The following is a 57,440-nucleotide window of genomic DNA, read 5'->3' as shown; positions in this document are numbered from 1 at the left end:
CCGTTGCGGGAATCAACGGCGTCCAAATAGGTCCCGGGGCCACGGCATTTACCCTGATGCCTTTGGGTCCCAATTCCTGCGCGAGGGCCTTGGTGAAAGCCACTTGCGCCGCTTTCGTCATCGCGTAGTCGATGAGTTGCGGTGACGGGTTGAATGCCTGGATAGATGCAGTGACGATAATCGATGCTCCGGCCTTCAGATGCGGGAGCGCCGCGCGGGCCGTCCACATCAGGGAATAAAGGTTGGTTTTGAAAACCCTGTCCATTTCCTCGGTGGGCAAGGTGTCAAGACCTTCCCGGTTCTTTTGGTATCCGGCATTCAGAACGAGGATGTCCAGCCGGCCGAATTCAGTCAATGCGCGCTCCACCGTGGACTGGCAGAATTCTTCGGACCGGGCGTCACCCGGCAGGGGCAGCGCCCTGCTTCCCGCTTTCCGGATCCAGTCCGTGGTGTGTCGTGCGTCCTCGGCTTCTTCCGGTAGGTGGGAAAATGCGACATCCGCGCCTTCCCTGGCGAAGGCGATGCCAACGGCTGCTCCGATTCCGGAGTCGCCTCCCGTGATCAGGGCTGCCTTTCCCAGTAACCGGCCATAGCCCGTGTAGGAAGCCTCGCCGTGGTCCGGAACGGGCTCCATCTGCCCGGTCACTCCTGGCTGCTTCTGTTCCTGCTGTGGAAATGATCCCGTGTGGTAGGCCGAACGTGGGTCCTTCGGCGGGGAAAGCCAGGTGCTGCCTGCTTGTTCCATTGGGGCTTGATGCGATTCTGGCTGGTTCATGATCACCTTCTTCGTCGGCATTTCGACGCTCGCGTGAGCTGCTACCACATCGAAACTAGTAGGCCGGACGGCCCCTGTCCATGGATTCGGCCAAATTGCTCAGTAAACTTACTATATGAATCCAGGAGGCCCGCACCAGGCGATTCCCGCTTCGGAAATCAGGGCCGGCCACTGGCCGGTTTCCGATCCCGTTCCCATTCCGGACGGCTGTACCTTGGAGACCAGGCCAAAAGCGGGTACAGCAGAACGAGTGCAGCGAGCGCCACCAAAATGCCCAATCCGGCCAGCGCGCCGACCTCCTGCCCCCGCACAACGCTGAAGATCAATCCTGCACATCCCGCGATCAGCAGGGCAACGCATGCAAGTACGGCCTTGACGATTTTGTCGCCCGCCGACACCAGGCGGGACTTGACGTGGTGCTGGAAGAGTCGCCGGTGCAGGCTGACCGGAACGAGCATCAGGCCGGTGGTCATGGTCGCGAGGATCACCAAGCCGAGGTATAACCAGTTCTCCAGCTCGGTCAACGTGCCAAATCGTTGCTGGAACGGAAGCGTCAGCAGGAAGCCTCCGATGAGCTGCACTCCGGTCTGCAGGACGCGCAACTCCTGGAGCAGCTCATTCCAGTTGCGGTCCATCCGCTGGTCCCTGGATTCGTGTCGGGTGTCGGCCTCCGGCCCGGCGGCCAACGGATCCTCCTGCTGGCTCATGACGGCCGCGGCAGCTCGCAACCTGCCACCGGGTTCAGCCCCATGTAATTCAGCGGACCGGCGACGATATTCAAAGTGATCGTCGCGAACTGGGAACACTGAGCAGGAACCGCATTGAAATAGCCACGCTGGCCGGCGGCCACCGCTCCTATGACGAGCCAAATCACGACGATCAGCCCAAGAATAGACCCCGATCGCATCTGTCCTTCGCCCACCCTTCATCACTCCGGATATCATCAGCATACTTATATAGTGACGTGGACCATAGGCTCAATCCCGGTGGATGGAGGCAGCGTGGGAACTCGGGTTGGGACGTCGGGATGGAGTTACGAGCACTGGGAGCACGTGCTTTATCCTGTGGGAACCGCCTCGCGCAACAGGCTCGACTATTACGTCAAGGAGTTCGACACGGTCGAACTCAACGCGAGCTTCTATCGTTGGCCGCGTGATGCGTCCTTTGCCAGCTGGCGGCACCGGCTGCCTGAAGGATTCGTCCTTTCAGTCAAAGCTCCCCGTGGTTTGACGCATGGGAAGCGTCTCTACGCCCCCGAGGCCTGGGTGGGGCGAATTACCTCGGCTTGGCACGAACTCGGGGCGCGGCGCGGAGTACTGCTGGTCCAGCTTCCTCCCGGTATGGAGCGCGACGACGGGCGTCTGGCCTATTTCCTCGACATGCTCCCGGAGTGGATAAGTGTCGCCGTCGAATTCCGCCATGACAGTTGGAATGACGACGCGATCTACGCCAGGCTCGAGCGCTACCGAACGGCTTACTGCATCATGAGCGGAGCGCAGCTCCCTTGCATACTTCGGGCCACCGCGCCGTTCGTCTACGTCCGGATGCACGGTCCTGACCACCACAACCTTTATGGCGGCTCCTATTCCGAACAGGACCTCCGCTGGTGGGCGGACCGGATCACGGAATGGGAGGCCATGGGCAAGGATGTCTTCGTGTATTTCAATAACGACGGAGGAGGGAATGCCGTCCGCAATGCCCGGACCCTCCGAACCTTGCTCGCCCGCGGTTAGGTCCCGGCGCCGCCAGGGACGGGGCGCTGTGGAACAGATCCCGGCTGTATTGGGTACGGTAAGTTCCATGGGCCACAAAAAGAAGGTCAAGATGCCGTCTTCATCGCTCATGACCGTGATCTTGGCATTTGTGGCAAATCTTCTTGTTGCCACGGCAAAGACAGTTGCGGCCATCCTGACGGGATCCGCCTCCATGGTCGCGGAGTCTGCACATTCCTGGGCAGATACGGGAAACCAGGTTTTCCTTCTCGTTGCCGAGAGACGATCGTCGAAGCGGCGGGACGCAGCCCATCCGATGGGATATGGCAGGGAAGCGTACGTGTGGTCCATGTTCGCTGCCTTTGGCTTGTTCACCGCGGGCGCAGTGGTGTCGGTGATGCACGGCGTCCAGCAGCTCTTCGCGCCGGAACCGGCCGGCGATTTCGTGGTCGCCTACGTCGTTCTTGCCATCGCTCTCGCTCTGGAAGGCGCCTCGTTCGTTCAAGCGTTCCGGCAGGCCCACGAGTCTGCACAGCGGCTAAAACGCCGCACCTTGGAACAGGTTCTGAAGAGTTCTGATCCAACAATGCGTGCTGTCTTCGCGGAAGACAGCGCTGCGTTGATAGGACTGATCATCGCGTTCACGGGTGTGTCCCTGCACCAACTTACGGGATCGCCGTTGCCGGACGCGCTCGGGTCGATTCTCGTCGGCATCCTTCTCGGGGTCATCGCCGTGGTCCTGATAGACCGTAATCGGCGTTTCCTCGTGGGCCAGGGCGTTACTCCGGAACTAGAGAAATCCATGGCAATCCGGGTCTTGGAACACGAGGAGATCGAACGCTTGACGTACCTGCACCTGGAGTTTGTGGGACCGCGAAAGCTGTACTTGGTGGCAGCCGTGGACATCAAGGGTGATCTTCGGGAGCATGATGTCGCGGTGGCCCTGCGCCGTGTCGAGCGGGAACTCGAGGACCACGAGACGGTTGAGGAAGCTGTACTGACCCTCGCCACGCCGGACGAGCCAGCTTTGACGTTCGAGGCCGGCACGCGTCCCCAAGGTGCCGAATAGCGGCGCTTCCCATGGTGAAAAACAAGTACACGCCACTCGTGCGATGCCGTACCCGAGGATGTTGACTCAAGAAACCAACATCCGCGGCCCGTCCGAGGAAGGATCCTTGGCGGCCAACCGCACGGTGCGCGTCGGCGCATCGGGACGGCGCGGTATCGCGGAGAACACAGTCAACGTTGAGGAAGGCTGGACATGGACGGGCAACAATGGATCTGGATCATAGTGGCAATCCTGGTGATCGCCATCGTGGTCGCCGTCGTGCTGTTTGGACGCCGGGCAAAGGCGGCGGCTGACCGCAAACGCGCAGCGCAACTCCGCGAACAAGCCCGGACTGACGCCCTCGGGGCACACGAGCGCAGGGCGGAAGCGGCTCGTGCCGAGGCAGACGCGCACCGCGCGGAGAGCGAGGCGGAGCGGCTGCACAACGAAGCCATGAAGAAGCAAAAGGATTCCGAGCGGGCCAACCAGATCTCGCAGGACCGGCTCCGGCGTGCGGAAGCCCTGGACCCCGACGGCGGCGATTCCGGCAGGCGCGACGAGGCGTCGGGCAGGGGCGACGGTTCTCCGGAACGGCGCGATGACGAAGGAGATGGGGAAGCGCGGCGGGATCCGCGTCCGTGAGCTAGGGAAGCCTGCCGGCTTCGGGCGTTGACACGCCGGACCGGGGTTGTTCTGCCAGTTCCTGCGTGGCTGCCCAACTCGCGAGGAGGCGTAGGGCATCGGCGGAAGGCGAGCCGGGTTCTGCCGGGTAGATGAACAAGGAGAGACCGGTGTCGGCCGAGAGCTCCATCGCCTCGAACAGCAGGCGGAGCTCGCCCACCACCGGGTGGTGGAACTGCTTGAACCCTGTGTAATGGCGGCGGACGTTGTGCGCGGCCCAACGGCTGCGGAATTCATTGCTGCGGGTGGAGAGCTCGCCCACCAAGTCGCTCAATCCGCGGTCGAAGGGGTCCCGGCCAGCCTCGGTACGAAGGATGGCCACCATGTTGTTTGCCGCGAGTTCCCAGTCCGGGAAGAACCGCCGCGCCCGTTCTTCATCCAGGAAAATGAAGCGCGCGTAGTTGGCTGGCCGGACAGGACTGACATACATCTCGGAGTGCAGTGCCAGGCCGAGCTTGTTGGCGGCGAGGATATCCATGCGGCCGTTGCGAACAAACGCTGGCGCGTCAGTGATTGCGTCAAGGGCGAACTGGACACTTGGCCGGACGTGCTGTGGCGCGGTCCGGCGCTGCCGCTTGCTTGTTCCCGCGGTGCGCGCCAGATCGAACAGGTGTGCGCTCTCGGCGTCGTCTAGATTCAGGGCCCGGGCCAATGCTTCCAACACGCTCTCGGACACGCCTGCAAGGTTTCCGCGTTCGAGCCGGGTGTAATACTCCACGCTGACTCCGGCCAAGGCTGCTACTTCGCCGCGGCGAAGTCCCGGCACCCGCCGGTTGCCGGTGGACGTGGGCAGACCCGCCTGATCGGGCGTGATCTTTGCACGCCGGGAGGCGAGGAAATCGCGAACGTCGTTCCGGTTGTCCATGGCTCAACGATAGTGAGCTTGGGGTGACGTGAGGGAGTCCCTGCCAGTACCTCCATGAGCGGTTGGCCTCGAAACGGCGGGATGGACCTCAGCCGAGGCCTAGAAAATGTGGAAATCGCCGGCGTCGGCGTTCGCGGACGGGTACACCACGGGCTCCCGCCCCAACTCAAGCAAGACGTCATTGATGCTCATCTGTCCGTCCAGTTGCACGGCCGGGACGAAGACGGTTTCGGATTCGACTTCAGCGGTCATGAACCGATCATATGTGCGGCAGGGGCCATGGACGCGGTGAACACGCGGCCTTCGGGGTCAGAACGGAGGAACCGCTCTCAGCGCCTCGTCCCGTATCTGGCCAGGACCACCCCGCCGGGAAATGTCCGCGTCTCCACCAAGTTCAGGTTCACCCAGCTGTCCAGCGAGGTGAAGAACGGAGTTCCGCCGCCCACCAGGACCGGATGGGTGACCAGGACGTACTCGTCGACCAGTCCGGCCCGCATGGCAGCAGCGGCCAGCGTTGCTCCGCCGACGCTCATCGGGCCGCCGTCCCCGGCCTTGAGCCGGGTGATCTCGGCGATCGCGTCGCCCGTGACCAGGCGAGTGTTCCAGTCGACCTTGTCGATTGTCGAGGAGAACACCACCTTCGGCGTGTCCCGCCAGTTCCGCGCGAACTCGATCTCCGCCGGGGTGGCGTTGGGCTGCTGGTCGCCGGTCGGCCAGTAGGAACTCATCGTCTCCCAGAGCTTCCGGCCGTACAGCGACAGGCTGCTGGCCAGCTCCTGGTCGAGCCACCATTGGAACAGTTCCTCGCTCGGCCCGCTCCACCCGATGTCGTCGCCGGCCGCAGCGATGTAGCCGTCCAAGGTCAGATTCATGCCGTAGATCAGTTTCCGCACGGCGCCAGCCTTCCGTCTCGAAGTTTCTACAGAGTTGCCCGGTGAAGGAAACCCTGGAGGCCGCCTCGGATAGCATCGGGTTCGAGCCAGCAGCCGAGCTCGCAATTGCCCCGGACGGGATCAACCATGACACACATCGTGCTCCAGAGGGTCCGCCCGGGGCTGGGTGGCATCGGGGGCGGGTGGGAGAGGAGGACTTGGCATTCGGTGCTCAGGGTTTTTGGGATGCGGCCGCGGAGGGGGAGAGCTCGGACAGTTCCAGCCGATGGGCCGGTTCCGCAGGGAAGGGATAACTTGTTGTCACCACCAAATCGGGACTCACGTGGACCAGCGAGCCACCCCCCAGTGCACGCCACTCGGGGTTGTCATCCATCGGTTCTGTGGCGATGATGACGTGACGCGAGCGGCCGAGATCCTTGCTGAGCGCCCGGATGCGGGAGCTTCGCGCATCGAGCGGAGCAGCTTCGCCGGAGCTTGCAGGCAAGCGTTCCAGAATATGCAGCTCATGCGTGTCCGGGTACCTGACTGCCCACAGCTCTGTTGCTGTCGTCAGGATGAGGTTCAAGCTGAACACGGGAAGCTCCCTGGCGATCCAGTTGATTGCCCGGGTGATTCCTTTCCCGACGTCCCCTTCGGCACGCCGGCTCTCCGCGGTGATCAGCGCGAAGAGCCGCTCACTGTCCGTCTGGCCCTTGACCAGATTCGAAACACCCAACTCGGCCAGCCGCCCATCCAGCCGTTCGAGATCGGCGAAGGTGCCGTTATGGGCGAATAGCCGCCCGTCCTGTTCGAACGGATGCGTGTTGACCATGGTGTGAGCGCCGGTGCTGGCATACCGCACATGGGCCAGGAACGTGGTGCTTTTCAGGACGCGTGCCTCGCGTGCAAAGGCGTGGTCCTCCCAAGCGGCGAGCGGCTGTTTGGCTACGTGGGCATCACCGTCAGCGTCAAAGGTACCTATGCCGGCGCCGTCGGGCTCGCGTCGGCTCTGGTCAGCCAGGCTGTCCGGTGCGTCCAGAAGCCAGAAAGTGGCCCGGACTGGCTCCGAACCGGCATGCAAACCGAACAAGCGGCACATGAGCGCTCCTTGAAACTAATTAGTGGTGGAACGCCTGGGTTTGTCCGCCGGCAGGCATGGGTGCGGTGAGGCCATCCAAGTAGGCAACCTCTTTTTTCAGATCTCTGAGGAAACTGGACGCGAGATCGCGCGTGAAACCGTTGCGGACAACGATCCTTTGGACGGTAATCTCGCTCAACCCTTCTGGCAACGGGTAGGCGGGGACGAGCCATCCATTCATCCGCAAGCGTTCGGAGAGGTGGTGCAGATTCCACTTGTCCGTGTAACCGTCGGTGAGTTGCCAGGCAAAGACCGGGATGTCCGATCCGTTGCTCCACAAAGTGAACGACTCCATCGTGCCAATTTCGCTGGAGAGGTAGAGCGCAACATCCTGGGAGGTTGCCTGAACGGCTTTGTATCCTTCGTAACCCAAGCGGAGAAACAAGTAGTACTGAAGAAGCACTTGCGCACCGGGGCGTGAGAAATTCAGGGCGAAGGTCGGCATGTTCCCGCCGAGGTAGCTGACGTGGAAGACCAAATCCTCCGGGAGGGCCTCCTCATCCCGCCAAATGACCCAGCCAAGGCCCGGGTACACCAAACCGTACTTGTGGCCCGAGGTATTGATCGAGGCCACCCGTGCCAAACGGAAGTCCCAGACCGTCTCCGGCTGCAGGAAGGGGGCAATCATGGCACCGGATGCGCCGTCCACGTGGATGGCGATATCCAAGCCGCGCTGTGCCTGGATCTCGTCCAGGGCCTCGGAGATCTTTTCGATCGGTTCATAGGCGCCCGTGTAGGTCACTCCCATGATGGCCACAACGCCGATCGTGTTCTCGTCCACGTACTTGTCCAGCTCATAGCCGTCGAGCACCGGGTGTTCTTTTGACACTGGAACGTACCGGGCTTCCACGTCCCAGTAGTTGCAGAACTTCTCCCAGCACACCTGCACGGCCGAGCTGAGGACCAGATTGGGTTTGTCGGTCGATTGACCGGCCGCCCGCCGCGCGTGCTGCCAGCGGCGCTTGAACGCCAGGCCGCCCAACATGCACGCTTCCGAGGAACCGATGGTCGAGGTTCCAATGGCTTTGGCGGGATCGGGCGCGTTCCACAAATCTGCGAGCATCCGCCAGCAACGGGTCTCGATCAAGGCCGTCTGCGGGTATTCGTCCTTGTCGATCATGTTCTTGTCGAACGTCTCGGCATAGAGTTTCGACGCTTCCGATTCCATCCACGTCCCAACGAACGTCGCGAGATTCAAGCGCGAGTTCCCGTCCAGCATGGCTTCGTCGTGGACAACCTGGTAGGCCGTCGAAGGCAGGGACTCGCCGTCCGGGAGGGTGAATCGCGGGAAGATGCTGGACTCTCCGGGCCGGCTGAAGATGGGGTTCAGCTCCACTGTGGTGTCCGGTTCATGAGCTGATGTGCGGTGTGACCTATTGATGGTTCGCTCCTTTGACTCGCCATGACGCCGGTCAATGCGGTGGCAGCGACCGGCCCACGCCCACGCTACCGCGCGTGGCGGCCACGCCCAAGCGCTGTCCTGCATGGTGCCAAGGAGGTTCCGGGGGCATAATCGCAGGGAACGGAGCTCTGTCACGCGAGCGTAGGAGGCAGTAATGTCCACGGAGACCCCCGAAGAGCAGCGGCCGGAGGAAACGCAAAGTGTCCCGCTGGCAGGATCGGAAAGGGCGCCCGCTCCGGGTGTTCGCGACATTCACGGTCCCGTTGATCCTTCCCGCCGGATTGAGGTCACGGTCATCCTTCGGCGCCAGGAAGAATTGACGGAACTTCCAACGACTCCGATTTCGCGGGACGAACTGGCCTCGCGGTATGGTGCATCTGCAGCGGACCTAAGTCTTGCCGTGCGCACTTTCTCCGGCTTGGGACTCGAGGTCATCGATTCGGATGCAGCCAGCCGCCGGATTCGGCTTGCCGGCACCGTGGGCCTGCTAAGCAGCGTTTTCGGAACGTCACTGGATGAGCTGACGAGTCGCGCTCCGGATGGCACCGCAGTCACGCACCGGCACCGCACGGGAGGCCTCCAGGTGCCCGCAGCGCTCGACGGCGTCGTTGTTGCCGTCCTTGGCCTTGACGACCGGCCCCAGGCCAGGGCCCAGTTTCGCGTGGTTCCCTTGGCTTCGACCGGCACCAGCTACACTCCACCCCAATTGGGAAAGATCTACAACTTCCCCGACGGTACCGACGGCTCCGGGCAAACCGTGGCGATCCTCGAACTCGGCGGCGGGTTCGGGCAACAGGACCTCGACACTTACTTCCAAAGCCTCGGCATTTCGACGCCGACTGTCACCGCAGTGGGAGTCGACGGCGGGTCCAACCAACCCGGGCAGGACCCTACCGGGGCCGACGGGGAAGTCCTGCTCGACATCGAAGTGGTCGGCGCCCTGGCTCCCAAGGCCAACATCGTGGTCTACTTCGCCCCTAATACCGACGCCGGGTTCCTCGACGCGATCGTCGCTGCCTCCCACGCGAGCCCGGCACCGACGTCGATCAGTATCAGTTGGGGCCAAAGCGAGGACGCGTGGACGGCCCAAGCCCGGACAAGCTTCGACCAGGCCATGGCCGACGCCGCGGCCCTCGGAGTCACGGTAACAGCGGCAGCCGGAGACAACGGCAGTTCCGACGGCGCAACAGACAGCAAGGACCACGCGGATTTCCCGGCGTCGAGCCCTCACGTCCTGGCTTGCGGCGGAACCCGACTTCAAGCGGATCCCGCCACGGGAACGATCAGCGCCGAGACCGTCTGGAATGATGGCCCGAACTCGGCAACCGGCGGAGGATACAGCGATGTCTTCCCTGTCCCCTCCTGGCAGTCCGGGATCGTGGGACACGCCAAGCACAAACCCGCTCCGAAGCAAGCGGGACGGGGCGTGCCCGATGTCAGCGGCGTCGCCGACCCGCAGACCGGCTACCAGGTTCGCGTCGACGGGAAGGACATGGTGATCGGCGGAACGAGTGCGGTCGCGCCCCTCTGGGCGGCGCTGCTCGCCCGGCTGGCTCAAGCCACGAATCGGCGCTTTGGGCTGATCCAGCCTCTGCTTTACCAAAACGGCATCCCCCCGGCGTCAGGATTCCACGACATCACCAGCGGTTCCAATGGAAGCTACCACGCCGGGACCGGCTGGGATCCCTGCACCGGTCTGGGCAGCCCGGATGGCCAAGCTCTCCTTGCGTTGCTGGAGGCCCGCTCCTGAAACGGACGCCGGTGCCGGTTGAGTCAAGAAGGCTGGGCCGCGGCGTGCTTTGGCGGCCCCAGCCGGAGCGGATACGATGGACGGTGGCTGGCTGTGGTCCCCGTACGCCACAAGCTATGAAGCCTTATCAATGAATAGGAGACACCCGTGTCAGATGCCCAGCAGATCACCCTCATCGTCGATGGCGAAGAGACCAAGGTGACGGAAGGGACCACCGGCGCGGAACTCTTCTTTGAGCGCCGCGACGTCGTAGTAGCCCGAGTCGACGGCGAACTCAAGGACCTTGACCAGGTGCTGCCCGAAGGCGCGCAGGTTGAAGGCGTCACCATCGAATCGCCGGACGGCCTGAACGTCCTGCGCCACTCGACCGCACACGTTATGGCCCAGGCCGTGCAGCAGTTGCGTCCTGACGCCAAACTCGGGATCGGCCCGTACATTACCGATGGCTTCTACTTCGACTTCGATGTTGCCGAGCCCTTCACCCCGGAAGATCTTCGCCAGCTCGAAAAGATGATGCAGAAGATCATCAACCAGAACCAGAAGTTCGTCCGCCGCGTCGTCACTGAAGACGAAGCCCGCGAAGCCATGAAGGGCGAGCCCTACAAGCTTGAACTGCTGGGCAAGAAGAACGAGGCGGCCGACGCCGGCGAGGGCGTCAATGTCGAGGTGGGCGCTGGAGACATCACTATCTACGACAACGTGGACCGCAAGAGCGGCGACAGCGTCTGGTGCGATCTGTGCCGCGGCCCGCACCTTCCCAATACCAAGCTGATCTCCAATGCCTTTGCGCTGACCCGCTCGTCGGCGGCTTACTGGCTGGGCAACCAGAACAACCAGCAATTGCAACGTATCTACGGCACCGCGTGGCCCACCAAGGACGCCCTGAAGGCCTACCAGGAGCGGATCGCAGAGGCGGAGCGTCGAGACCACCGCAAACTCGGCGCCGAGCTGGACCTGTTCTCCTTCCCGGACGAGCTGGGCTCGGGCCTGCCGGTGTTCCACCCGAAGGGTGGCATCATCCGCAAGGCCATGGAGGACTATTCCCGCCAGCGGCACGTGGACGCAGGCTACGATTTCGTGTACACGCCGCACATCACCAAGGGTCACCTCTACGAAGTTTCCGGGCACCTTGACTGGTACAAGGAAGGCATGTTCCCGCCGATGCACATCGATGCGGAACTGAACGAGGACGGCACTGTGCGCAAGCCCGGCCAGGACTACTACCTGAAGCCGATGAACTGCCCCATGCACAACCTCATCTTCCGTTCGCGCGGGCGCTCCTACCGGGAACTGCCGCTGCGGCTCTTCGAATTCGGCTCCGTGTACCGCTATGAGAAGTCCGGGGTCGTTCACGGACTGACCCGTGTGCGCGGCATGACACAGGACGACGCCCACATCTACTGCACGCGCGAGCAGATGAAGGACGAGCTCACAACCACCCTGAACTTTGTCCTCGGCCTGCTCAAGGACTATGGACTGGACGACTTCTATCTCGAACTGTCCACCAAGAACGAAGACAAATTCGTTGGTGAAGACGCTGCATGGGAGGAAGCAACCCGAACCCTGGCCGAAGTGGCGGAGGCTTCGGGGCTGGAGCTGGTCCCGGATCCAGGTGGAGCAGCGTTCTACGGCCCGAAGATTTCCGTGCAGGCCAAGGATGCGCTGGGCCGCACATGGCAGATGTCAACCATCCAGCTGGATTTCAACCTGCCTGAGCGTTTCGAGCTGGAGTTCCAGGCGGCCGATGGCACACGCCAGCGTCCGGTCATGATCCACCGTGCGCTGTTCGGCTCGGTGGAACGGTTCATGGGCGTTCTCACCGAACACTATGCAGGAGCCTTCCCGGCATGGCTTGCCCCCGTGCAGGTCGTCGGCATCCCGGTGGCGGAAGCGTTCAACGACTACATGTTCGACGTCGTTGACCAGCTCAAGGCCGAGGGCATCCGTGCCGAGGTGGACATTTCCTCGGACCGCTTCCCGAAGAAGATCCGCACTGCGAGCAAGGACAAGATTCCCTTCGTTCTCATCGCCGGCGGCGAGGACGCGGAGGCCGGTGCCGTGTCGTTCCGCTTCCGCGACGGCAGCCAGGACAACGGGGTGCCCGTTGCCGAAGCCGTGCGGAGAATCGTGGACGCCGTCAAGAACCGCGAGAGCTGACGAGCCGGGCGACGCAGGGGACAGGAAAAAGTGCAGGAGAACACGGGCGTGACAGCTGACTATCCGGGCGATGCCGAAGTGACTGACGACTTCAGCCTGGCAGGTGTTCCTGACGCCTTCCAGCGCCTCTGGACTCCCCACCGCATGGCCTACATCAAGGGTGGGCAGAACCAGTTTAAAAACGAGGACGACTGCCCGTTCTGCCTGGCTCCAAGCCGCCCGGACAAGGAATCCCTCATCGCGTACCGTGGCAAGACGTGCTACGTAGTGCTCAATTTGTTCCCCTACAACCCGGGCCACTTGCTGGTGTGCCCGTACCGGCATGTGCCGGACTACACGGACATCACCGTCGAGGAAACAGCCGAGATGGCGGAACTTACCCAGACCGCAATGCGCGTACTGCGCAAGGTGGCCAACCCGAGCGGCTTCAACCTGGGCATGAACCAGGGCGTCGCCGGCGGGGCGGGAATCGCTGCCCACCTGCACCAGCACGTGGTTCCGCGCTGGGGCGGGGACGGAAACTTCTTCCCGATCATCGCCCAGACGAAGGCCGTCACCCAGACCCTTGATGAGGTCCGTCAGCAAGTGGCAGACGCCTGGCCAGGGGAGTCGGATTTATCCGGGGAGACGGATGCTTAATCGGCATGCCCGCGGGTTTTTCACCGGGCTGTTTTCGCCCCTTGCCCGCTTCCTGCTCAAGGCGGGGGTATCGCCCGACGCCGTAACCGTCGTCGGGACCGCCGGTGTCATACTCGGGGCCCTGATTCTGTATCCCCTAGGCCAGCTCTGGTGGGGTTCGCTCGTGATTGCGGTCTTCGCCTTGTCCGACGTGGTGGACGGCATCATGGCGAGGGAACAGGGCCGTAGCGGTCCATGGGGAAACTTTCTCGACTCCACGCTGGACCGGCTGGCCGACGGTGCCATTTTTGCCGGCGTCGCCATCTGGTTTTTCACGAGTGGCGCGAACATCTCCATCGCCATGGCGGCCCTCGCCTGTCTGGTGCTCGGAATGGTGGTTTCCTACGCGCGGGCCAAGGCCGAGTCGCTGGGCTTCTGTGCCAACGTCGGCATTGCCGAACGGGCCGAGCGGCTCATCTCCGTGCTGTTCGTCACAGGCCTGACCGGTTTGGGCCTGCCGCCCGTCGTGTTGCTTGTGACGCTCGTGCTGCTCGCCGCAGCGACGGTCGTCACCGTCGTCCAGAGGATGGCGGCTGTCCGCGAACAGGCCATGGCAGAGGTCGACGGCGGCACGCCCGCCTAGCCGCGCACCTGGCCTGCGCGAGGCCTGCCCGGAACCCGGGAGCTGGCAGCCTCGATGCCGGTAATCAAGTACGACCGGCCCAGCACAGGGGACTAGTATTGAAGGTACTTGGTCAATGTGACCTGGAAATCCGGTGTGCGCTGTGTATGGCCCCCTGTCCGCCTGCGCCCCGGCCAAGGTCTTCTATCTACCCATAGGGGTTTTTGTGTCTACACCTGATGTAAGCAACGAAGCCGGTTCGTCCGCAGCCAGCGTTACGGGCAGCAGCCGCGTCAAGCGCGGCATGGCCGAGATGCTCAAGGGCGGCGTCATCATGGACGTCGTCAACGTCGAGCAGGCCCGCATCGCCGAAGACGCTGGTGCCGTTGCCGTGATGGCGCTCGAGCGAGTTCCCGCGGACATCCGCGCCCAGGGCGGCGTGTCCCGCATGTCGGACCCGGACATGATCGATGCGATCATTGCCGCAGTGTCCATCCCTGTCATGGCCAAGGCCCGGATCGGCCACTTCGTCGAAGCCCAGGTCCTGCAGTCGCTCGGTGTGGATTACATCGACGAGTCCGAGGTCCTGACCCCGGCGGACTACACCCACCACATCGACAAGTGGAACTTCACGGTTCCCTTCGTCTGCGGTGCCACCAACCTCGGTGAGGCGTTGCGCCGCATCAACGAGGGCGCTGCCATGATCCGTTCCAAGGGCGAGGCCGGCACCGGAGACGTCTCCAACGCCACCACCCACATGCGCCAGATCCGTGCGCAGATCAAGAACCTGGCCTCCTTGCCCGAGGACGAGCTGTACGTTGCGGCCAAGGAGCTGCAGGCCCCGTACGAGCTCGTGAAGGAAGTTGCCGCCACCGGCAAGCTCCCCGTGGTGCTGTTCACCGCCGGTGGCATCGCCACCCCGGCCGATGCTGCCATGATGATGCAGCTGGGCGCGGACGGCGTGTTCGTCGGCTCGGGCATCTTCAAGTCCGGCAACCCGGCCCAGCGTGCCGCGGCCGTCGTGAAGGCGACCACCTTCTTCGATGACCCCGACGTCATCGCCAAGGTCTCCCGCGGCCTGGGCGAAGCCATGGTCGGCATCAACGTCGAGGACATCCCCGAACCGCACCGTCTCGCCGAGCGCGGCTGGTAACCAAACCCCGGAAGCAGTTCGACGGCGGTGGGTCACCAATCAATGGCGACCCACCGCCGTCGTGCGTTAACCCAACTAACTCGCATTTGTTGCCGTTATAAGCCCTCAAAACGACGACAACTGCGAGTTAGTTGGGTCTGAGTTCGGCGATAGCGGCCCGGGTTGCGGCTGCGATGAGCGCGTCGTCGTATTTGGCGTCCTTCGTGCTCTTACTGGACATTATGGAGAGCACAATGGGGGCGCCTGTGGTGGGCCAGATAACGGCGATGTCGTTGCGGGTTCCGAAACTGCCGCCGCCTGTCTTGTCTCCAACGGTCCAGCCGCTGGGGACACCGGCACGAATGAGATTACCGCCGGTGGTGTTTCCTTTGAGCCATCCGGTCAGGAGCGCTCGATATTCGCTGGTGAGGGCGTTGCCGAGGGTGTATGCGGCAAGGTCCGTTCCGAGGGCTTTTGGTGTGGTGGTGTCTCGGATGTCACCGGGGACGGCTTCGTTGAGCTCAGGTTCGGTGCGGTCTACGTGGGTGGTGGTATCGCCGATCGTTTTGAGGCTCTCGTCCAGACCCTTCGGACCGCCGAGCTGCTTGAACATCAGGTTCGCTGCAGTGTTGTCGCTGTATTGAAGGGCTGCAGCGATCACCTCACGCAACGGCATTCCGGTATCGAGGTGTTTCTCGGTGACGGGTGAGTAGCTGACCAGATCGCCGCTGGTGTATCGGATGATTTGATCGAGTTCCGGCGTGCTGGTTTTGGCAAGGATTGCCCCGGCGAGCAGCGCTTTGGACGTTGAGGCGTAGGCGAAGCGCTCGTCTGCCCGGTGCATGACGGTTTTGCCCGTGCCTGTGTCGATCCCATACACGCCAAGGCGCGCGTCGTACTCCTTTTCCAGTCCCGAGAACGGCTCTGTGGCTGCTACGGAGATGGTGTTGGAGGCTTGCCTGGAAGCCGAAGGTGGGTGCGCAATTCCCGAACCCGGGTTTGGATCGTTCGAACACCCGGACAGCAGTCCAGTGACGATGGCGAATGCCGTGATGATCGGGAGGAGTTTTTTGCTTTGCACGATGGTCCCCTTTGCTGACGTGAACTGCGCCCACGCGGGTGGCTGGCAGTGATTCCGCTCTGACTAAACGCGACGACAGCCCATGCGTCAAAGGCTAGAAGGGCATGCGGTCATGCACTTTTCGCATGCTCGTCCCGTCCGGAACCCCGGTTAGGATGTGCAGATGAATCTCCTCGCCGCCTGCGAAGCGTTCGTGCACGTTTGCGACGCGGGAAGTTTCACTGTCGCCGCTGCCAGGATCGGGATTCCCCAATCGGCAGCAAGCCGCCGCGTCGCGGCCCTTGAACAGCACCTTGGACACATTGTGATCGACCGCGACAACCACCGACCAAGCCGGTTCGGGGCAACCCTCTTGCCCTATGCCCGCCGTCTGACCCAACTTGCGGGCCGGATCGAGGAGATCGCCGGGCAATCCCATCTGCAAGCGATTACCCTGGCTGTCCCCGAGGGCTGCCCGGCCCAGAAAGTGGCCCGCCTCATACGTGACGCCCAGAAGGGCTCGATCGACCTCGAAGTGGTCTATGCCGGATGGGAACTTGGACACAAAGACATGAGCGACCCTGAACCAAGGACAGCCCTTGTTCCTTCCCCACCGGACCTTTCAGCGTGGGCGATTCCGTTGGGTGTGGGGCAGGCCCACCCGGAAGAGACCGGGCCTTTCTTTCTCGATTGCCTCCGCTCGCGGCGACGGGTCGACGCACCTACGACCCGGTTGTGGATACTGCCGGAGGACGACGTTTCCCACATTCGGGACCGTCTCTACCACCTCCGGGACAGCAACGGCCTCAAACCCGGCCAAGTGGAACGTGCAACATCAGCCCAGGCTGCTGCACTGGCTGCCTTCCGTGACGATGACCTCGTCCTTTGCACACCGGGGGAAGCACAGCGATTCGAATTGCACTGGCGGCCCCTCGGCGAAGTTCGTCTCAACCGCACCTACGCGATCACCGGCGTTGACTCCACTGAGGTAGCGACACTGAAAGACAAGCTTTGGGCCCGCATCGCAGACGTCCTTGGGGCCCAGGCGATTGAATACTGAAACCCTCCTGGACCAGCTCCGCACGAAACTCCTCGAAGGCGGAATCCTCGGGTCCTTCACCGCCCGCAACCTGGCAACGGGCCAGCAGATCAGCCTCGACCCGGATCGTGTTTTCCCCGCCGCGTCGCTCGTCAAGGTCCCACTTGCGCTGGCCACCATGCAGCGCATCATCGACGGTGAGATCAAGGGGAACACACGCGTTGACGTCAGCCCCGGCCGGCTCACCATTCCAGGTCCCACCGGGCTGAGTAGATTCCGGCACCCTGCCACCATTGCCATCGACGATCTGCTCTACCTTAGCGTCAGCGTCAGCGATAACTCCGCCACTGACGCGCTCTTGCAAATCACTCCGCCCGAGCACGTCACCTGGCTGATGCGGGAGCTGAACCTTGGCGGCATCATCCTACGGCACGGCCTGGGTGAGCTGGCCGATACCGCAGAGGCGCGGCTAAGACCCGAGGAACGATACTTGGCCCACCACCTCGCTATCGAGAGCGTGAACCGGGCCACCGGCCCATTGCTCTCTCAATTGGATCCAGCCCGCGCCAACACCGGCACCGCGGAAGCTTTCACGAACCTGTTGAACGAAATCTGGCGCCCCACCCGAATCCATGAGGCCGCAGCCCAACGACTCCGACAGCTCATGAATGCCAACGTCCTCCGCCACCGGCTCGCTCCTGAATTCGACACCGACGCCACCGTCTGGTCATCAAAAACAGGGACGCTTCTCAACCTCCGGCATGAAATCGGAGTCGCCCAACACCGCAACGGCCACACCATCGCCGTGACGGCCCTCACCGAATCGACCACCGCCGCGGCGAATCAACCGGCCGCGGAAGAGCTCATCGCCCACGTCGCCCGCCAACTACACAATCACGTGCGCGCACTCCAGGATTTCTAGGAGCGTTCCGCCGGGGCGAAATCCACGGCTCCTGGGGCCCGGTCCACCACGATCTTCAGCGGGGGCGCTTTGCCGCGTGTTCGCGCGCGAGGCGGGCAACACCGTCGTCGGGCGTTCCAGGGACAAAGGTGCCGTACTTGCGTTCGACGGCGGTCCGGATCAGGAAGTCGGCGATGGCAGGATTCTTGGGCAGGAGGGACCCGTGCAGGTAGCTCGCAACCACATTCCGGTGCCTGGCACCTTCATGACCATCTTTGCTGTTGTTGCCGGCGCCCTTGGACACTGTGCCGAGGGGCTCGACGCCGCTGCCGAGGGTGGTCTGCCCGCTGTGGTTTTCGTAGCCCAGGATTTCGCCGAACTCAGGAGACGTGAGCGTGACGTTTCCGATGAGTCGTTCATCGGTGCCGACGGTCTCCACGTCCAGGATGCCGATACCGGGAATGACCGGGCCGCCCTTCGTTTTGAAGAACTTGCCGAAGAGCTGGTAGAGCCCGCAGATCACCAGCATGGGCGTTCCCTCCTCGGCCATTTCGCGGAGGTGCCCGGCGCGTGATTGGAGATCGTCCTGGATGACTATTTGGCCGCTGTCCTGGCCGCCGCCGCCCACAATGATGTCGATATCTTCGGGGAAGTCGTCGCCTACGTTGTACTCGAGGAGCTCAGGCGTGTAACCGTGCCAGAGTAAGCGCTGCTGCAAGACCAGTGCGTTGCCCCAGTCTCCGTAGATGTTCATTTCACGGGGATACAGCTGCAGTACCCGGATAGTGCCTTTGCTTGCGTGGTGCGCGGTGTCTTCGGCCGGGGTCATGAGACTACCTCCACAGTGGTGATCTTGGAGAGTTCGCGGCGGATGGCCAACATTGCCGTGTAGGTGCAGAAAACCCGTTTCGGTTTGCCCGCCGAACCCCGGATGAATTCAGCCAACGCCGCGGGAATGTCGGTGTCCACCGAGCCGAAGCGGACGTCGTCGTATTGGAGGCGCAGCGCCATGTCGTAAGCTCGGACCCCGGTGACAACCTCGACGCCGTCCTCGCGCAGGGACTCGAATTCAACGTCCCACAGCCACGACATGTCACGGCCATCGGCATAGTTGTCATTGATGGCGATCATGGAAGCGTAGCCCTTTGCCGGAAAAGACTTCAGACCCAGACGGAAACCGCTCGGGTTCTTCACCAGCACCAGCTCAAGGGGCTGGCCATCCACTGTCAGGCTCTCCCCGCGGCCAAAGGCCGGAGCCACCTCGGAAAGCGCTTTGACCAGCTTGGCCGCATCGCCGGGCCTTCCGCTTGCGCCGGTGATGCTCCTGGCGAGTACCAACGCGGCGGCTGCATTGAAGATGTTGTAGACGCCACGGAGTTTCATGTGCGTCGTCACCCGGGTTCCGTCGAACTCGAAGTCCGCGTCGTCGGTACCAACCCGGCGGAGTACGACGTCGGCCGTTTCGACGGCGGGAACGTCGCCGTGGGCGCTGGTGCCCGGAGCGCTGGTTCCGGGAGCCGCCGCGCGCATGTCGTCGTCGTTCGGGAAGGTGCTGCGCAGTGATTCGTCCAATCCGAAGTAGCGCACCTCGGGACCGCTGACGGCCCCCGCGATACGGGCAACCCTGGGATCTTCGCGGTTCAGCACTACGGTTCCGGTGGTTCTTTCGGCGATCCGCTGGAGGAGCATCGCCGTCGCGTCGATTTCGCCGAAGCGGTCCAGCTGGTCGCGCAGGACGTTGAGGAGGAGGCAATAGCGCGGCGGCACCTTGTTCACGAAGTGCACGGCATGTGCCTCGTCGAGTTCCAGGACGGCGACGTCGGCGTCCAGTCTGCCGCGCCAGTCCACCTCGCCGAGGAGGGCCGCTGCCACTCCTCGGGTGAAATTGCTCCCCGTCCGGTTCGTGAAGACCTTCAGGCCTTGGCTTTCCAGGAGCTCCACGACCATTTTGGTGGTGGTCGTCTTGCCGTTGGTCCCACTCACTACGGCTACCCCGTGGGGGAGTGAGGACAGTGTCCGCTGCATGAAGCCGGGGTCGATTCTTTCGACCACGAGGCCGGGCAATGCCGAACCCCCGCCGCGAAGCCGGGACACAGCACGGACCAGCTTGCCGAGTGGAACGGTGAACGAAAACATGCTCTGTAATATATCCCAGTTGGTGCATAAACCACGTGCCGCCGGCGCGTAGCCGGGTTGCCAAGGCGAGCCCGGCAGCGGCGGCGCATTATGATGGTCGAATGACCAATCCCCCTTCCGAGGCGTCATCAAGCGTGGGCTCGGGCCTGCGCATCGGCGTCCTCGCACTACAAGGCGATTTTCGTGAGCACATCCACGCCGTTGAAGCAGCCGGTGCCACCGGCATTGGCATCCGGCGGCCCGCGGAGCTCGACGATATTGACGGCCTCATCATCCCCGGCGGCGAATCCACCACCATCGACAAGCTGGCGCGCATCTTTGAACTTGCCGATCCGATCCGCAAGCAGATCGCGTCCGGGCTCCCGGTCTATGGTTCCTGCGCGGGCATGATCCTGCTGGCGGACGACATCGCCGACCCCGCCTCCGACCTCGCCGGGAATCCGCAGCAGACGTTCGGTGGACTGGACATCACGGTCCGTCGCAACGCTTTCGGCCGGCAGCGGGAGTCCTTTGAGACGGACCTTGACTTCAAGGGGCTCGACTTCAGCGCGGGGGAGTCCGGCGTGGCTCCCGTCCACGCGGTCTTCATCCGCGGACCGTGGGTGGAACGGGTCGGTCCCGGCGTCGAAATCCTCGCCCAGGTGGAGCCGGGCAAGGCAGCCCACACGGATACTTTGCACGGGTTGGCTAGAATTGTTGCAGTTCGTTCGGGCCAGTTGCTGGCCACCTCCTTCCACCCGGAAGTGACGGGGGAGAAGCGCGTGCACGAACTATTCATTCGAATGATCAGAGGAGAAGCGTAAAGCATGTCAGGCCACTCCAAATGGGCAACCACCAAGCATAAGAAGGCCATCCTCGATAGCCGTCGCGCGAAGTCGTTCGCCAAACTGATCAAGAACATCGAAGTCGCCGCCCGCATGGGCGGACCGGACCTTGCCGGCAACCCCAGCCTGGAGCTGGCTGTCACCAAAGCAAAGAAGACATCGGTTCCCGCTGACAACATCGACCGTGCCATCAAGCGCGGTGCCGGCCTGACCGGCGAAGTGGTCGACTACACGGAAATCATGTATGAAGCCCGCGGCCCGCAGGGATCGGCACTCCTGATCGAGTGCCTTACGGACAACAAGAACCGTGCTGCTTCGGAGGTCCGGCTCGCTATCTCCCGCAACGGCGGCACCATTGCCGACCCCGGCTCCGTGAGCTACCTCTTCACCCGCAAGGGCGTCGTGAACCTGCCGAAGAACGGGCTCAGCGAAGACGACATCCTGATGGCCGTGCTCGACGCCGGGGCCGAGGAAGTCAAGGACAGCGGAGAGAATTGGGAAATCCACTCGGAGCCCACCGATCTCCAAGCCATCCGTGACGCCCTCAAGGAGGCCGGCATTGAATACGAGTCGGACGAAGCCGAGTTTGTGCCGTCCATGCAGGTGCCCCTTGACCTCGACGGTGCAAAGAAGTTCATGAAGCTCGTGGACGCCCTCGAGGACCTCGACGACGTCCAGAACGTCTATACCAACGCGGACATGAGCGAGGAAGTCCAGGCGGCGCTCGAAGCCGAGTAACAGTTTCTTTCGATAGACAAACACAGCCTGACAACTAAAAAGGGGGCCCGGACTTGACTCTTCGCGTACTAGGAGTCGATCCGGGCCTCACCCGTTGCGGCATCGGAGTGGTCGACGTCGAACGGAACAGGCGCGCCACGATGGTGGCCGTCTGCGTCGTGGGAACCTCCCCGGAACAGTCGCTGGACCAGCGCTTGCTGGTTATCGCCGAGGCCATCGATGAATGGCTCGACCTGTACAAACCCGACGTTCTGGCCGTTGAACGGGTCTTCTCCCAGTTGAACGTCAGTACGGTCATGGGAGTGGCCCAGGCGTCGGGTGTGGTCATCGCGGCTGCTGCACGGCGCGGCATCCCGGTGGCGCTCCATACGCCGTCGGAGGTCAAAGCCGCCGTCACGGGAAGCGGTACCTCCAACAAGGAGGCGGTAACGAAACTCATCACCAAAATCCTCCGCCTCGACGCGCCGCCCCGGCCGGCCGACGCTGCCGATGCCTTGGCCCTTGCCGTCACGCACGCGTGGCGGGCAGGCAGTGGCGCCGCCGTTTCCACCGGCGGGTCAGGTAGCGGTGCCTTGACGCCGGCACAGCGGGCCTGGGCGGAAGCGGAAGCGAAAGCGCGCCGTGCCCGGTAATTGTCGGTGGCACTTGTTAGGGTATTCGTAGATATGTTCGGATAGCCCGCGGCGCAGCATGCACGGGGCAGTACTTCAGGAGCCGGGTCTTGATCAGTTTTCTTCGCGGAACCGTGGCACACGTCAGCCTTTCCACGGCCGTCATCGACCTCAACGGTGCCGGAATGAGCGTCTACGCCACGCCCCAAACTCTCAGCCACCTGCATGTCGGGGAGGAAGCGAAGCTGTTCACCTCGTTGATCGTCCGGGAGGACTCCCTGACGCTCTTTGGTTTCTCAAACGACGACGAACGGGAAGTCTTCGATGTCCTGCTCAGTGTGAGCGGGGTGGGGCCGCGGCTGGCCCTGGCGGTCCTTGCCGTCCATGAACCCGAGGCAATCCGGGTGGCCGCCCATTCCGGTGACGCCAAGTCATTCACCAAAGTCCCCGGCATCGGGCCCAAAGTGGCCGGCAGGATCGTGCTGGAGCTGGCTGGCAAGCTCGTACCGCTCGGCACCGCGCCAGGGCTTGCCCCCGCCGTCGCGTCCGAGTCCGATTGGAAGCCGCAGGTGGTTGCTGCCATGGCAAGCCTCGGCTGGTCGGAGAAGGACGCCGCCGGCAGTATCGACAAGGCCATGGCCGATTCCCCGGAGCTGGCCGACGCCGGCAACGTCGCCCAGATCCTGCGTGCGACGCTCCGCTGGCTTGGCCAGGACGGTGCCCGCGCGGGAAACCGGGTAGGCAGCCGTGGCTGAGCAGTCCCTCGTTACCGGGGGAGAGGAGCCCGAGGAGCGCGTCATCGAGGCGGCCCTGCGCCCGAAGAACCTCCACGACTTCGTTGGCCAGCACCGCGTTCGCAAGCAACTTTCGCTCGTGCTGGAAGCCTCGAGAATGCGCGGCCGCAGCGCGGACCACGTTCTGCTTTCCGGCCCTCCGGGTCTGGGCAAGACCACGCTCTCCATGATTATCGCCGCCGAGATGAATGCTCCCTTGCGGATCAGCAGTGGACCCGCCATCCAACATGCCGGCGACCTGGCGGCTATCCTCTCGTCCCTCTCGGAGGGCGAGGTGCTCTTCCTCGATGAAATCCACCGGATGTCCCGGCCTGCCGAGGAAATGCTGTACATGGCCATGGAAGATTTCCGGGTGGACATCGTGGTAGGCAAGGGCGCGGGGGCAACGGCCATTCCGCTTGAGTTGCCGCCCTTCACCCTCGTGGGCGCCACTACCCGGGCCGGTCTCCTGCCAGGCCCCCTGCGCGACCGCTTTGGTTTCACCGGACATTTGGAGTTCTACTCCGTGGCCGAGCTTGAATTGGTTCTGCGCCGTTCGGCGGGACTGCTTGACCTGAAGGTCAACTCGGCCGGATTCAGTGAGATCGCAGGCCGCTCCCGGGGGACGCCGCGTATCGCCAACCGACTGCTGCGCCGCGTCCGGGACTGGGCGTTGGTCCACGGAATCGAGCAGATCGACGCCCGCGCGGCTTCCGCCGCTTTGGACATGTACGAAGTGGACGAGCGCGGACTGGACCGCTTGGACCGCGCCGTCTTGGAGGCGCTCATCACCAAGTTCAACGGGGGGCCTGTGGGGCTTTCCACCCTCGCGATTGCGGTAGGCGAAGAGCCGGAGACAGTCGAGACCGTGGCTGAGCCGTACCTCGTACGTGAAGGACTTTTGGGGAGGACGCCGCGCGGCAGGATTGCCATGGCGTCCGCGTGGACCCACCTCGGATATGCAGTGCCGGCCGGAGTGTTCGGACAGGACCCTCTTACGTTGTTCCAGGACGGCGAAATTGAGGCCGAAAGCATAGACACCGGCCGCTAGCGCGATCTATTCAGCTTATGCCTCTAGACTGGTATGACACTCGGCACGTTCGAGTCCTTGGTTCTGTGCCCGCCCGTCGGAGCATTGTGCGGCCAAATGGAGGAAGCTCCACGGCCGTCGGATCCACCGGGCAGACATAGCCGTGAAACCAAAAACGCAAGTAAAGAACGGAACTTCCCTGTGGATCCAATGACAATCCTGCTGTTCGCCATGCTCGGCGTCTTCATCTTCATGATGTTCCGCCGTAACAAGAAGACGCAGCAACAGCAGGCCAAGCTGCAGTCCCAGTTCGCTCCTGGCGTTGACGTGATGACCAGTTTCGGTTTGTTCGGCCGGATCATCTCGATGGACGAAGCGGAAAACAAGGTTGTCCTGGAGCTGTCTCCCGGTAATCTCGCTACCGTGCACCGCCAGGCTGTGACCAAGATCGTTGAGCCCGCCGAGGAAACGGTTGTTGACGTTCCGGATGACGCGTCGTCTTTGACGTCCGCGGACACCGACGCGCCGGCACCGGCTGAGACCTCCGAGGAAACCCTAAAGCGCCTCAATGATGAGGGCAAGAAGGACAGCTAGTCCGTACCCGTACAACCAGCGGGAATAGTTCTACGGCAATGAACCGCCGCCGGCCTGCGCTTACAAGTGCAAGCCGGCGGCTGTTCCGTCATCAACAGGAAGATCGAACATGGCACGAACCGGCCACAAAAATGCAGCCCGCAGGGTGCTGATCTGGCTTGTCGCAATATTCGCTGTACTGACCGCAGTCCTCGGTGGCGGCGTTATCACCGGCCAGGCAAGTTGGGCACCAAAGCTCGCACTTGACCTCGAGGGTGGAACGCAGATGATCCTCGCGCCCAAGGTCGAAGGATCCTCGGGCATCAACGAGGACCAGTTGAACCAGGCCGTTGCGATTATTCGTCAACGCGTAGACAGCTCCGGCGTAGCCGAGGCGGAAATCACCACCCAGTCGGGCCGTAACGTGGTGGTGAGCCTACCCGGCACACCAAGCTCGGAAACCCGCGCCTTGATCCAGGCTTCAGCCGATATGAACTTCCGCCCGGTCATTATGACCGGGGACCCTGCGGCGGTCCCGGTGGCATCGCGAACGCCGGATGCCAGTCTGCCCAAGCCTACAGCTGCGCCCACCAACGCCAGCGACAGCAACTGGGTGACGGCCGATGTCTACAAGGCCTTCGAAGCCCTGGACTGCGTCAATCCCTCCCAGGACAAGCAACCCCGGTCCGATCCGGCCAAGCCGCTGGTCACCTGCGAGGCAGCAACTGCCACCACCCCTGCCGTCAAGTACATCCTCGGACCCGTGGAAGTGAAGGGCCAGGACATTGTCTCGTCCTCCTTCGATCCCGTCCAGGGCGCACAGGGCTCGGTCACCAATGCATGGGGCGTGACCATCACGTTCGACGCCGCCGCCACCAAGACGTTCAAAGACGTTACCCAAAGGCTCAACCAGTTCTACGTCGCTTCGCAGGCCTCGGGCGGCAACGATCCCAAGTCCCAGTTCGCCATCGTTTTGGATGACCAGGTGATCTCTGCTCCACGCTCCCTTGCTGTGATCACTGATGGCAAGCCGCAGATCACAGGTAATTTCACGCAGGCGTCCGCGCAGGCCTTGTCAGACCAACTGCGCTATGGCGCCTTGCCCATTAGCTTCGACATCCAGTCCGAGGAACAGATTTCGGCAACCCTCGGTGGGGAGCAGCTGCGTCTTGGGCTGATGGCCGGTGTGATCGGCCTACTGCTCGTGGTGGTCTATTCTCTCTTCCAGTACCGCGCCTTGGGCTTTGTCACCATCCTCTCCCTCGTGGTGGCAGGCGGACTTACCTACCTTGCGATTGCGATTCTTGGTTGGACCGAAAACTACCGTCTCTCTCTTGCCGGTGTGGCAGGTCTGATCGTGGCCATCGGGCAAACCGCGGACTCCTTCATCGTGTACTTCGAACGTATCCGAGACGAATTGCGTGAGGGCAAGGGACTCGTGTCCGCCGTCGAGAACGGCTGGAAGCGGGCCAAGCGCACCGTCCTTGCCTCCAAGGCAGTCAACCTGCTCGCCGCCCTGGTGCTGTACTTTGTCGCTGTTGGAAACGTCCGCGGTTTTGCCTTCACTCTCGGGCTCACCGCGCTGGCCGACCTCTTGGTCGTGTTCATGTTCACGCACCCGACGCTCCAGGTGCTGGCCCGGACCAAGTTCTTCGGTGAAGGTCACCGCTTCTCCGGCCTGGACCCCGAGCGCCTGGGAGCAGTGCCGCTGTACCGCGGTGCGGGCAGGCTCCGTACGCCAACGGAAAAGCCCGCCGTCGTGCGCGCCCGCAACACCGGTGCCGCCGCGGAAGCCGAGCGCCGCATGACCATCGCCGAGCGCCGACTTGCCGAGAAGCAAGCCCAGCTGGCCGGTTCTTCCAATGGCACCAAGGAGGAGAAGTAATGACCACGAGCTTCGCAAAGTTCGGCAATGAGCTCTACACGGGCAAACGCTCCTACGACTTCGTAGCCAACAAAAAGATCTGGTTCTTCATCGCCGCTGTCGCCGTGGCGATCTCGATCCTCCTGCCGGTGGTCAAAGGTGGTTACAACCTTGGCATTGACTTCCGGGGTGGTTCCGAGTTCACCGTTTCCAACGTCAAAACCACTGATTCCGCCGTGGGTGAAAAGGCGGTCCATGACGTCGTGTCCGGTGCTGTTCCGCGCGTTGCGAACGTCGCCGGCAACACTATGCGTATCCAGACGGACAAACTCAGCGATGACCAGACGATCAAGATCAAGACGGACCTAGCCAAGGCCTACGGCGTCACGGACAACGAGGTCACCTCGACCTTTATCGGCCCCACATGGGGGCAGGACGTCACCAAGCAGGCGCTGATTGGCCTGGCGGTGTTCGTGGGATTGGCCGCGCTGTTGATGGCCTTGTACTTCCGCACGTGGAAGATGTCCGTCTCGGCCCTCGCCGGCATGCTGGTCACGATGTTCACGACGGCCGGTGTCTACTCGCTCAGCGATTTTGAAGTGACGCCGTCGGCCATCATCGGCTTCCTGACTGTTCTCAGCTATTCGCTTTACGACACCGTGGTGGTTTTCGACAAGATCCGCGAAAATACCTCTGACATCACCACCTCGAGCCGGCGTACGTTTGCCGAAGAGGTCAACCTTGCCGTCAACCAGACCTTGGTACGCTCCATCAACACCATGATGGTGGCCGTGCTGCCAGTCGCCGCGATTCTCTTCATCGGTGCCGGACTTTTGGGTGCGGGCACGCTCCGCGACCTGTCCCTGGCGTTGTTCGTCGGTATCCTCATTGGCACTGCAGCAACAATCTTCATCGCAGCTCCGCTCTATGCTTGGCTGCGCCAAAGCGAACCGCAACTGCAGAAGCAGGCCAAAAAGGTCGCGAATCGTCGCTCAGCGGCCGCCGCATCGGATTCGGAAGCCGCTACTGTTTAGCCTGGTTTCCTTGTGGAAGGCCGCTCACTGCCCAGGGCAGTGAGCGGCCTTTCGTGTTCCTGCCTCCGTCATCTGGGTACCGGTTCTTGGACAGGTCACCGTCGGGAATAGACTGGAAGAATTAAGTCAGTCGTGAGGGGTGCTCTTGTGGAGGAACGTACGACGTCGGCGCCGCCGACGGGCGGGGAAGACGGTCTGAGCCGCGTGCCCGTCACCGCAACCGCATCTACGGGAAACACTGCGGGTGGTGTTCCGGTGGACAGCCCAGGCGTGCGTCCAACGTTTCCCGGACGGCGCGAAAGGACACGCTCCAGGCTCGCGAAACTCACGGGGCGCGGCGCGAGCACCTATTCGCCCATTCTCGAACCTCTCCTCAGGACAGTGCGGGCGAACAACCCCAAGGAAGACCTCGACCTGATCCAGCGGGCCTTCACGGTCGCGGAGCGCAGCCATCAAGGACAGAAGCGCAAGAGCGGCGATCCCTACATCACCCACCCGGTAGCGGTGGCCACGATCTTGGCCGAGCTCGGGCTCACCGGCACCACCTTGGCCGCTGCGCTCTTGCACGACACCGTGGAGGACACTCCTTACACGCTCGCTGACCTGACCCGCGACTTCGGTCCCGAGGTTGCGATGCTCGTGGACGGTGTCACCAAGCTGGACAAGGTCCAGTTCGGTGAGGCTGCGCAGTCAGAGACCGTCCGCAAGATGGTTGTGGCCATGGCCAAGGACATCCGCGTTTTGATGATCAAACTTGCGGACCGGCTGCACAATGCCCGTACGTGGCGGTTCGTTTCCGCTGAATCATCTTCCCGCAAAGCCCGTGAAACGCTTGAGATCTTCGCTCCGCTGGCCCACCGCCTCGGCATGAACACGATCAAGTGGGAACTTGAGGACCTCTCTTTCGCCGCCCTGTACCCGAAGGTCTATGAAGAGATCGTCCGGATGGTGGGGGACCGCACGCCGGAGCGCGAGAAGAGCCTGAGCGTCATCCGCAACCAGATTGCCGAAGACCTCCGGGCTGCCCGCATCAAGGCAACCATCACGGGCCGGCCCAAGCACTACTACTCGATCTACCAAAAGATGATCGTCCGTGACAAGGACTTCGACGACATCAACGACCTTATGGGCGTGCGTGTCTTGGTGGACTCCGTCCGTGACTGTTACGCAGCTCTTGGCACCTTGCATTCGCGGTGGAACCCCCTGCCGGGGAGGTTCAAGGACTATATCGCTATGCCGAAATTCAACATGTACCAGTCTTTGCACACCACGGTGATCGGGCCTGGCGGTAAGCCTGTCGAGATCCAGATCCGCACGCACGAGATGCACCGCCGTGCCGAGTATGGCGTGGCGGCCCACTGGAAGTACAAGGACCAGCCCAACCGGACTGCCGTGGGCCCGGGGAGTCCCAAAGACGGCGACATGGGCTGGTTGCGTTCATTGGTCGACTGGCAGCAGGAAACATCTGATCCGGGCGAATTCCTGGACTCCTTGCGTTTTGAGATCAATGCCCGCGAGGTGTTCGTCTTTACGCCCAAGGGCGAGGTCATGGCCCTTCCTGCTGGATCGACGCCGGTTGACTTCGCTTATGCTGTCCACACCGAGGTGGGTCACCGGACAATCGGCGCGCGTGTCAACGGCAAGCTGGTACCGCTTAACAGCGAACTGAATCACGGCGACTGGGTGGAAATTTTCACGTCCAAGGCCGAAGGTGCAGGGCCGAGCCAGGACTGGCAACACTTCGTCAAGAGCGCCCGGGCCCGTAACAAGATCCGGCAATGGTTCACTAAGGAGCGCCGCGAAGAGGCGATCGATCGGGGCAAGGACCAGCTGACCCGTGCGATGCGCAAGCAGAACCTGCCCCTTCAGCGGCTCATGACACATGACGCGCTCTCCACGGTGGCGGAGGAATTCCACTACGTTGATATTTCGGGTCTCTACGCCGGTGTAGGTGATGGCCACACCTCGGCGCAGTCCGTCATGGAAAAGCTCATGGAGCACCTCGGTGGCCATGAAACTCCAGACGAGGACCTGGAGGAAGTCAGCATCCCCTCGCAGCTCCAGAAAGCCCGGTACTCGGACTCCGGCGTCGTTGTCCGGGGAGTGGGAGATGTCTGGGTGAAGCTCGCCCGCTGTTGTACGCCCGTACCACCCGATCCGATCCTTGGCTTCGTCACCAGGGGCTCGGGTGTTTCGGTTCACCGCACCGACTGCACGAATGTCTCGGATCTCCGGGACCAGCCGGACCGTATCGTCGAAGTCGAATGGGCCCCGACCCAATCCAGCGTTTTCCTGGTTGAGATCCAAGTGGAAGCCCTCGACCGGAAGTCCTTGCTCTCGGATGTCACCCGCGTTCTATCGGAGAACCACGTCAATATCCTGGCTGCGTCCGTGCACACTTCCAGCGACCGTGTGGCGATCTCCCGCTTCGCTTTCGAAATGGGAGACCCCAAGTACCTGCACCATGTACTCAGCGCCGTGCGAAGGATCGACGGCGTCTTCGACGTCTACAGGACCACCGGAAACCACCGACGAAGCTGAACTGTCGAAACTCAAGCGGCTGCCTTGGGCGGGAGAGCCTCAGTCTGAAGCGCGTCTTGATGAAGCACGTCTTGTTGAAGCGCTAGGGCTGTGAGCTTGCGCAAGGCGGCTTTTTTGTACGGGACCCTGGGGAACGCCTCCACAGCAAGCGTCAGGAGCCGAAGCCGAACGCCCAGCTGCTCCTGGGACAACAACCTCCGCAGGGCCGGCACGGCCCTGTCCGCTTCCACATACAGGGCCACATCCACAGCCGTCCGGAGGGGAGTGGTTACCAGAAGACCGCCGATGCTGACCACGTCCAGTTGGCCCAAGCGCACTTCGTGCAGAATGCAGGCCCGGGCCGAGCGAAGGCTCGATATGCGGTGTTTGGCGTCAACTAGCAGCGAGAGCCTTTCGGGAGCATCCGCGCAACCGTAGATCCAGGCCGCCGTCATTCGGCCTGCAATGACTTTCCTCCGGATGCGATCCGGAACTACTAATGCAGCTGCACGGGCGCGGAGCCGTGGGGTGACAGCAAGTCCAGGAGGGGTGAAGCTCTTCTCGTAGAGGGGCGTGAGCACGCCGTCGGCGGCCATTGACTGAAGCTCAGCCCACGTGAACAGCGGACTGGGCGAGTACAGATCCTGGGCAGGAGAGTCCAGTTGTTGCGAAGGCGGGAATCCTGTGTCCATTCAGCAATCCTCGCGTGGCAGCCGAATGAAGAACAGGCCCTGTCCCGGCTATGTGGATAACCGGGACAGGGCCTGGAAATGTGGCGATAATGCTGGTTCACTCAGACAGTCTTCTTGCACGCTTTCATCAGGCAGCGTCTCTTGTAAGTACCGTTTGGACCGATCAGAATCCTTAGTTTATTGTGTCGCTGAAGATGTTTTCCTGACTAATCGACCCCACAAGATTCATCGAAGAAATTGGAACGGCGCTGTCCCTTCCTTGCCGTTAACGCGTGTTGGTAACCGCTTACCCGTTACGTCGTCACTATGTCGGAACTTGTCACTATCAAGTTAAGAAATTCAGAGCCAATCCATGTCGATTCACCTCTGAATACCTACAACCGTTCCCAGTACCCGGCCATTCACGTGATCCTGCCTGATTTTACTGAAGATCACGCGCGGGAAAGGGAGCTTGGAACGCCAAGGAACTGATGGATGAACCTGACTGAATCCGAAAGGAAAAAAGTGCCTTTAACGATCCCACGGTGGCGATCTCGGAGCTTGGTGCGCCTTGTGGCTCTCTCAGTGATGCTTCTTCTTGTCGCTGCTGCAGTGATCGCCGGGGCTGTGTACAGGGCGCTGCCAGCAGGTTCGTATCAGAGCCTGGACCAGACGGACCGCACGACGTTCGATCAGCTAACTGAGCAGTACCGTGCCTTCAAGGCTCAACCGGAGAACCTCTGGACGGCCGGGTACCGTTACGACCGCGAGCCTCTCCTGTTGCTTCGAACCGACGGTGCTAAGAGCCCGCTCTGGCACTACGCCTACGTGATCAACATGAGCCACCTGGTAGATACGAGCCATATGAAGAAAGTCGAATTCCCCGGTAATCCCGCCCTTGATGATGTCTACGTTAGCAACACCTTCGAGGCGGCTAATGCGGAGCTTTGGGGTTCTTTCAACTTCACTCCAATCGCCATCGGTGAGCGCAAGGTTCTGGCGTTTAAGTTCCATGAAGGGATGCTCGGAGAGAACCCTCCGGAGGGCCTGGGTTTTGCAATGTTCTCAATGCATGAGGCCTTCCACGTAAACAAGCAGGCGAACTGGAGCTACGATTCTGTCGACTCTCGAGTCTTCCATTTCCCCCGCACGGACGAGCACTACCGAATGTTAAAGACGGAGTTGTCAATCCTGGATCGGGTGCCGACGGCCGAGGTGGGAAAGCTCCCAGGCCTCGCGAAAGACCTCGCGGGGATCCGCGCGGCACGCTATAAGAAATGGCCGCAACTCAAGGCGCAGGACAACGTCGAAGCCATCGAAGGCACCGCACGCTATCTTGAGTACACGTACAGACAGGCCGTGCCTTCCAAGGGGGCCGCGTCCAAGGAAAATTCCTTGGTGGCGGCACTCGACAAGGTTTGGGACCTGCCCGAGGAACAGAGCGGGCTCGACTACTCCGCGTATTACTCCACCGGCAGTTTCCTGGCATTGCTGCTTGACCGGGTCGCCCCAAATTGGAAACACGATATTGAGCCGCCACCAATCGGCAAGGGGTGGACGCCCGGAGAGTCGCTACGACAAACAACAGGCATCACAACACCCCCCGGAGATAGTGTCATCGCTGAAATCGAAGCAAGGTACCTCGACGAATCCTTGAATCGCTGACGGCGGGTTCCAACGATCACCGGAATCATCTTCAGCACCATCGGTCAGCGTTCACGCCGCTACCAGCGCGTCCAGTTCACCAACACAGACGCACTGGAAACAGCATTGGACGAGGACATTCGCTGGTACAACACCGAAAGAATCTCGAGAAAGCTAGAGAGCCTGAGCCCGGTGCAATACCGGGCTCAGGCTCTCTAGCCCTAGGCTCTTACTACTACTAGGCGAGATCGCTGGCCGAACGCTGGATCTGGTCAAGCCACGCCTCGCGTGCCTCGAGGGCCTCGCGGGCGTTCTTGATGCGGCGCTGGTCTCCGGCTTTTTCGGCCTTCTCCAGATCTTCCTTGAGGCCTGCGATGGCAGCCTCAAGCTGTGATAGGGCGCTATTGGTGCGGGCCTTCGTCTCCGGGTTGCTCCGGCGCCACTTGTCCTCTTCAGCCTCCCGGACGGCGTCCTCGACCTTGCGCAGGCCGGCTTCGATCCTGCCCATGTCGGCGCGGGGGACCTTTCCGGCTTCTTCCCAGCGGTCACGGATGGACTGCAGGGACTTCTTGGCCGCGTTGAGGTCCGCGATCGGCAAGAGGGCTTGGGCCTCCACAATGAGCTCTTCCTTGATGGCGAGATTGGCCGTGTATTGCTGGTCGATCTCATCGTTGGCAGCCTGGCGGTTGCTGAAAAAGACGTCCTGGGCGGCACGGAAACGGAGCCACAGGGCGTCGTCGTCCTTGCGGCTGGCGCGGGGCGTGGCCTTCCACTGGTCCATGAGGCGGCGGTACTCGCCCGCCGCGAAGCCCCAGTCAGTGGAACTCGAGAGTGCTTCGGCCTCCTCGATCAGCTGTTCCTTGGCCACCTTCGCGGCCGAGTTGGTGCTGTCCAACTGCGAGAAATAGGCGCGCCGGTGGCGGTCGAAGACCGTACGGGCCGAACGGAACCGCTTCCACAGAGCGTCCTCGTTGCTGCGTCCCAGCCGGATGCCGTTCTTCTGGGCCGTCTTCCAGCTCTCGAAGAGTTCGTTCATGCGGGCGCTGGACGTCTTCCACTGCACCTGGGAGGGATCCTGTGAGGCGATGGATTCGGCTTCGGAAACGATCGCCTCGCGGGCTGCCAGCTCCGCGGAACGTGCGGCTTCGTGCGCGGCTTTCTCGGACTTTTCCAGTTCAGAAATCTGCCCGGTCAAAGCGTCCAGGCGGGACTCGGCGGTGCGGATGTCCCCCACCATATTGCGCTCGGCAAGCTGCTCACGCAGGTGGTCCACTGTCTTCTGCATGTCCGTGGCCGGAGCCTTGGATTCCACACGGTGTTCCATGAGGACGATCTGCGCGACCACGTCCTCGTACTTCCGGGCGAAGTACGCCAATGCCTCGTCGGTGCTTACTCCCGGGTACTGTCCCACCGGCTGTTCTTCGCCGTCGATGGTCAGGAAGACATGGCCGTCACCCTCGGCGCGCCCCCACTTGGCGGCCTCCGCGAGCGACACAGCCGTGGGCTGGGCCGCCGGAGCGGCCGGAATCACGCTAGCTGCGGCCTTCGGACGGGCAGCAAAGGCTGCAGGAGACGGTGTATGCGAGGGGGCCGGACGTGGCGTCGGAGAAGCAGGCGTCGGGGCGGACTCTGCCGCTTCGTCTGCCGGCGCAGCCGACTCAACGCCGGCGTCGGCGGCTGCCGGTGCCTGGACTTCTTCTTCGTTGGCCACTACTGCAGTTTCGTCGGATTTCTGACTGTCTGTCACCGCTAAAAGTCTTTCGCTTGGAGGGATTACTAAGGTAAGGCGCCGCGAACGGTAGTTCGTGCTGGTTACTTCAGAGAAAACGAGTCTATCGTGACAGGTGCCACAGGGGCGCCGTCGGTGGCGCTGCTGCCCGGATTAATACCCGTCTGGGCAATCTTCGTCACGACGTCCATGCCACTCGTCACCTTCCCCACTACCGTGTACCCACCTGCAGAATCCGGGGGAATGACAGTGTCTTTATAGACAATAAAGAATTGGTGCCCGTTGCCGTACGCATTGTTGCCAGTACGGGCGACGGCGATGGTCCCGGCCGGGTAAGTGTTATTAGCGGGCGTGTTCTCCAGCGGTCCCCAGTGGAAGTTGGGATCATCGCTTGTGTCCGTGCCCTTGGCCCCGCACTGCAGCACTGCAAAGTTGTCGGCGGTGGTGAGTCGAGGGCATTTGAGCCCGCTGTAATAACTCGCGTCAGTGAGGGATTTGAACACGGCTGCGGCCTGGGGAGCCGTTGTGCCATCCAGTTCGACGCCGACTGCCCCTCCGTTGAGGCTTAGCTGGCCGGTGAACGTCTTACCCGCGGCGGTGTCCGCTTTGGGAATGTCGGCACTATTCGACCCGGTCCCCGCGGCGGAAGCGGATGGGTTCGCCGAGGCAGCGGCGGACGGCGAACTCAGCCCGGCTTGCGCCGCTGCGAACTGCGATTCGCTCGGGTTCGAGTTGAACACCGTGAGTTGAAGCACGACGGCGGAAATCAGGGCGGCAGCGCCCACACCGACGGCGATCACATTGTCCCGACGGCGGCGCTTGCCCTGTGCACGCCGCAGCTCGCGCTTGGCTTCCATCTGCCTGATGCGCCGTTTGGCTTCACGGTTGTCCCGCGGCCTTGTAGACAAGAGTCCTCCTGGTTGTATGGACAAGCTTCCATCGCAGGCAACCCGAATCGGGTACCCGCATTAGATGTGCAGGCGCCGAAAGCATAAACTGGCTGCCGCACATAGTTTATGCATGACTGGCTGGGCGCCCGCCTAACCTGAGCCGAATCGGCCCGTGGTTCGTGGCGCAAGGTCCGGCCCGCGCAATCATTGAGGAGAAATTTCCACCATGGCTCGTACCGCCTCCCTGTCCGGATTCCCCGAGTGGCTTCCCCAGGAGCGGTTGGTGGAACTGCATGTCCTGGACACTTTGCGCAAGACGTTCGAACTCCATGGCTTCTCTTCGATCGAAACCCGCGCTGTGGAAACAGTCGGCCAACTCCTCCGGAAGGGCGAGATCGACAAAGAGGTGTACGGTCTCAGCCGCCTGCAGGAAGACGAGGACGCAACCCACGGCGAACCCGGAAACGAGGGCGGGAAGGCGGACAAAGCAGATCCGCACGCCTTGGCCCTCCACTTCGACCTGACGGTGCCCTTTGCCCGATACGTCGTGGAGAACGCTGGTTACCTCGCCTTCCCGTTCCGCCGCTACCAGATCCAGAAAGTGTGGCGGGGGGAGCGTCCCCAGGAAGGCCGCGCCCGCGAGTTCACGCAAGCGGACATCGACGTCGTGGGCGACGGCGAGCTGCCCTTCCGCTACGACGTCGAGATCGCCCTCGTCATCGCTGAAGCGCTCAGCGCACTTCCCATTCCGGATTTCCGCCTGCGTATCAACAACCGCAAGTTGGCCGAGGGCTTCTACCGCGGTATTGGCCTCACGGACACCGCCGGCGTGCTTCGCAGCATTGACAAGCTCGAGAAGATCGGTGAAGCGAAAGTCGCCGAATTGCTCATGAGCGAACTTGGCGCCACGGAGGAGCAGGCAGCACTTGCCTTGAAGCTCGCGGGCATCCGGACCGAGGACACTTCCTTTGTGAAACAGGTCCGCGCCCTGGGCGTGACGGACGAGCTTCTGGAAGAGGGCCTCAGTGAACTGGAACAAGTCATTGAGGCCGCTGTGCAGCGCGCCCCCGGCAAGGTTGTGGCGGACCTAAGCATCGCCCGCGGCCTTGACTACTACACCGGTACTGTCGTCGAAACCGTCCTGGTGGGCCATGAGCAGCTCGGTTCCATTTGCTCCGGCGGCCGGTATGACGCCCTTGCCAGCAAGGGCAATCGCAAGTTCCCCGGCGTCGGCCTGTCGATCGGGGTGACCCGCCTTGTCTCCCGCATCCTGAGCCAGGAATTCGCGACGGCGTCGCGCTCGGTGCCCACGGCAGTGCTCGTGGCCCTGAACAACGACGACAGCTGGTCTGCCGCCCAGGACGTCGCGGCCCAGCTGCGCGGGCGGGGGATCGCAACCGAAGTTGCCGCGAAGGCCGAGAAGTTCGGCAAGCAGATCAAATTCGCCGACCGACGCGGCATTCCTTTCGTCTGGTTCACGGACGACGACGGCAAGCACCAAGTGAAGGACATCCGCACCGGGGAACAAGTGGACGCGGACCCGGCCAGCTGGGCGCCATCCCCCGAGGACCTCCACGTCCGCGTTACCACACGCTAGGTGCGGGCTGGCGGCGCCTCGTGGCGGCGACGCTTCGTCCATACGGGTAAACTCGAACGGGATCGTTTTGCCATGATCCGCTGAAAATCATGTTGAAAGGAATGCTGTGCTGCGCACACATGACCTCGGATCCTTGCGTTCCGAGCACATTGGACAGACCGTCACCCTGGCAGGCTGGGTAGCCCGCCGCCGCGATCACGGTGGCGTGGCCTTCGTCGATCTGCGTGACGCGTCCGGTGTCGCCCAGGTGGTTGTCCGCGAGGAAGAGGTCTTCCACGGCCTGCGCAATGAATACGTGCTGCAGATCGTGGGCACCGTGAGCAAGCGTCCGGAGGGTAACGAGAACCCGCATCTCGCCACCGGTGAGATCGAGGTCATTGCTGAGAAAGTGGTGGTCCTCAACACCTCGGATCCCCTGCCGTTCCAGATCGACGAGCACGTGGAGGTCGGTGAGGAAGCCCGCCTCAAGCACCGCTACCTTGACCTGCGTCGCCCCGGCCCCGCCCGGAACCTGCGCTTGCGTTCCGAAGCGAACCGCGTGGCCCGCGAACTGCTTCACCAGCAGGGTTACGTGGAGATCGAAACCCCCACGCTGACCCGCTCGACGCCGGAAGGCGCCCGTGACTTCGTGGTTCCGGCGCGTTTGGCACCGGGTTCCTGGTACGCTCTTCCGCAGTCTCCGCAGCTTTTCAAGCAGCTGCTGCAAGTGGGCGGTTTCGAAAAGTACTACCAGATCGCCCGCTGCTACCGCGACGAAGACTTTCGCGCGGACCGCCAGCCGGAATTCACCCAGCTTGACATCGAAGCCAGCTTCGTTGACCAGGACGATGTCATTGAGCTTGGCGAAAGCATCGTCAAGGCACTGTGGAAGCTGATTGACGTCGAGATCCCGACACCGATCCGCCGCATGACGTACCACGAGGCGATGGCCAAATATGGCTCCGACAAGCCGGATCTACGCTTCGGCTTGGAGCTCACCGAATTGACGGAGTTCTTCAAAGACACCAACTTCGGTGTCTTCAAGGCGCCCTACGTTGGCGCTGTCGTCATGCCCGGTGGAGCGTCGCAGGCCCGCCGGGCGCTGGACGCCTGGCAGGAATGGGCCAAGCAACGTGGTGCCAAGGGACTTGCTTACGTTTTGTTCAAGGAAGACGGTGAGCTCACCGGTCCTGTTGCCAAGAACCTCACGGACACCGAGCGCGCGGGGTTGGCAGACGCCGTGGGCGCTAAGCCGGGCGACTGCATCTTCTTCGCCGCCGGCGAGAAGTCTCCGTCCCGTGCCTTGCTGGGCGCCGCCCGCGTTGAGATCGGCCACCGCACGGGCCTGATCGACCCCAAAGACTGGGCCTTCGTCTGGATCGTGGACGCCCCGATGTTCGAACCCGCAGCCGCAGCCGTCGCCTCCGGCGACGTCGCGGTGGGCGGCGGCCAGTGGACGGCCCTGCACCACGCGTTCACCTCCCCGAAGCCCGAGTTCCTGGACACGTTCGACAAGGACCCGGAATCAGCCCTTTCCTACGCCTATGACATCGTGTGCAATGGCAACGAAATCGGCGGTGGATCCATCCGTATCCACGAGGCCGATGTCCAAGAGCGCGTTTTCGAGCTCATGGGTCTGGACAAGGAAGACGCGCAGACCAAGTTCGGCTTCCTCCTTGAGGGATTCAAGTACGGCGCACCTCCCCACGGCGGCATGGCCTTCGGTTGGGACCGTGTGGTGGCCTTGCTGGCCGGCGTGGACTCTATTCGCGACGTGATCGCTTTCCCCAAGTCGGGCGGCGGCTATGATCCCCTGACGGCGGCCCCTGCACCCATCACGGCGCAGCAGCGCAAGGAAGCCGGAGTCGACTTCAAGCCTGAGGCCAAGCCGCAAGCAGCTCCGGCAACATCAGCAGCCAAATCGGAGTAGCTGGAACCCTGGAAACAACCCGGAGGCCCTCGCAACTTGCGAGGGCCTCCGGCGTACCACGGCGGAGACCGACTTTGAGGAGGACCGGTGGCGCAGGAAATGGGCCTTGCATTGGTTGAGGAGCTGATGGACCGTGCGTGGCCGGCCCCGGATCGTGAGGACGCCGGTGGATGGGTGCTGCGGGCCGCAGGAGGCGTCACACAGCGGGCAAACTCGGTCTGGCCGAGGGAACAGACCCATGACGACGAGTCGGCAGTAAGCGCCGCGACGCAGTGGTATCGGTCCCGGCGCCTCCCGCTGATCTTCCAGATTTTCGAGGACGAACGGAGCGCGGGCCTCAACGCGGTGCTTGATGCGCAGCGATTCACCCGGCAGTCCGAGACCCTCATCATGATTCGCCCGGGTGGCACTCTTCCCGCTACGCCGCCCGATGGCCTGGCTAAAGCCGTCGAGATCTCTGAAGAGCCTTCCGAAGAGTGGCTCCGGCTGTGGTGGTCCGTCGACGGGCGCGGCGGGGACGCGGAGCTGGAGATTGCCCGGAAGATCTTGGCGTCGTGTCCCTCGATCTACGTCCTCGTAAGGGACGACGACGGCGCCTCGGCCGCCGTCGGGCGCCTCGCCCTGGTGGACGGCAAGGGAGGCATCTACTGCATGGCAACCGAGGGCGAACACCGTCGGCAAGGCTTCGGGCGGCGGGTGCTGGGTGCACTTCTGGAAGCGGGCGGCCACCGAGGCGTATCCGAGTTCTGGTTGCTCGTGACGGCCTCGAATACCGGCGCCCAAGCTCTCTACAGGGGCGCCGGGTTCGCAGAGCATGGCAGGTATCTCTACCGGCAGGCACGGCTCCGGCGGGGGTTGTCAGGCTGTTAGAAGGCGCGGCCGGGCTGCGCCGTCGTGAAGGCATTCAGAGGTGTGGACCCTGCGGCTCTTTTACAAGGGTCTGGTCGATGAGGTCCCGTGGCGCACGACACTGTCCGGGAAGTGCTCGTCGAGGGGCGTGGGCCAGCCAAGATTGTCCGTGTCGTCCGTGTCGTCCGTGTCGCATGCTGGCCATGGGTGTGTGTCCATGAAGGAGTGCCAGTGCGGGAAGGGGTCCGGTGGCATTTCGGGCGGTTCTTCGTCCGGGCGTGGTTGTGGGCCTGGTTGTGTGTCGGTGATCGGGATGTGTTCTGGCCAGTGGGGTGGTTCCCAGTCGTGGTGTTCGCTGGGGTAGTGGCGTTTGGAAGGGGATGTCCATCACGGCGGCTGGTTTTTGCTGGCCGTGGTGGGGGTCCATGCGGTCCTGTGTTTGAGGCGGTGGTGTTTGGGGCAGGGTTGGGCCAGGTTGGAGATGCCGGTGGTGCCTCCGTGGGCCCAGGCCAGGAGGTGGTCTGCTTCGTTGTCCTGGGAGTGGTTGTTGCAGCCGGGGTAGGGGCATTTGCCGTCGCGGAGCCATTGGCGTTGGGCTTTGGTGAGGCGGTAGCTGGTGCGTCCGATTTCCAGCGGGGCGCCGTCGCGGGGGTCGGTCAGGACGCGGTGGAAGGACTCTGCGCCGTCGGTGATCAGTTGGCGGGCGATGGAGGGCTCGGCGATCAGGGCCAGCTCGTGGGCGGTGCGGTCCTGCGGGGAGGCGGCCGGTCGCGCAAGCGCCTTGGCCGTCCGGACGTAGTCGGCGGCGAGTTTGGCTTTCAGCGCGGCGGTCCGGGCTTCCAGGCGGGCGACCTCGGCGAGGCCGTCCAGGCAACCATCTACCAGGCTCCGCAGCGGATCGGCGTCCCGCGGTGAATTAGCGTCCCCGCTGATGGCGGCCAGCGCGGCAACGGCCTCCACGGCCGCCCTGCTCTCCACGCCCCACGCTGTCCTTCCACCCATACCCACAGCATCGCAGCAGCCACCGACAATTTATCGCGGTTCCTTGGGTAGGTGCGCGCGTCTTTGCCCACTGCTCGTATAGCAGTCGCGAAGTCACCGGCTTGGCTCCGCAATGCTTTTGAAGTTCTGCAGGGCGCGACGCTGCCTTGCAGAACGGGGACATGGAGGCGGCAGGGTGGCCACGGCCGGGGGACCGGTAGCTGAATATGGAAAGCGTCTGACGACGATCCCTTCCGAGCCTGACCACGGCAAGCCAAACACGGCACATTCCCGCAGCCCTGCCTTTTCTCATTACTTCTCGTTGGCGCGTTGGTGTTGTCCTGAGATTCGCTATCGCGGTATCGGTTCCGGTTCGGCTGCCCGGGCCGTGACCTTTCGCTGTCCCGGGCCCGGCAAGTCCGGAAGACTATTTGATGTTCGCCGGAAGATCCTCACCTCGCATGGAGGTGTGCTTTCGAGGCTGTTTCAGGCTATTGCATATTCTCGGGATGCGCGGCGTCGGGTGTTGGCCGCCCAACCCAGATATACAACCAGTGCAAGGGAAACCCCGACGAAAACCAAAGGGAGTGCCGACATGCTGTCCGGCACTGCAAGGAACAATCCCACGATCCCGTACAGAGGAAGGAAGATCGTTGCCAGCGCTTTCTCCCAAACCTTCCAATCCCCGCTGCTCCACAGGAAAATCAAGCCAACCAGCCCTGCAAGGACCCCGAGGAGCCCGCCAACAGCCGAACCCGCCAGAAGCAGCAGCAAAAGCGTCAGGACCGGATACCAGGACCTTTTTCCACAAAGGCTGCTTTTCAGCCTGCACTCCGGCGGTCTCGTGCCCGCCAAGTGCTGCCTCGGCGACGAGTTCTGGGCGGCCAAGGCCCCTGAGCGCTTGGTCTACATCGGAGCCGCCGCTAGCCATTGCCATCCTCAAATGGTCTTCAATCCCTTCCAGGATTTCCTGACGCATCTCAGGGGATACCTCTTTCAGGAAGCCGCTGACCTCGCCGAGGTAGCGCTGGACCTTGGGGTTTTCGAGCGGATCCACTATCCGGCTCCTTTCTCGTTGTTTGTAGTGTTGGACAAGACTCGATCAACAGAATCGCTAAAGGTCCTCCAGATGTCGATGAAACCCTTCAAATCATCCGCTCCGGCAGACGAGAGGCTGTAGTAGCGCCGCGGCGGCCCTTCGTTCGATTCCTGCCAGGCTGTCGTAACCAGTCCCCTGGTCCGTAGACGCGACAGGAGCGGGTACAGGCTGCCTTCGCTCGCGATCAAGTCCATCCGGTGTAGATGCTGGGCGATATCTAGGCCATACCACTTACCCTGTGCGATAACAGCCAGGACGCAGTACTCCAGGACACCCTTCCTGAGGTTGGTCTGCATCTTCAATCCATCTATCATGTATTGCAATGTACCATGCATAACATTGTTGCTCGAAGGGTCATGGGACTCGACTGCGGGAACCACGGCATTCTTCTCGGTTGCAGGCTGGAGGGGTTGGGCGCTGCTGATGTGTGGCTGGCCGGTATCCCCCGGCAGAGGTGTAGCTTTTCGCCGGCGAGGCGGTGGTGCTCGACCCCGCTGAGCTACGCGATCTGAATCTGACCAAGCGGTTGACGCCGGTCGCTTACCTTCTCTGCGCCACTACAGCGGGTCCGTGACCTGTATCTGCACGGCACATGCATCTGCCGCGGCCCTGCGGAGCACGGTTGCGTTGGGGTCGGCGACCGCCAGGAACGCGAGCCTTTTCCGCGAGGCGTATTCCCTCAACGCCGCTTCCTCCACGACCGCCACGGACAGCGCTGCGTCACCGCCCAGGACCAAGTATTCAATGCTGTGCCCAGCGAACACACCAGCGGCATATCCGGCCACAGCTTCCGTCAGCGCGTTGGCCTGGTTCTCGCGACGCCGGGCGAACCGCTGCTGCGAGGATCCCCCCGCTGCGGACCGCGACTGAATGTAACGGGAACCCGATTTGGACGCAGACACTTTCCCGCCGCTCACGACCCCTACGGCATAGCCGCCCCGACGAACCAGAATGATGCCGAGCCGCCTTTCCTGTGAAGCAAGCGACGCCAAACGGTCCACAGTGGTGGATCCCTTGCCGGGCCTTCCATCGACGGGCCAGGGGGCTCTCAGTAGCGCCGTGGCGCCATCAGCCGCCCGCAGGAGGGTACCGCCGTCGTTGGGCTCTTCCTCAACAGCGCCATGGCTCGCGGCGAAGCGTTCCACCCAGCCGGTGAGGCGCGGGCCGGGGATGAACGCGGTGCGGGACGCCGCCGATGGTTGCTTTCCGCTGGGGCCGGATGGCCGGATTTCCACGTCGATGTCTCCTTAACTGGAATCATGAGTAGCCTATCCATGTGGAAGATCTCTTTGGTGCCGGCGCGGACAACGACGACGACGCCGGCAGCCAGGCGACGGACCCGGACCGTTCCGGGGCAGGGCGCACGGCGTCGCCGCGTAGCCCCCTGGCCGTCCGGATGAGGCCGCGAACGTTGGACGACGTCGTGGGCCAGCAGCATTTGCTGGGCCACGGGTCGCCCTTGCGGCAGCTCGCCGCCGGAGCTGACGCCGCCGGCCCCGCCGGTCCAAGCTCAGTCATCCTGTGGGGACCGCCAGGAACAGGCAAGACAACGCTGGCACACGTCATCGCCCGCGGACCGGGCAGGAAGTTCGTGGAATTGTCCGCCATCACCGCCGGTGTCAAGGATGTCCGGCTCGTCATGGAAAATGCGTTGACTGCACGGGATCTTTACCGGACCACCACCGTGCTGTTCCTCGATGAGATCCACCGCTTCAACAAAGCCCAACAGGATGCCCTGCTTCCCGGAGTCGAGAAGGGCTGGGTTGTGCTGGTCGCAGCCACCACGGAAAACCCCTCGTTCTCGGTGGTTTCGCCACTGCTGTCGCGGTCATTGCTGCTTACTCTCAAGCCGCTCACGGGCGGTGACATCGAAGGGCTTCTGCAAAGAGCTGTTGCCGATGCCCGCGGCTTGGCCGGGGGAGTGGAGCTCACGCCGGAAGCCCTCGAGCATTTGGTCCGGTTGTCCGGTGGAGATGCCCGCCGTGCGCTCACGGCCCTTGAGGCGGCTGCCGGCGTGGCCTACGGAGACCGCACCAACGACGGCGGCGACGCTTCCGTAGACGCGTCCGAAGAGGAAGGGCTGGCGGGCGATGACGCTCCGCAGCCTCCAGTGCGCGTCGAGCTCCGCCACACGGAGCGGGCCCTGGATGTGGCCGCAGTTCGATACGACCGGGCGGGCGACCAGCACTACGACGTCGCCAGCGCGTTTATCAAGTCGATCCGCGGCTCCGACGTCGACGCGGCCCTCCACTACCTGGCCCGTATGCTCGAAGCAGGCGAGGATCCGCGCTTCGTGGCCCGCCGCATCGTTATCTCCGCGGCCGAGGACATCGGCATGGCAGATCCCACGGCACTACAGACCGCCGTCGCCGCTGCCCAGGCCGTACAACTCATCGGCATGCCCGAGGGGCGGATCATCCTCGCCGAAGCCGTAGTGCACTTGGCAACGGCGCCCAAGTCCAACGCCGCCTACATGGGCATCAACAAGGCCGTCGCGGATGTGCGCGCCGGCATGGGAATCGGGATTCCGGCGCACCTGCGCGACGCCCACTACCAGGGCGCGAAGGGACTTGGCCATGGCCAAGGCTACAAATACGCCCATGATGCCCCGCACGGCGTTGCCACCCAGCAATATGCTCCGGATGATTTGGTGGGCAGGGACTATTACGAGCCCACAGCGAACGGTGCGGAGCGGGACATTGCCCCCAGGCTAGAGCGACTACGCAGGATCATCCGGGGCAAGTAGCCGTCATGGTAGGCTAGATGCTTGTCTGGCAAGGCACGGACGCACAATCCTTCAGAACGTAGCTTCTGATGTTGTGCCCTGCGCCCCGTAGCAAAAGGCAGCGGTTGGCCGATGCTCTCCCTCATGGAGGCCAGTAACACTGACACACCGCAGATATTGGAAGGACACAAGTGGCTAACAACACTCGTGCTCGCCGTACCGCACGTCTTTCGCGTGCACTCGGCATCGCTCTGACTCCCAAGGCCGCCAAGTACATGGAGCGCCGTCCGTACGGCCCCGGTGAGCATGGCCGTGCCCGCAAGAAGCAGGACTCTGACTACGCTGTACGTCTGCGCGAAAAGCAGCGTCTGCGCGCTCAGTACGGCATCCGCGAAGCCCAGATGACCCGTGCCTTCGAAGAAGCACGCCGCACCAAGGGCCTGACCGGTGAGAACCTGATCGAGCTGCTCGAAATGCGTCTTGACGCCCTCGTGCTGCGTGCCGGCTTTGCCCGCACCATCGCCCAGGCCCGCCAGCTGGTTGTGCACCGCCACATCCTCGTTGATGGCATCCGCGTGGACCGCCCGTCATTCCGCGTTGCGGAAGGTCAGCTCATCCACGTTCACAGCCGCAGCGAAGTCATGGCTCCGTTCCAGGTTGCAGCTGCCGGCGCACACGTCTTGAACGTCGTTCCGGCTTACCTGGACGTCAAGATCGACGCCCTCCAGGCTCGCCTGGTTCGCCGCCCGAAGCGCTCTGAGGTCCCCGTGACCTGCGAAGAGCAGCTCGTCGTCGAATTCTACGCTCGCTAAATTCCAGCGCGCATACAAAGAAGCCCGTGGCACGCGCCGCGGGCTTCTTTGTATGTAAGGTACTTGGGGAAGCCACGCCGGGAGTGCTTGCGCAGAACCGCGCGGCGCGTCCACCCGCTACGCAACAAATGCTAGGAGATGAGTGTCCATGACTGGTGGCGATATTGCAGGCCTGATCGCGGCCGGAGTTTTCGCGCTCCTTGTGCTGCTGTTGGCTGTGCCGATCCTCAAACTTGGGCGCGTCTTTGATGAAGTCCGCACTTCCATCCGCTCTTTGAGCGACGGAGCGACGCCCCTGATGGACGAAGTCACAGCGACCGTTTCCACCACGAACCAGCAGCTGAAGAAGGTGGATGGCATCACCTCCAACGTCTCTGATGCCTCCGCCAACATCTCGGCGTTGTCCTCGCTGGTGGCAGCGACGGTCGGTTCGCCCCTTATCAAGGTGGCTGCATTCAGCTATGGAGTGCGTTCGGCCTTTGCCAACCGCCGTAAACCGCGCAGCGGCCGTCGCAGCCGCTGAATCCGTTCGTCAATCTCGGCCTTCGTACGTCAGGAATATTGTGAAAAGAATCGTCTGGATGGGGATCGGTATGGCAATCGGTGTCATCGCCTTCCGCAAGTTCACCGAAGCACGGGCCAATATCGGACCCGACGGCCTGAACCGCGCCGTAGCTCGCCTGGCTGATGGTGTGTACGACTTTGCCGACGCAGTGCGAGCCGGAATGAGTGAACGCGAAGGCGAGCTCCGGGCCGCACTCGGCGTCAACGAGCCGGACGCCGATAGGCGCTAGCAGCCGCGGTACAAGCTGCCGCGGTTCGCCCAAGCGGCCGTCAACAGGGCAGAATTAGAAGCTGCGGCAATGGCACATGCCAGAACCGCGCACAAACTCATGTGCAGTGAATTGAGAAGGGTAAGTAATCAGCTAATGAAGTCGCAGGAGATCACCAAACGCTGGGTGGACTTTTTTGTCAGCAAGGGCCACACAGCCGTGCCCTCCGCGTCGCTTGTATCCAGCGACCCTTCCCTGCTTTTCACTGTGGCCGGCATGGTTCCGTTCATTCCTTACCTGACCGCCCGCGAAGAGCCGCCCTTCAAACGCGCCACGAGCGTCCAGAAGTGCATCCGCACCGGGGACATCGAGGAAGTGGGAAAGACTGCCCGCCACGGCACGTTCTTCCAGATGTGCGGCAACTTCTCCTTCGGGGACTATTTCAAGGAAGACGCCATCAAGTTCGCCTTCGAATTGCTCACCAAGAGCATCGACGACGGCGGCTACGGACTTGACGTTGAGCGTCTCTGGGTAACTGTCTACGAAGAAGACGACGAAGCCCAGGAATTGTGGCTGAAGAACACCGGCATCCCGGCCGAGCGCATCCAGCGCATGGGCAAGGCCGACAATTACTGGTCCACGGGACAGCCCGGACCTGCCGGTCCGTGCTCGGAAATCTACTACGACCGCGGTCCTGCCTATGGTGCCGAAGGCGGCCCCATTGCGGACGAGAACCGCTACGTGGAGATCTGGAACCTGGTGTTCATGCAGTACCAGATTGACAACGTCCGCTCAAAGGTGGACTTCGACATTGTGGGCGAACTGCCCAAGAAGAACATCGACACAGGCCTCGGTATGGAGCGCCTCGCGATGATCCTGCAAGGCGTCGAGAACATGTACGAGACCGACCAGGTCCGTCCGGTCATCGACAAGGCCGCAGCGCTCTCCGGCAAGGAATACACTTCGGCCGAGTCCGCTGACGATCCACACCACACGGACGATGTCCGCATGCGGGTCGTCGGCGACCATATCCGTTCGGCCCTTATGCTGATCTCCGACGGCGTGTCCCCGTCCAATGAGGGCCGCGGCTACGTGCTGCGCCGGCTCATCCGACGTGCCGTCCGTGCCATGCGCCTCCTCGGCGTCGAAGAAGCCTGCCTCCCGCAGCTGCTTCCGGCATCCCGCGACGCCATGAAGGGCGTCTACCCTATGGTGGAGACCGACTTCGACCGCATCAGTCGTATCGCCTACGCCGAAGAGAGGGCTTTCCTCCGCACCATCGCTTCAGGTACTGCGCGCCTGGAGGAAGCCGTGGTGCTCTCTAAAGCCGCCGGTAAGCCGTTGTCCGGCGAAGATGCCTTCGCGCTGCATGACACGTACGGATTCCCGATCGATCTCACCCTCGAAATGGCCGAGGAAGCCGGGCTGAAGGTTGACGAGGCTGAATTCCGCAGCCTCATGCTGGAACAGCGTCAGCGCGCCCAGGCCGACGCCAAGTCCAAGAAGGGCGGCCACGCCGATGTCTCGGCCTTCCAGGAGCTCCTGGCAGAAGGCGCGACCGTCTTCACGGGCTACACCGAGTTGGAAGGGGAAGCCCGCGTCCGTGGCATCGTCAGCTCCGGAAAGCGCGTCGCCCACGCTTCCACGGGCGACGAAATCGAGCTCGTGCTCGACGAAACTCCGTTCTACGCCGAAGCAGGCGGCCAGTCTGCCGACAAGGGACTCATCACCGGCGACGGCTTCGTGGTCGAAGTTCTCGATGTCCAGCGCCCCGTGAAGGGCCTGAGCGTCCACAAGGCGATCGTCCGCGAAGGGGAGATCGCCTCGGACGCGCTGGTGCGTGCCGCCGTCGACCGCGAGCGACGCCACGCTGCAGAACAGGCGCACACCGGCACCCACATCGTGCACGCGGCCCTGCACCAGATCCTTGGCCCGGAAGCCACCCAGCGTGGTTCTTTCAACAAGGCCGGCTACTTGCGCTTCGACTTCGCCTGGGGCGAGGGGCTGAGCCCAGCCACGAAGTCCGAGATTGAAGAGGTCTCAAACATTGCTATCCGGAACAACTTCCGGGTGGACACCAAGGTCATGGGCCTCGCCGAGGCCAAGGCTTTGGGCGCAATGGCCTTGTTCGGGGAGAACTACGGCAGCGAGGTTCGCGTCGTGGAGATCGACGGGGCATGGTCCCGCGAACTCTGCGGTGGTACCCACGTGGCCAACACGTCCCTCATCGGTAGCCTCTCTTTGCTCGGCGAACAGTCTGTCGGCTCGGGAAACCGCCGCGTGGAAGCCTTCGTCGGCCTTGACGCCTTCCGGCACCTTGCTGCCGAGCGCGCCTTGGTCACCGAGCTGACCGAGATGCTCAAGGTTCCGTCGGGCCAGTTGGCGGACCGGATCTCCAGCACCTTGGCTAAGCTCAAGGCGACCGAGAAAGAACTTGACCGCCTCCGGAAAGAACAGCTGACCGCGGCCGCGGCGAACCTCGTTGCCACGGCGCAGGATGCCGCCGGTGTACGGGTAGTCGCGCACGACGCCGGACAGGTCGGGGGAGCGGACGACCTCCGCGGCCTCGCCATGGACCTGCGCAACCGGCTCGGCTCCGACGCGTCCACCGTGGCAGTGGCGGGTGTCAGCAGCGACCGTCCCGTGATTATCGTGGCGACCAACGAAGCGGCCCGCGAAGCAGGCGTCAAGGCGGGTGCCCTTGTGCGGGTGGCTGCAGGAATACTCGGCGGCGGTGGTGGTGGCAAGGACGACGTCGCACAAGGCGGCGGAACCGACCCCTCGAAGATCGCACCGGCCCTTGCGGCCGTTGTGGACGCGATCGCCAAGCGCTGATCTTGGAGGCCATTGCGAGCAACGACGACTACCCGCGGGGCACCAAGCTGGGGGTAGACGTCGGCACTGTCCGTGTGGGCGTTGCCATCTGTGATCCCGACGGGATCCTGGCTACGCCGTTCAAGACCGTGAGCCGGGACGCCAAGAAAAATTCCGATATCGGGGTCATTGTCCGGCAGGCTGCCGAGCTCAGCGTCGTCCAGATCTTTGTCGGCCTGCCTCGAACGATGAAGGGTGAGGAACACGCGTCCGCGGTCATGGCCAGCGACTACGCCGAGTTGCTTGCCGCTCACTTGCAGCGGCGCGGACTTGACGTTCCTGTCAACCTGATTGACGAGCGGCTCAGTACCGTGACGGCCCACCGCAATCTCCATGAAGCTGGCATGAGCAGCAAAGATCATCGTAAAGTGGTGGATCAGGTTGCCGCTGCCGGAATTCTGCAGCACGCGATCGACATGCAAAAAGCCAGAGGTGCAGATGTGGGCAGGCGCGTGCAGGCGCCGTTGCCGCTCCAACATGTTGACGGTGCCACGGCGCCGCTGCAATCCTCCGACATTGATCCACACTCTCGAACGAGGGGAAGACAATTGTGAGCCCGGTCAACAACGACCCCTCCAACGACGCTTCAGAAGACCGCACCCGGCAGCTGACTCGTCGTGAAATCCGTGCCAGGGAACGCTTCCTGGAGACCCAAAACCGAGAAATACTTCCACCGCCTGTGCCGGTCCACGTTGAACCTGTAGCGGTACCGAAACCACAGCGGGCATACGTTCCGGACTACGCGTCGGCCGACGCGGAAGCGAGCTCCCACGCCTCTGAGCTCCACGCCTACGAGCTCCGTGACGGCGAGCTCCGTGACGACGGCATCCAGAATGAATCCGTTCCTTCCGAAATCTTGCCTCCCCAGGCCGAAGTGGCTCAGCACGCAGAAGACGCGCACCCGGAGACTGCCGAGCCCCACGACGTCGAGCACTTCGCCGCTGTTCCGGCCTACGAGGACGCGCACGGTGCAGAGTTCCACGATCCACATGCGCATGACGAAGTTTATGAGCACCACGATCCTGCCTTTGATTACGAACTCCACGACACGAATGACCCCCATGAACTCATGGCGGCCGCTACGCCTGTGCCAAAGGCTCCGTCGAAGAAAGTCCGCAGGCGGCGTCGCCTCGTCGCGCTGCTGCTCAGCCTCACAGTGTTCGTAGCAGCGGTCGCGATCGGGGCGCAGTTCCTGAAGCCACTGCTCGGGATGGACAAGGTCAGCGACTACCCCGGCCCGGGCTCTGGCTCCGTCACCGTGACGGTCGCCCCTGGTTCCGGCCCCAAGCTGGTCGCGACCACGCTCCAGAACCAGCACGTCATTGCCAATGCCGACACGTTCCTTGCTGCGTTCACTGCTGCCGGTGGTGAACTCTCACCCGGCGATTTCACTTTCCGCACGGAAATGAAGAACTCAGATGCAGTGAATGTGCTCCTCGGCAAGGATTCCACCAAAGTCATGTACTTCGCGCTGAGCGCGGGGCTGCGCATCGGCGAGTCGCTCGACGCCATCTCCAAGGGCTCGGGTATCCCCGTCTCCGAGTTGAAGGCACTCAGCGATTCGCCGGCCCAGTTCGGCGTCCCCGCCCCGGCAAAAAATCTCGAAGGCTTCCTGGCGCCGGGGGAGTACCGCTTCCCCCTCGGAACGTCCGCGAAAGACATCCTCCAGAAGCTCGTGACCGCCACGACCGATGAACTCAAGGCGCAGGGCGTCACGGATCCCACCCAGCAGTACAAGACCATCACGGTCGCAAGCATCGTCCAGGCTGAAGGCGGCCAGGCCGACTACGGGAACGTGGCCGGGGCCATCTACAACAGGCTCAAGCCGGGCAACACTGAGACGAATGGCCTCATCCAGTCGGACGCCACCGTCACCTACGGCCTCGGTACCAAGACGTTCCACTTGACCGATGCCGAGAAGGCCGACAAGAGCAACCCCTACAACACCTACGCCAATGTGGGCCTGCCTGTCGGTCCGATCGGTTCGCCCGGCAAGACGGCGATCGATGCTGCAGCGAAGCCGACAGCAAACAACTACCTCTACTGGGTGACCATCAACCTCGACACTAAGGAGACGAAGTTCTCCAGCACCTTGGCGGAGCACCTCAAGTACGTTGACCAATACAACCAATGGTGTGCTGCCAACGCCGGGCGGTGCGTGTGAGTAGACGTGCCGCCGTCCTGGGGCACCCGATCAGCCACTCCAAGTCTCCGGCACTCCACCGTGCGGCTTACGCGAAGCTGGGGCTCGACATCGACTACTCAGCGATCGACGTCACTGTCGAGCGGCTGCACGCCTTCATGGCGGACCTTGAGGACAGGGACAATTGGTGCGGCTTGTCGGTGACCATGCCGCTCAAGACCGCCATGGTGGACGAAGTCGACGAAGTCCGTGGGGCCGGTTTGCACCTGGGTGTCATCAATACGGTGTCGTTTGAAGCCACAGCGCACGGTGTGCGGCGGGTTGGCCACAACACGGATGTGGCCGGCATCGTGGAAGCTGTCCGGAATGCAGGGGGCCGGGCGCAGCCGAAGTCCGCTATTCTCGGCGGCGGCGGAACTTCCGCCGCGGCCATCGCGGCGCTGCAGGAGCTCGGTTCGCACCACGTTGATGTCTACGTGCGCGACACCGGACGTGCCGCCGAAGCGAAAGCCGCGGCTGCCGCCGTCGGGCTCTCTCTTCAACTCCGCCCCATGACTGAGGCGGCCGAGGGGATGGCGGGCGCCGATCTGGTGATCTCCACCCTTCCCCCGCGGGCGGCAGACAGCATTGCCGCGCAGCTCGGCAGGCTGTCCGACGGCGCGGCGGGTGTCCTGCTCGACGTCGCCTACGATCCGTGGCCCAGCCGCATCGCCGAAGCATGGCATTCACGGGGTGGGGTTGTGGTTCCTGGGCTCGAGATGTTGCTCTATCAAGCCGTGGAGCAAATCCGTTTGTTTTCCGGCGCTGACGTCACGGCCGATGTCATAGATGTGATGTGTGACTCAGTCGGGCTTCCCCGGCGGGTCTACTAAGGGCCTTACATGGCAGGATTGGATATATGTTGCGTTGGTTGACCGCCGGTGAATCCCATGGCCCGGCACTGCTCGGAATTGTTGAAGGCGTTCCCGCCGGTGTGGAACTCACCAGCGAGGAAATCCGTGACGCTTTGGCGCGCCGCCGTCTGGGCTATGGCCGTGGCGCCAGGATGAAATTCGAGCAGGACGAAGTGAGCATCCTTGGGGGTGTGCGTCACGGCGTCACACAGGGCGGACCCGTCGCCATCCAGATCGGCAACACGGAATGGCCCAAATGGGAGCAGATCATGTCTGCCGACCCCGTGGACCCGGCGCTCCTTGCCGACCAGGCGCGCAATGCGCCCCTGACCCGTCCGCGGCCGGGGCACGCGGACTTCACGGGCATGCAGAAGTACGGGTTTCCTGAGGCCCGCCCCGTTCTGGAACGGGCCAGCGCCCGGGAAACCGCCACGCGAGTCGCGTTGGGCACTGTTGCTGCCCAATTCCTAAAGCAGCTCGGTATCGAGCTCGTCAGCCACACGGTCTCCATTGCGAGCGTCTCCGTGCCGGAAGGCCGTCCCCTGCCTGTGCCCTCCGACGTTTTGGCGCTCGACGCCGATCCTCTGCGTTGCTTCGACCGCGAGACCTCGAACGCCATGGTGGCCGAGGTTGACGCGGCACACAAGGAAGGCGAGACCCTTGGCGGTGTTGTCGAGGTTTTGGCCTACGGCCTTCCCCCGGGACTGGGCAGCTACGTGCACTGGGACCGTCGCCTCGATTCCCGACTGGCTGCTGCCCTGATGGGTATCCAAGCCATCAAGGGCGTCGAAGTGGGCGATGGCTTCCTCACCGCAGCCCGCCGAGGCTCAGCCGCCCACGATGAGATAGTCAAGGACGACACCGGCCGGATCGTTCGCCAGACCAATCGGGCCGGTGGCATTGAAGGCGGCATGAGCATCGGCGAAGTCCTGCGTGTCCGCGCCGCCATGAAGCCCATCGCCACCGTCCCGCGCGCACTCAAGACCATCGACGTCAGCACAGGTGAAGCCGCCAAGGCCCATCACCAGCGCTCCGACGTCTGTGCTGTCCCGGCTGCAGGCGTCGTGGCCGAAGCCATGGTGGCCTTGGTACTTGCCGAAGCTGTTGCTGAGAAGTTCGGCGGGGACTCGGTCGCAGAAACCGCCCGGAACCTTCGGGGTTACCTGGACAGCATCCCGGCAACCTTGGACTCGGTTGGCCACTAGTGATCCGTAATACCTCGGGCGCCAGTGCCGGGCGCGCGATCGTCCTGGTCGGGCCCATGGCGGTTGGCAAGTCGGTCATTGGCCACCAGCTTTCGCAACAATTGGGCGTTCCGTTCGTGGACACCGACGCCATCATTGTTGAACACCACGGAACGATCGCCGATATTTTCGCGGGTCGCGGAGAACACGCGTTCCGGGAGATCGAGGCCAGGACAGTTGCGCGAGCCATTGAAGCCGCGGACATCAGCGGTGCGGTTGTCTCGCTTGGCGGCGGAGCGGTACTGGACTCCGGCACGCAACAACTGTTGGGTGACTGCACAGTGGTCTACCTCGAGTGTGATGCGGGGACGGTCGCCGAACGCATCGCCCGCAACACCGGCCGGCCGCTCCTTGCCGGCGATGCGATGGCCCGATGGGAGACCCTTTTTGCGGCCCGGCGCCCTGTCTACGAACGCCTGGCAGATGTCGTCATCGACGTCCGGACCGGAACCGTGGCGGAAATCGCGCTCGACGTGGAGGAAAGACTGCGTGAATACGCGGCCTTGAAAGAGGAAGTGCAAAAGTGAGTAACGAAGCAACTGTCATCAAGGTCACCGGCCAGTCGGCCAACGAGAATTACGACGTCGTCATCGGACGAGGCCTCTTGGAGACCCTTCCCGCGAAACTGGGGGAGCGCGTCAAGCGCGTCCTGGTGGTCCATCCACGGGCACTGCGCCTTACGGGCGACACGGTCCGCGCTGAGCTGGAGGCTTCCGGATTCACCGCCGTCACGGCCGAGATCCCAGATGCTGAAGAAGGCAAGCATATCCAGGTTGCCGCTTTCTGCTGGCAGGTGCTTGGCCAGAATGACTTCACCCGCTCCGACGCCATTGTGGCGGTCGGCGGCGGTGCGGTCACCGATTTGGCTGGCTTCGTCGCCGCCACGTGGCTGCGCGGTGTCAAAGTCATCCACATGCCCACGAGCCTCCTCGGTATGGTGGACGCGTCCGTGGGCGGTAAGACCGGCATCAACACCGCCGAAGGAAAGAACCTGGTGGGTTCCTTCCACCCGCCCGCAGCTGTCTTGGCGGACCTGGACACGCTTCAGACGCTTCCCAAAAATGAGTTGATTTCGGGAATGGCGGAGGTCATCAAGTGCGGTTTCATTGCTGATCCCGCCATCTTGGACCTCGTCGAGAACAAGCCGGAAGAGGTCACTGACCCCGGTTCGGCTGTGCTCCGCGAGCTCATCGAACGGGCCATTGCGGTCAAGGCGAAAGTGGTTTCCGAAGACCTCAAGGAATCCGGCCTGCGCGAAATCCTGAACTACGGCCACACCCTCGGCCACGCGATCGAGCTCGTGGAACGCTACTCCTGGCGCCATGGCGCAGCGGTCTCCGTGGGCATGATGTTCGCGGCCGAGCTCGCCCGCAGCGTCGGCAGGCTTTCCGAGGTCGACGCCGACCGGCACCGCACTATCCTCGAGGGACTTGGGTTGCCTGTCAGCTACCGCCGGGACCGCTGGCAGGGCCTGCTCGACGGAATGCGTCGTGACAAGAAGTCGCGCGGCGACCTTCTGCGTTTCGTTGTGCTCGACGGCGTGGCCAAGCCCGGAATCCTCGACGTTCCGGACACATCGCTCCTTTTCGCTGCCTACCAGGAGATCGCATCATGACGACCGAAACGTTCAGCAGCATCAGCGATTGGCCCACGGGCGGCTTTCCCGGTGTGCGCATCAACCCGGACACGCTCCTGCCAGCGATCGTCAACGAGGAAGCCATGTATTCCGCGTTGGCCGAGTCCGCCGATCCAGCCGACCGGATCATGGCCCTCATGCTCGAAGGACACCCGGGTGAAGCCGCGGAGTTGCTTGCGGAGGCCCGTTACAACGCCCCCGAGTGCTTCAATCTGCGGATTATCGAAGCCGAACTACACCGCGCCACGGGCCGCTTCGACCGCGCCGTGGAGCTCTTCCGCCAGCTCCTCGCGGAGGTCCACGGAACCGTCAGGGAGCCAATCGTCCAGCAGTATCTGGGGCGGGCGTATTTCGTAGCCGGAAATCCGGTCGCCGCGGCGGAGTCGTTTAACAAAGCCTTGAACCTGCGCGTCGCCCAGGCAGCCGACGCTTCACTGATTTATTCCTCTGCCGTGGCCCTTCAGCGCGCCCGGTACGTCCTCGAATTCGCGTCCTAGGCGGGTTCGCCGCCTGAACAATCTCCCGCTTGGACAAGGGCCGCTGCAGCCGGAGTGCTTTTTGCCGGTAGAATGGTCTTTGGATTTTTGATAAATACGCGCTGGCGGCCGTCAAGGCATGCCTGCTTGGCATAGTCGACTGGAAGCCAGCGAGCGTAGCTAGAACCAGTGAGAGAAACCAGAGGATACTAGTGGCAACCACAAATGACATCAAGAACGGAACCGTGCTGAAGCTCGAGGGCCAGCTCTGGAACATCATTGAGTTCCAGCACGTCAAGCCTGGCAAGGGCGGCGCGTTCGTGCGCACCAAGATGCGCAACGTCATGTCGGGCAAGGTGGTGGACAAGACCTTCAACGCCGGCCTCAAGATTGAAACCGCCACGGTGGATCGCCGCGATTACCAGTACTTGTACCAGGACGGTGCAGATTTCGTCTTCATGGATACCCAGGACTTCGACCAGATCACCGTTTCCGGTGCCACGGTTGGCGATGCGACCAACTTCATGCTGGAAAACCAGATGGTCAACATCGCCATCCACGAGGGCACCCCGCTCTACATTGAACTACCCCCTAGCGTGGTCCTCGAAATCACGTACACCGAGCCGGGCCTGCAGGGCGACCGCTCCTCCGCCGGAACCAAGCCGGCCACACTTGAGACCGGCTACGAGATCCAGGTGCCCCTGTTCGTCGAGAACAACACCAAGGTCAAGGTCGACACCCGCGACGGCAGCTACCTGGGCCGGGTCAACGACTAGTGAGCGCCCGTGGCAAGGCCCGTACAAGGGCCCTCGAAGTACTGTTCGAAGCGGAGCAGCGTTCCGCCTCCGCGTTCGAGGTCTTGAAGGCCCGCAGGGAAATGACCGATCTCGTGGTCAACCCATACACAACGGACATCGTAGAGGGCGTGGTTTCCATGCAGCCCACTATCGACGAATTCCTGCAGACCTACGCGCAAGGCTGGACCTTGGAGCGGATGCCCGCCGTTGACCGCATCATCCTGCGTATCGGCGCTTGGGAACTTCTCTACAACGACGACGTCCCGGACGGTGTCGCGGTCAGCGAAGCCGTGGCACTGGCCAAGACCATGTCCACCGATGAATCGCCCGCATTCATCAATGGCCTCCTCGGCCGCCTGCAGACGCTGAAGCCTTCCCTGCTCGCCTAGGCGGCGTTGGAAGGATCAGCCCAACTGACTGGCAGTTAAGGTCGTTATGAGCCTTCATAACGACATCTGCTGCCAGTCAGTTGGGCTGACCTCAAGAGACCCTGGGGCAGCCGAACATCGCCCGCGCCACTGTGAGCTAAAACGCATTCCCGGTGCCCCCGGGCGCGTCGGACCGGCGTCGCCCCTGTGGTAATTTTGAAGGGCAAATGTTCCTTTTTTAATTCCGTCCCGTGAGGCGGGGAAAGGGGAGACGAGCGTTGACTGAAGTCACTGCACCGGTGCCGTCCCGGGTTGTCCTAAACCATGCGGATATCGACCGTGCTCTCACTCGTATCGCCCACGAGATCCTCGAAGCCAACAAAGGCTCCCAGGATTTGGTTCTTTTAGGCATCCCACGCCGCGGCTATCCGCTGGCCGTGCGGCTGGCAGACAAGATCGCCTCCGCAGATCCGTCTGTCAATGCCTCGGCCATTGTCGGCCAGCTGGACGTCACCATGTTCCGTGACGATCTTTCGCACCAGCCCGCCAGGCCGCCTTATCCCACGAGACTTCCGTTGTCCGGCATCGACAACAAGGTTGTTGTCCTGATCGATGACGTCCTGTACTCAGGCCGTACCATCCGGGCCGCCCTCGACGCCATTATCGATCTTGGCAGGCCGCGCATCGTCCGCCTTGCAGTCCTGGTTGACCGCGGCCACCGCGAACTCCCCATCCGCGCGGACCACGTCGGCAAGAACCTGCCAACGTCTTCCTCGGAAAAGGTCCGGGTCCACCTCGAGGAAATCGATTCGGTGGATGGCCGGCCCATCAATGAAGTAGTCATCGAGGCCGGCGCGTGAAACATTTGCTCTCCACCGAGAACCTCAGCGCGGGCGACGCAATCCGGATCCTGGACACCGCGGAAGAGATGGCTGCAGTGGGGGACCGGGAGGTCAAGAAGCTGCCCGCCTTGCGTGGCCGGACCGTGGTCAACCTCTTCTTCGAGGACTCCACCCGCACCCGAATTTCCTTCGAGGCGGCGGCAAAGCGGCTTTCTGCCGACGTCATCAACTTTGCCGCCAAGGGTTCGTCGGTGTCCAAGGGCGAGTCGCTCAAGGACACCGCGCAGACCCTCGCAGCCATGGGGGCCGATGCCGTGGTCATCCGTCACTGGGCGTCCGGGGCGCCGCACCGCCTGGCGTCCACTGACTGGATCGACGCCGCGGTCATCAACGCCGGGGACGGCACCCATGAACACCCCACGCAGGCTCTCCTGGATGCGTTCACCATGCGTCGCCATTGGGCCAAGCTCAAAGGCTCGGCGTCCACTGGCGCGGACCTCACGGGAATGCGTGTAGCCATCGCGGGTGACGTCTTGCACTCCCGCGTCGCCCGTTCGAACGTGTGGCTGTTGCGCACGCTCGGCGCGGAAGTAACATTGGTGGCCCCGCCCAC

56 protein-coding genes and 1 pseudogene (2 of these 57 running past the window's edge) are annotated in these 57,440 nt (G+C 62.8%); 40 read left to right on the top strand and 17 right to left on the bottom strand.

Annotation, left to right across the window (positions count from 1 at the left end; genetic code table 11):
* Together A3M3_RS0116050 and A3M3_RS25505 are read right to left on the bottom strand one after the other, a co-directional pair.
* Positions 1-745, bottom strand: the 5' portion of a protein-coding gene (locus tag A3M3_RS0116050) for an SDR family oxidoreductase (RefSeq protein WP_028267184.1). The gene continues 158 nt to the left of window position 1, outside the view; 745 of the gene's 903 nt are visible here — the first part of the coding sequence; the start codon lies at positions 743-745; its stop codon lies off the left edge, out of view.
* A 188-nt stretch (positions 746-933) separates the two neighbouring features.
* A complete protein-coding gene (locus tag A3M3_RS25505; RefSeq protein WP_051423230.1) occupies positions 934-1,482 on the bottom strand; it encodes a DUF6328 family protein in 549 nt (182 codons plus the stop codon).
* 294 nt (positions 1,483-1,776) lie between these two features.
* Here A3M3_RS25505 and A3M3_RS0116035 point away from each other — a divergent pair, with 294 nt between their 5' ends.
* From A3M3_RS0116035 to A3M3_RS25500, 3 genes are all read left to right on the top strand, one after another.
* Positions 1,777-2,508, top strand: a complete 732-nt coding sequence (locus tag A3M3_RS0116035) for a DUF72 domain-containing protein (RefSeq protein WP_028267182.1) — start codon at positions 1,777-1,779, stop codon at positions 2,506-2,508.
* A gap of 67 nt (positions 2,509-2,575) precedes the next feature.
* Positions 2,576-3,556 (top strand): cation diffusion facilitator family transporter, encoded by a 981-nt coding sequence (locus A3M3_RS0116030; protein ID WP_028267181.1) that lies wholly within the window; start codon positions 2,576-2,578, stop codon positions 3,554-3,556.
* Positions 3,557-3,748: 192 nt separating this feature from the next.
* Positions 3,749-4,177: a hypothetical protein gene (locus A3M3_RS25500; protein ID WP_051423229.1), complete on the top strand. Its 429-nt coding sequence runs from the start codon at positions 3,749-3,751 to the stop codon at positions 4,175-4,177.
* A 1-nt stretch (position 4,178) separates the two neighbouring features.
* Here the strand turns inward: A3M3_RS25500 and A3M3_RS0116020 are convergent, their stop codons facing one another.
* The 5 genes from A3M3_RS0116020 to A3M3_RS0116000 all read right to left on the bottom strand — a co-directional run bounded on the left by A3M3_RS0116020 (position 4,179) and on the right by A3M3_RS0116000 (position 8,472).
* The gene (locus tag A3M3_RS0116020) at positions 4,179-5,081 is read right to left on the bottom strand and encodes a helix-turn-helix transcriptional regulator (RefSeq protein ID WP_028267180.1); all 903 of its coding nucleotides are present in this window, start codon (positions 5,079-5,081) and stop codon (positions 4,179-4,181) included.
* A 99-nt stretch (positions 5,082-5,180) separates the two neighbouring features.
* The gene (locus tag A3M3_RS28175; protein WP_155854402.1) at positions 5,181-5,333 is read right to left on the bottom strand and encodes a hypothetical protein; all 153 of its coding nucleotides are present in this window, start codon (positions 5,331-5,333) and stop codon (positions 5,181-5,183) included.
* A gap of 77 nt (positions 5,334-5,410) precedes the next feature.
* Positions 5,411-5,974 carry a dihydrofolate reductase family protein gene (locus A3M3_RS0116010; RefSeq protein WP_028267179.1) on the bottom strand — a complete coding sequence of 188 codons (564 nt, stop codon included), beginning with the start codon at positions 5,972-5,974 and terminating at the stop codon, positions 5,411-5,413.
* 211 nt (positions 5,975-6,185) lie between these two features.
* Positions 6,186-7,052, bottom strand: a complete 867-nt coding sequence (locus A3M3_RS0116005) for a class II glutamine amidotransferase (RefSeq protein WP_028267178.1) — start codon at positions 7,050-7,052, stop codon at positions 6,186-6,188.
* A gap of 19 nt (positions 7,053-7,071) precedes the next feature.
* Positions 7,072-8,472: a glutamate decarboxylase gene (locus A3M3_RS0116000; RefSeq protein WP_028267177.1), complete on the bottom strand. Its 1,401-nt coding sequence runs from the start codon at positions 8,470-8,472 to the stop codon at positions 7,072-7,074.
* 175 nt (positions 8,473-8,647) lie between these two features.
* Between A3M3_RS0116000 and A3M3_RS0115995 the strand changes: the two genes are divergently transcribed.
* From A3M3_RS0115995 to pdxS, 5 genes are all read left to right on the top strand, one after another.
* Positions 8,648-10,243 carry a S53 family peptidase gene (locus A3M3_RS0115995; protein ID WP_035741904.1) on the top strand — a complete coding sequence of 532 codons (1,596 nt, stop codon included), beginning with the start codon at positions 8,648-8,650 and terminating at the stop codon, positions 10,241-10,243.
* A 147-nt stretch (positions 10,244-10,390) separates the two neighbouring features.
* Positions 10,391-12,400 carry a threonine--tRNA ligase gene (gene thrS / locus A3M3_RS0115990; RefSeq protein ID WP_028267175.1) on the top strand — a complete coding sequence of 670 codons (2,010 nt, stop codon included), beginning with the start codon at positions 10,391-10,393 and terminating at the stop codon, positions 12,398-12,400.
* A gap of 30 nt (positions 12,401-12,430) precedes the next feature.
* On the top strand, positions 12,431-13,039 hold the full coding sequence (locus A3M3_RS0115985; protein WP_028267174.1) for an HIT family protein: 609 nt from the start codon (positions 12,431-12,433) through the stop codon (positions 13,037-13,039).
* A complete protein-coding gene (gene pgsA / locus A3M3_RS0115980) occupies positions 13,032-13,661 on the top strand; it encodes a phosphatidylinositol phosphate synthase (protein WP_028267173.1) in 630 nt (209 codons plus the stop codon). Before A3M3_RS0115985 ends, pgsA begins: the two co-directional genes overlap by 8 nt.
* Before the next feature lie 205 nt (positions 13,662-13,866).
* Positions 13,867-14,793: a pyridoxal 5'-phosphate synthase lyase subunit PdxS gene (pdxS, locus tag A3M3_RS0115975; RefSeq protein WP_028267172.1), complete on the top strand. Its 927-nt coding sequence runs from the start codon at positions 13,867-13,869 to the stop codon at positions 14,791-14,793.
* Positions 14,794-14,920: 127 nt separating this feature from the next.
* Here pdxS and bla read toward each other — a convergent pair whose 3' ends face one another.
* The gene (bla, locus tag A3M3_RS0115970; RefSeq protein ID WP_081736836.1) at positions 14,921-15,853 is read right to left on the bottom strand and encodes a class A beta-lactamase; all 933 of its coding nucleotides are present in this window, start codon (positions 15,851-15,853) and stop codon (positions 14,921-14,923) included.
* A 163-nt stretch (positions 15,854-16,016) separates the two neighbouring features.
* Between bla and A3M3_RS25495 the strand changes: the two genes are divergently transcribed.
* Both A3M3_RS25495 and A3M3_RS0115960 read left to right on the top strand, forming a co-directional pair.
* Positions 16,017-16,892: a LysR family transcriptional regulator gene (locus tag A3M3_RS25495; RefSeq protein WP_035741897.1), complete on the top strand. Its 876-nt coding sequence runs from the start codon at positions 16,017-16,019 to the stop codon at positions 16,890-16,892.
* Positions 16,882-17,793 carry a serine hydrolase gene (locus A3M3_RS0115960; protein ID WP_028267170.1) on the top strand — a complete coding sequence of 304 codons (912 nt, stop codon included), beginning with the start codon at positions 16,882-16,884 and terminating at the stop codon, positions 17,791-17,793. Before A3M3_RS25495 ends, A3M3_RS0115960 begins: the two co-directional genes overlap by 11 nt.
* A 55-nt stretch (positions 17,794-17,848) precedes the next feature.
* On the opposite strand, the gene A3M3_RS0115955 is transcribed toward A3M3_RS0115960, so the two are convergent.
* Both A3M3_RS0115955 and A3M3_RS0115950 read right to left on the bottom strand, forming a co-directional pair.
* Positions 17,849-18,601, bottom strand: coding sequence for a type 1 glutamine amidotransferase (locus tag A3M3_RS0115955; RefSeq protein ID WP_028267169.1), 753 nt, complete (start codon positions 18,599-18,601; stop codon positions 17,849-17,851).
* Complete coding sequence (locus A3M3_RS0115950) at positions 18,598-19,908, bottom strand: Mur ligase family protein (RefSeq protein ID WP_028267168.1); 1,311 nt, start codon at positions 19,906-19,908, stop codon at positions 18,598-18,600. Before A3M3_RS0115950 ends, A3M3_RS0115955 begins: the two co-directional genes overlap by 4 nt.
* Positions 19,909-20,009: 101 nt before the next feature.
* Here A3M3_RS0115950 and pdxT point away from each other — a divergent pair, with 101 nt between their 5' ends.
* The 9 genes from pdxT (at position 20,010) to A3M3_RS0115905 (ending at position 29,896) form a co-directional block, all read left to right on the top strand.
* Positions 20,010-20,711, top strand: coding sequence for a pyridoxal 5'-phosphate synthase glutaminase subunit PdxT (gene pdxT / locus A3M3_RS0115945; RefSeq protein WP_028267167.1), 702 nt, complete (start codon positions 20,010-20,012; stop codon positions 20,709-20,711).
* A gap of 3 nt (positions 20,712-20,714) precedes the next feature.
* The gene (locus tag A3M3_RS0115940; protein WP_028267166.1) at positions 20,715-21,470 is read left to right on the top strand and encodes a YebC/PmpR family DNA-binding transcriptional regulator; all 756 of its coding nucleotides are present in this window, start codon (positions 20,715-20,717) and stop codon (positions 21,468-21,470) included.
* Between the two features lie 53 nt (positions 21,471-21,523).
* Positions 21,524-22,102, top strand: coding sequence for a crossover junction endodeoxyribonuclease RuvC (ruvC, locus tag A3M3_RS0115935; RefSeq protein ID WP_028267165.1), 579 nt, complete (start codon positions 21,524-21,526; stop codon positions 22,100-22,102).
* 89 nt (positions 22,103-22,191) lie between these two features.
* Complete coding sequence (ruvA, locus tag A3M3_RS0115930; RefSeq protein WP_028267164.1) at positions 22,192-22,836, top strand: Holliday junction branch migration protein RuvA; 645 nt, start codon at positions 22,192-22,194, stop codon at positions 22,834-22,836.
* On the top strand, positions 22,829-23,905 hold the full coding sequence (gene ruvB / locus A3M3_RS0115925) for a Holliday junction branch migration DNA helicase RuvB (protein WP_028267163.1): 1,077 nt from the start codon (positions 22,829-22,831) through the stop codon (positions 23,903-23,905). The genes ruvA and ruvB overlap by 8 nt, the downstream gene beginning before the upstream one ends.
* Before the next feature lie 189 nt (positions 23,906-24,094).
* A complete protein-coding gene (gene yajC / locus A3M3_RS0115920; RefSeq protein WP_028267162.1) occupies positions 24,095-24,478 on the top strand; it encodes a preprotein translocase subunit YajC in 384 nt (127 codons plus the stop codon).
* Between the two features lie 109 nt (positions 24,479-24,587).
* Positions 24,588-26,342 (top strand): protein translocase subunit SecD, encoded by a 1,755-nt coding sequence (secD, locus tag A3M3_RS0115915; protein ID WP_028267161.1) that lies wholly within the window; start codon positions 24,588-24,590, stop codon positions 26,340-26,342.
* Positions 26,342-27,355, top strand: coding sequence for a protein translocase subunit SecF (gene secF, locus A3M3_RS0115910; protein ID WP_028267160.1), 1,014 nt, complete (start codon positions 26,342-26,344; stop codon positions 27,353-27,355). The genes secD and secF overlap by 1 nt, the downstream gene beginning before the upstream one ends.
* Positions 27,356-27,502: 147 nt before the next feature.
* Positions 27,503-29,896: a RelA/SpoT family protein gene (locus tag A3M3_RS0115905; RefSeq protein WP_028267159.1), complete on the top strand. Its 2,394-nt coding sequence runs from the start codon at positions 27,503-27,505 to the stop codon at positions 29,894-29,896.
* A gap of 11 nt (positions 29,897-29,907) precedes the next feature.
* Here the strand turns inward: A3M3_RS0115905 and A3M3_RS25490 are convergent, their stop codons facing one another.
* Positions 29,908-30,567 (bottom strand): type IV toxin-antitoxin system AbiEi family antitoxin, encoded by a 660-nt coding sequence (locus A3M3_RS25490; RefSeq protein ID WP_081736835.1) that lies wholly within the window; start codon positions 30,565-30,567, stop codon positions 29,908-29,910.
* Between the two features lie 474 nt (positions 30,568-31,041).
* Here A3M3_RS25490 and A3M3_RS0115895 point away from each other — a divergent pair, with 474 nt between their 5' ends.
* On the top strand, positions 31,042-32,211 hold the full coding sequence (locus A3M3_RS0115895) for a hypothetical protein (protein ID WP_028267158.1): 1,170 nt from the start codon (positions 31,042-31,044) through the stop codon (positions 32,209-32,211).
* Between the two features lie 15 nt (positions 32,212-32,226).
* Positions 32,227-32,409 carry an IS3 family transposase gene (locus A3M3_RS29310; protein ID WP_081736834.1) on the top strand — a complete coding sequence of 61 codons (183 nt, stop codon included), beginning with the start codon at positions 32,227-32,229 and terminating at the stop codon, positions 32,407-32,409.
* A gap of 19 nt (positions 32,410-32,428) precedes the next feature.
* Here the strand turns inward: A3M3_RS29310 and A3M3_RS0115890 are convergent, their stop codons facing one another.
* Both A3M3_RS0115890 and A3M3_RS0115885 read right to left on the bottom strand, forming a co-directional pair.
* Complete coding sequence (locus A3M3_RS0115890; protein WP_028267157.1) at positions 32,429-33,937, bottom strand: DUF349 domain-containing protein; 1,509 nt, start codon at positions 33,935-33,937, stop codon at positions 32,429-32,431.
* 65 nt (positions 33,938-34,002) lie between these two features.
* On the bottom strand, positions 34,003-34,776 hold the full coding sequence (locus tag A3M3_RS0115885) for a peptidylprolyl isomerase (protein WP_197023325.1): 774 nt from the start codon (positions 34,774-34,776) through the stop codon (positions 34,003-34,005).
* Positions 34,777-35,035: 259 nt separating this feature from the next.
* On the opposite strand from A3M3_RS0115885, the gene hisS reads away from it, so the two are divergent.
* The 3 genes from hisS (at position 35,036) to A3M3_RS0115870 (ending at position 39,185) form a co-directional block, all read left to right on the top strand.
* The gene (gene hisS, locus A3M3_RS0115880) at positions 35,036-36,406 is read left to right on the top strand and encodes a histidine--tRNA ligase (RefSeq protein ID WP_028267155.1); all 1,371 of its coding nucleotides are present in this window, start codon (positions 35,036-35,038) and stop codon (positions 36,404-36,406) included.
* Between the two features lie 106 nt (positions 36,407-36,512).
* Complete coding sequence (gene aspS, locus A3M3_RS0115875) at positions 36,513-38,315, top strand: aspartate--tRNA ligase (protein WP_028267154.1); 1,803 nt, start codon at positions 36,513-36,515, stop codon at positions 38,313-38,315.
* A gap of 99 nt (positions 38,316-38,414) precedes the next feature.
* A complete protein-coding gene (locus A3M3_RS0115870) occupies positions 38,415-39,185 on the top strand; it encodes a GNAT family N-acetyltransferase (protein WP_028267153.1) in 771 nt (256 codons plus the stop codon).
* Positions 39,186-39,245: 60 nt separating this feature from the next.
* Here A3M3_RS0115870 and A3M3_RS29020 read toward each other — a convergent pair.
* The 4 genes and pseudogenes from A3M3_RS29020 to A3M3_RS0115850 all read right to left on the bottom strand — a co-directional run.
* Positions 39,246-39,878: pseudogene (locus A3M3_RS29020) on the bottom strand (HNH endonuclease signature motif containing protein); the annotation flags it as partial.
* Positions 39,879-40,572: 694 nt separating this feature from the next.
* Positions 40,573-41,124 (bottom strand): hypothetical protein, encoded by a 552-nt coding sequence (locus A3M3_RS29580; protein WP_442853120.1) that lies wholly within the window; start codon positions 41,122-41,124, stop codon positions 40,573-40,575.
* Between the two features lie 77 nt (positions 41,125-41,201).
* Complete coding sequence (locus A3M3_RS29575; protein WP_442853119.1) at positions 41,202-41,540, bottom strand: PadR family transcriptional regulator; 339 nt, start codon at positions 41,538-41,540, stop codon at positions 41,202-41,204.
* A 261-nt stretch (positions 41,541-41,801) separates the two neighbouring features.
* Positions 41,802-42,479 carry an acVLRF1 family peptidyl-tRNA hydrolase gene (locus A3M3_RS0115850; protein WP_028267149.1) on the bottom strand — a complete coding sequence of 226 codons (678 nt, stop codon included), beginning with the start codon at positions 42,477-42,479 and terminating at the stop codon, positions 41,802-41,804.
* 41 nt (positions 42,480-42,520) lie between these two features.
* Here A3M3_RS0115850 and A3M3_RS0115845 point away from each other — a divergent pair, with 41 nt between their 5' ends.
* The 16 genes from A3M3_RS0115845 to A3M3_RS0115770 form a co-directional block, all read left to right on the top strand.
* The gene (locus A3M3_RS0115845; protein WP_028267148.1) at positions 42,521-43,990 is read left to right on the top strand and encodes a replication-associated recombination protein A; all 1,470 of its coding nucleotides are present in this window, start codon (positions 42,521-42,523) and stop codon (positions 43,988-43,990) included.
* A 170-nt stretch (positions 43,991-44,160) separates the two neighbouring features.
* Positions 44,161-44,781, top strand: a complete 621-nt coding sequence (rpsD, locus tag A3M3_RS0115840) for a 30S ribosomal protein S4 (protein WP_028267147.1) — start codon at positions 44,161-44,163, stop codon at positions 44,779-44,781.
* Positions 44,782-44,929: 148 nt separating this feature from the next.
* Complete coding sequence (locus tag A3M3_RS0115835) at positions 44,930-45,304, top strand: DUF948 domain-containing protein (protein ID WP_028267146.1); 375 nt, start codon at positions 44,930-44,932, stop codon at positions 45,302-45,304.
* Positions 45,305-45,362: 58 nt separating this feature from the next.
* A complete protein-coding gene (locus tag A3M3_RS0115830; protein ID WP_028267145.1) occupies positions 45,363-45,575 on the top strand; it encodes a hypothetical protein in 213 nt (70 codons plus the stop codon).
* 135 nt (positions 45,576-45,710) lie between these two features.
* Positions 45,711-48,389: an alanine--tRNA ligase gene (gene alaS / locus A3M3_RS0115825; protein ID WP_028267144.1), complete on the top strand. Its 2,679-nt coding sequence runs from the start codon at positions 45,711-45,713 to the stop codon at positions 48,387-48,389.
* A gap of 2 nt (positions 48,390-48,391) precedes the next feature.
* Complete coding sequence (gene ruvX / locus A3M3_RS0115820) at positions 48,392-48,982, top strand: Holliday junction resolvase RuvX (RefSeq protein WP_028267143.1); 591 nt, start codon at positions 48,392-48,394, stop codon at positions 48,980-48,982.
* Positions 48,979-50,592 carry an endolytic transglycosylase MltG gene (gene mltG / locus A3M3_RS0115815; protein ID WP_028267142.1) on the top strand — a complete coding sequence of 538 codons (1,614 nt, stop codon included), beginning with the start codon at positions 48,979-48,981 and terminating at the stop codon, positions 50,590-50,592. Before ruvX ends, mltG begins: the two co-directional genes overlap by 4 nt.
* Positions 50,589-51,443, top strand: coding sequence for a shikimate dehydrogenase (locus A3M3_RS0115810; protein ID WP_028267141.1), 855 nt, complete (start codon positions 50,589-50,591; stop codon positions 51,441-51,443). Before mltG ends, A3M3_RS0115810 begins: the two co-directional genes overlap by 4 nt.
* A gap of 26 nt (positions 51,444-51,469) precedes the next feature.
* Entirely contained in the window at positions 51,470-52,669 is a 1,200-nt protein-coding gene (gene aroC, locus A3M3_RS0115805; protein WP_028267140.1) for a chorismate synthase, read from the top strand.
* Positions 52,670-52,725: 56 nt separating this feature from the next.
* Positions 52,726-53,235, top strand: a complete 510-nt coding sequence (locus tag A3M3_RS0115800; RefSeq protein WP_051423359.1) for a shikimate kinase — start codon at positions 52,726-52,728, stop codon at positions 53,233-53,235.
* On the top strand, positions 53,232-54,323 hold the full coding sequence (gene aroB / locus A3M3_RS0115795; RefSeq protein ID WP_028267138.1) for a 3-dehydroquinate synthase: 1,092 nt from the start codon (positions 53,232-53,234) through the stop codon (positions 54,321-54,323). The genes A3M3_RS0115800 and aroB overlap by 4 nt, the downstream gene beginning before the upstream one ends.
* Positions 54,320-54,841, top strand: coding sequence for a tetratricopeptide repeat protein (locus tag A3M3_RS0115790; protein ID WP_028267137.1), 522 nt, complete (start codon positions 54,320-54,322; stop codon positions 54,839-54,841). Before aroB ends, A3M3_RS0115790 begins: the two co-directional genes overlap by 4 nt.
* Before the next feature lie 191 nt (positions 54,842-55,032).
* The gene (gene efp / locus A3M3_RS0115785; protein ID WP_028267136.1) at positions 55,033-55,596 is read left to right on the top strand and encodes an elongation factor P; all 564 of its coding nucleotides are present in this window, start codon (positions 55,033-55,035) and stop codon (positions 55,594-55,596) included.
* Entirely contained in the window at positions 55,596-56,006 is a 411-nt protein-coding gene (nusB, locus tag A3M3_RS0115780; RefSeq protein WP_028267135.1) for a transcription antitermination factor NusB, read from the top strand. Before efp ends, nusB begins: the two co-directional genes overlap by 1 nt.
* A gap of 257 nt (positions 56,007-56,263) precedes the next feature.
* A complete protein-coding gene (gene pyrR / locus A3M3_RS0115775) occupies positions 56,264-56,845 on the top strand; it encodes a bifunctional pyr operon transcriptional regulator/uracil phosphoribosyltransferase PyrR (RefSeq protein ID WP_028267134.1) in 582 nt (193 codons plus the stop codon).
* A protein-coding gene (locus A3M3_RS0115770) for an aspartate carbamoyltransferase catalytic subunit (protein WP_028267133.1) crosses the window boundary here: on the top strand, positions 56,842-57,440 show its 5' portion. It continues 415 nt past the right edge of the window; 599 of the gene's 1,014 nt are visible here — the first part of the coding sequence; the start codon lies at positions 56,842-56,844; the stop codon falls past the right edge of the window. Before pyrR ends, A3M3_RS0115770 begins: the two co-directional genes overlap by 4 nt.

The sequence above is a fragment of the Arthrobacter sp. MA-N2 genome (genome assembly GCF_000517125.1).
GTDB lineage: Bacteria > Actinomycetota > Actinomycetes > Actinomycetales > Micrococcaceae > Arthrobacter > Arthrobacter methylotrophus.
The sequence above is the reverse complement of the archived record's forward strand: the minus strand, read 5'-3'. Positions and strand labels throughout refer to the sequence as shown.

Bases quoted from the DNA above. Each gene is read 5' to 3' on its own strand.
- A3M3_RS25505 (WP_051423230.1), bottom strand. From the start codon at position 1,482: ATGAGCCAGCAGGAGGATCCGTTGGCCGCCGGGCCGGAGGCCGACACC.
- A3M3_RS0116030 (WP_028267181.1), top strand. From the start codon at position 2,576: ATGGGCCACAAAAAGAAGGTCAAGATGCCGTCTTCATCGCTCATGACC.
- A3M3_RS25500 (WP_051423229.1), top strand. From the start codon at position 3,749: ATGGACGGGCAACAATGGATCTGGATCATAGTGGCAATCCTGGTGATC.
- A3M3_RS0116020 (WP_028267180.1), bottom strand. From the start codon at position 5,081: ATGGACAACCGGAACGACGTTCGCGATTTCCTCGCCTCCCGGCGTGCA.
- A3M3_RS28175 (WP_155854402.1), bottom strand. From the start codon at position 5,333: ATGACCGCTGAAGTCGAATCCGAAACCGTCTTCGTCCCGGCCGTGCAA.
- A3M3_RS0116005 (WP_028267178.1), bottom strand. From the start codon at position 7,052: ATGTGCCGCTTGTTCGGTTTGCATGCCGGTTCGGAGCCAGTCCGGGCC.
- A3M3_RS0115995 (WP_035741904.1), top strand. From the start codon at position 8,648: ATGTCCACGGAGACCCCCGAAGAGCAGCGGCCGGAGGAAACGCAAAGT.
- pgsA (WP_028267173.1), top strand. From the start codon at position 13,032: ATGCTTAATCGGCATGCCCGCGGGTTTTTCACCGGGCTGTTTTCGCCC.
- A3M3_RS25495 (WP_035741897.1), top strand. From the start codon at position 16,017: ATGAATCTCCTCGCCGCCTGCGAAGCGTTCGTGCACGTTTGCGACGCG.
- A3M3_RS0115955 (WP_028267169.1), bottom strand. From the start codon at position 18,601: ATGACCCCGGCCGAAGACACCGCGCACCACGCAAGCAAAGGCACTATC.
- A3M3_RS0115950 (WP_028267168.1), bottom strand. From the start codon at position 19,908: ATGTTTTCGTTCACCGTTCCACTCGGCAAGCTGGTCCGTGCTGTGTCC.
- pdxT (WP_028267167.1), top strand. From the start codon at position 20,010: ATGACCAATCCCCCTTCCGAGGCGTCATCAAGCGTGGGCTCGGGCCTG.
- A3M3_RS0115940 (WP_028267166.1), top strand. From the start codon at position 20,715: ATGTCAGGCCACTCCAAATGGGCAACCACCAAGCATAAGAAGGCCATC.
- yajC (WP_028267162.1), top strand. From the start codon at position 24,095: ATGACAATCCTGCTGTTCGCCATGCTCGGCGTCTTCATCTTCATGATG.
- secD (WP_028267161.1), top strand. From the start codon at position 24,588: ATGGCACGAACCGGCCACAAAAATGCAGCCCGCAGGGTGCTGATCTGG.
- secF (WP_028267160.1), top strand. From the start codon at position 26,342: ATGACCACGAGCTTCGCAAAGTTCGGCAATGAGCTCTACACGGGCAAA.
- A3M3_RS25490 (WP_081736835.1), bottom strand. From the start codon at position 30,567: ATGGACACAGGATTCCCGCCTTCGCAACAACTGGACTCTCCTGCCCAG.
- A3M3_RS0115895 (WP_028267158.1), top strand. From the start codon at position 31,042: ATGAACCTGACTGAATCCGAAAGGAAAAAAGTGCCTTTAACGATCCCA.
- A3M3_RS0115885 (WP_197023325.1), bottom strand. From the start codon at position 34,776: ATGGAAGCCAAGCGCGAGCTGCGGCGTGCACAGGGCAAGCGCCGCCGT.
- hisS (WP_028267155.1), top strand. From the start codon at position 35,036: ATGGCTCGTACCGCCTCCCTGTCCGGATTCCCCGAGTGGCTTCCCCAG.
- A3M3_RS0115870 (WP_028267153.1), top strand. From the start codon at position 38,415: ATGGGCCTTGCATTGGTTGAGGAGCTGATGGACCGTGCGTGGCCGGCC.
- A3M3_RS29580 (WP_442853120.1), bottom strand. From the start codon at position 41,124: ATGCGTCAGGAAATCCTGGAAGGGATTGAAGACCATTTGAGGATGGCA.
- A3M3_RS29575 (WP_442853119.1), bottom strand. From the start codon at position 41,540: ATGCAGACCAACCTCAGGAAGGGTGTCCTGGAGTACTGCGTCCTGGCT.
- A3M3_RS0115835 (WP_028267146.1), top strand. From the start codon at position 44,930: ATGACTGGTGGCGATATTGCAGGCCTGATCGCGGCCGGAGTTTTCGCG.
- A3M3_RS0115830 (WP_028267145.1), top strand. From the start codon at position 45,363: ATGGGGATCGGTATGGCAATCGGTGTCATCGCCTTCCGCAAGTTCACC.
- alaS (WP_028267144.1), top strand. From the start codon at position 45,711: ATGAAGTCGCAGGAGATCACCAAACGCTGGGTGGACTTTTTTGTCAGC.
- aroC (WP_028267140.1), top strand. From the start codon at position 51,470: ATGTTGCGTTGGTTGACCGCCGGTGAATCCCATGGCCCGGCACTGCTC.
- A3M3_RS0115800 (WP_051423359.1), top strand. From the start codon at position 52,726: ATGGCGGTTGGCAAGTCGGTCATTGGCCACCAGCTTTCGCAACAATTG.
- A3M3_RS0115790 (WP_028267137.1), top strand. From the start codon at position 54,320: ATGACGACCGAAACGTTCAGCAGCATCAGCGATTGGCCCACGGGCGGC.